General features: G+C 66.8%; 45 protein-coding genes and 3 tRNA genes (1 of these 48 cut by a window edge). 21 read left to right on the forward strand and 27 right to left on the reverse strand.

Annotation, left to right across the window (positions count from 1 at the left end; all coding sequences use genetic code 11):
• From U5798_RS11035 to U5798_RS11050, 4 genes are all read right to left on the reverse strand, one after another.
• On the reverse strand, positions 1 to 346 hold the 5' portion of the coding sequence (locus U5798_RS11035; protein WP_322082047.1) for a riboflavin synthase. 284 nt of this gene lie to the left of the window's left edge; only the first 346 of its 630 coding nucleotides appear in the window; the start codon lies at positions 344 to 346; its stop codon lies off the left edge, out of view.
• Between the two features lie 14 nt (positions 347 to 360).
• Positions 361 to 1482, reverse strand: a complete 1122-nt coding sequence (gene ribD, locus U5798_RS11040; RefSeq protein WP_322082048.1) for a bifunctional diaminohydroxyphosphoribosylaminopyrimidine deaminase/5-amino-6-(5-phosphoribosylamino)uracil reductase RibD — start codon at positions 1480 to 1482, stop codon at positions 361 to 363.
• A gap of 15 nt (positions 1483 to 1497) precedes the next feature.
• Positions 1498 to 2781, reverse strand: a complete 1284-nt coding sequence (gene hemL / locus U5798_RS11045; RefSeq protein ID WP_027783787.1) for a glutamate-1-semialdehyde 2,1-aminomutase — start codon at positions 2779 to 2781, stop codon at positions 1498 to 1500.
• Positions 2782 to 2974: 193 nt separating this feature from the next.
• Positions 2975 to 3427, reverse strand: a complete 453-nt coding sequence (locus tag U5798_RS11050; protein ID WP_124449027.1) for a hypothetical protein — start codon at positions 3425 to 3427, stop codon at positions 2975 to 2977.
• A gap of 226 nt (positions 3428 to 3653) precedes the next feature.
• On the opposite strand from U5798_RS11050, the gene U5798_RS11055 reads away from it, so the two are divergent.
• Positions 3654 to 4871, forward strand: a complete 1218-nt coding sequence (locus U5798_RS11055) for a Bcr/CflA family multidrug efflux MFS transporter (protein WP_124449025.1) — start codon at positions 3654 to 3656, stop codon at positions 4869 to 4871.
• Between the two features lie 205 nt (positions 4872 to 5076).
• On the opposite strand, the gene U5798_RS11060 is transcribed toward U5798_RS11055, so the two are convergent.
• The 7 genes from U5798_RS11060 to zwf form a co-directional block, all read right to left on the reverse strand.
• Entirely contained in the window at positions 5077 to 5481 is a 405-nt protein-coding gene (locus tag U5798_RS11060) for a type VI secretion system amidase immunity protein Tai4 (RefSeq protein WP_322082049.1), read from the reverse strand.
• 73 nt (positions 5482 to 5554) lie between these two features.
• A complete protein-coding gene (locus tag U5798_RS11065) occupies positions 5555 to 5911 on the reverse strand; it encodes a DUF1493 family protein (RefSeq protein ID WP_322082050.1) in 357 nt (118 codons plus the stop codon).
• Positions 5911 to 6342 (reverse strand): STM2901 family protein, encoded by a 432-nt coding sequence (locus U5798_RS11070; protein WP_322082051.1) that lies wholly within the window; start codon positions 6340 to 6342, stop codon positions 5911 to 5913. The genes U5798_RS11065 and U5798_RS11070 overlap by 1 nt, the downstream gene beginning before the upstream one ends.
• A gap of 15 nt (positions 6343 to 6357) precedes the next feature.
• Positions 6358 to 6585 carry a hypothetical protein gene (locus U5798_RS11075; protein ID WP_322082052.1) on the reverse strand — a complete coding sequence of 76 codons (228 nt, stop codon included), beginning with the start codon at positions 6583 to 6585 and terminating at the stop codon, positions 6358 to 6360.
• A gap of 331 nt (positions 6586 to 6916) precedes the next feature.
• On the reverse strand, positions 6917 to 8845 hold the full coding sequence (locus U5798_RS11080) for a bifunctional transcriptional regulator/glucokinase (RefSeq protein WP_124449019.1): 1929 nt from the start codon (positions 8843 to 8845) through the stop codon (positions 6917 to 6919).
• Positions 8823 to 9503, reverse strand: a complete 681-nt coding sequence (pgl, locus tag U5798_RS11085) for a 6-phosphogluconolactonase (protein ID WP_124449017.1) — start codon at positions 9501 to 9503, stop codon at positions 8823 to 8825. The genes U5798_RS11080 and pgl overlap by 23 nt, the downstream gene beginning before the upstream one ends.
• A gap of 88 nt (positions 9504 to 9591) precedes the next feature.
• A complete protein-coding gene (zwf, locus tag U5798_RS11090) occupies positions 9592 to 11061 on the reverse strand; it encodes a glucose-6-phosphate dehydrogenase (protein WP_124449015.1) in 1470 nt (489 codons plus the stop codon).
• A 431-nt stretch (positions 11062 to 11492) separates the two neighbouring features.
• On the opposite strand from zwf, the gene U5798_RS11095 reads away from it, so the two are divergent.
• From U5798_RS11095 to U5798_RS11110, 4 genes are all read left to right on the forward strand, one after another.
• Positions 11493 to 12740: an ABC transporter substrate-binding protein gene (locus U5798_RS11095; RefSeq protein WP_124449013.1), complete on the forward strand. Its 1248-nt coding sequence runs from the start codon at positions 11493 to 11495 to the stop codon at positions 12738 to 12740.
• A gap of 138 nt (positions 12741 to 12878) precedes the next feature.
• The gene (locus U5798_RS11100; protein ID WP_042977917.1) at positions 12879 to 13817 is read left to right on the forward strand and encodes a carbohydrate ABC transporter permease; all 939 of its coding nucleotides are present in this window, start codon (positions 12879 to 12881) and stop codon (positions 13815 to 13817) included.
• Complete coding sequence (locus tag U5798_RS11105; RefSeq protein ID WP_011544828.1) at positions 13807 to 14664, forward strand: carbohydrate ABC transporter permease; 858 nt, start codon at positions 13807 to 13809, stop codon at positions 14662 to 14664. Before U5798_RS11100 ends, U5798_RS11105 begins: the two co-directional genes overlap by 11 nt.
• 112 nt (positions 14665 to 14776) lie before the next feature.
• Positions 14777 to 15895: an ABC transporter ATP-binding protein gene (locus U5798_RS11110; protein ID WP_124449011.1), complete on the forward strand. Its 1119-nt coding sequence runs from the start codon at positions 14777 to 14779 to the stop codon at positions 15893 to 15895.
• Between the two features lie 93 nt (positions 15896 to 15988).
• On the opposite strand, the gene U5798_RS11115 is transcribed toward U5798_RS11110, so the two are convergent.
• The 3 genes from U5798_RS11115 to trxB form a co-directional block, all read right to left on the reverse strand.
• The gene (locus U5798_RS11115) at positions 15989 to 16639 is read right to left on the reverse strand and encodes a trimeric intracellular cation channel family protein (RefSeq protein ID WP_124449010.1); all 651 of its coding nucleotides are present in this window, start codon (positions 16637 to 16639) and stop codon (positions 15989 to 15991) included.
• Positions 16599 to 17378 carry a Smr/MutS family protein gene (locus U5798_RS11120; RefSeq protein WP_124449008.1) on the reverse strand — a complete coding sequence of 260 codons (780 nt, stop codon included), beginning with the start codon at positions 17376 to 17378 and terminating at the stop codon, positions 16599 to 16601. Before U5798_RS11120 ends, U5798_RS11115 begins: the two co-directional genes overlap by 41 nt.
• Positions 17379 to 17513: 135 nt before the next feature.
• Positions 17514 to 18476, reverse strand: coding sequence for a thioredoxin-disulfide reductase (trxB, locus tag U5798_RS11125; RefSeq protein WP_124449006.1), 963 nt, complete (start codon positions 18474 to 18476; stop codon positions 17514 to 17516).
• Positions 18477 to 18915: 439 nt separating this feature from the next.
• Between trxB and U5798_RS11130 the strand changes: the two genes are divergently transcribed.
• The 3 genes from U5798_RS11130 (at position 18916) to U5798_RS11140 (ending at position 23448) form a co-directional block, all read left to right on the forward strand.
• On the forward strand, positions 18916 to 21225 hold the full coding sequence (locus U5798_RS11130; protein ID WP_322082053.1) for a DNA translocase FtsK: 2310 nt from the start codon (positions 18916 to 18918) through the stop codon (positions 21223 to 21225).
• 46 nt (positions 21226 to 21271) lie between these two features.
• Entirely contained in the window at positions 21272 to 21961 is a 690-nt protein-coding gene (gene lolA, locus U5798_RS11135; protein ID WP_124449002.1) for an outer membrane lipoprotein chaperone LolA, read from the forward strand.
• 176 nt (positions 21962 to 22137) lie between these two features.
• Positions 22138 to 23448: a replication-associated recombination protein A gene (locus tag U5798_RS11140; protein WP_322082054.1), complete on the forward strand. Its 1311-nt coding sequence runs from the start codon at positions 22138 to 22140 to the stop codon at positions 23446 to 23448.
• 45 nt (positions 23449 to 23493) lie between these two features.
• Here the strand turns inward: U5798_RS11140 and U5798_RS11145 are convergent, their stop codons facing one another.
• Positions 23494 to 23763, reverse strand: coding sequence for a DUF2164 domain-containing protein (locus U5798_RS11145; protein WP_048243121.1), 270 nt, complete (start codon positions 23761 to 23763; stop codon positions 23494 to 23496).
• Positions 23764 to 24012: 249 nt separating this feature from the next.
• Between U5798_RS11145 and serS the strand changes: the two genes are divergently transcribed.
• The 3 genes from serS (at position 24013) to U5798_RS11160 (ending at position 27359) form a co-directional block, all read left to right on the forward strand.
• Positions 24013 to 25314: a serine--tRNA ligase gene (gene serS, locus U5798_RS11150; RefSeq protein ID WP_124448998.1), complete on the forward strand. Its 1302-nt coding sequence runs from the start codon at positions 24013 to 24015 to the stop codon at positions 25312 to 25314.
• A gap of 115 nt (positions 25315 to 25429) precedes the next feature.
• Positions 25430 to 25520 (forward strand) — tRNA-Ser (locus U5798_RS11155).
• Positions 25521 to 25823: 303 nt separating this feature from the next.
• Positions 25824 to 27359 (forward strand): methyl-accepting chemotaxis protein, encoded by a 1536-nt coding sequence (locus U5798_RS11160; RefSeq protein ID WP_322082055.1) that lies wholly within the window; start codon positions 25824 to 25826, stop codon positions 27357 to 27359.
• A gap of 54 nt (positions 27360 to 27413) precedes the next feature.
• Here U5798_RS11160 and U5798_RS11165 read toward each other — a convergent pair whose 3' ends face one another.
• Complete coding sequence (locus U5798_RS11165) at positions 27414 to 28574, reverse strand: alkane 1-monooxygenase (protein WP_322082056.1); 1161 nt, start codon at positions 28572 to 28574, stop codon at positions 27414 to 27416.
• A gap of 667 nt (positions 28575 to 29241) precedes the next feature.
• Here U5798_RS11165 and U5798_RS11170 point away from each other — a divergent pair.
• From U5798_RS11170 to U5798_RS11190, 5 genes are all read left to right on the forward strand, one after another.
• Positions 29242 to 29754 (forward strand): GNAT family N-acetyltransferase, encoded by a 513-nt coding sequence (locus U5798_RS11170; protein ID WP_185658131.1) that lies wholly within the window; start codon positions 29242 to 29244, stop codon positions 29752 to 29754.
• A gap of 169 nt (positions 29755 to 29923) precedes the next feature.
• A complete protein-coding gene (gene minC / locus U5798_RS11175) occupies positions 29924 to 30709 on the forward strand; it encodes a septum site-determining protein MinC (protein WP_322082057.1) in 786 nt (261 codons plus the stop codon).
• Between the two features lie 59 nt (positions 30710 to 30768).
• On the forward strand, positions 30769 to 31584 hold the full coding sequence (gene minD, locus U5798_RS11180; RefSeq protein ID WP_085039699.1) for a septum site-determining protein MinD: 816 nt from the start codon (positions 30769 to 30771) through the stop codon (positions 31582 to 31584).
• A 12-nt stretch (positions 31585 to 31596) separates the two neighbouring features.
• Positions 31597 to 31851 carry a cell division topological specificity factor MinE gene (gene minE, locus U5798_RS11185; protein ID WP_006486661.1) on the forward strand — a complete coding sequence of 85 codons (255 nt, stop codon included), beginning with the start codon at positions 31597 to 31599 and terminating at the stop codon, positions 31849 to 31851.
• Between the two features lie 160 nt (positions 31852 to 32011).
• The gene (locus U5798_RS11190; protein ID WP_322082058.1) at positions 32012 to 32413 is read left to right on the forward strand and encodes a YXWGXW repeat-containing protein; all 402 of its coding nucleotides are present in this window, start codon (positions 32012 to 32014) and stop codon (positions 32411 to 32413) included.
• Between the two features lie 116 nt (positions 32414 to 32529).
• Here the strand turns inward: U5798_RS11190 and U5798_RS11195 are convergent, their stop codons facing one another.
• Positions 32530 to 34107 (reverse strand): chloride channel protein, encoded by a 1578-nt coding sequence (locus U5798_RS11195; protein ID WP_322082059.1) that lies wholly within the window; start codon positions 34105 to 34107, stop codon positions 32530 to 32532.
• A gap of 171 nt (positions 34108 to 34278) precedes the next feature.
• Between U5798_RS11195 and waaC the strand changes: the two genes are divergently transcribed.
• A complete protein-coding gene (gene waaC, locus U5798_RS11200; protein ID WP_322082060.1) occupies positions 34279 to 35277 on the forward strand; it encodes a lipopolysaccharide heptosyltransferase I in 999 nt (332 codons plus the stop codon).
• Between the two features lie 19 nt (positions 35278 to 35296).
• On the opposite strand, the gene U5798_RS11205 is transcribed toward waaC, so the two are convergent.
• The 9 genes from U5798_RS11205 to rph form a co-directional block, all read right to left on the reverse strand.
• The gene (locus U5798_RS11205) at positions 35297 to 35476 is read right to left on the reverse strand and encodes a hypothetical protein (protein ID WP_021164136.1); all 180 of its coding nucleotides are present in this window, start codon (positions 35474 to 35476) and stop codon (positions 35297 to 35299) included.
• Between the two features lie 104 nt (positions 35477 to 35580).
• On the reverse strand, positions 35581 to 36891 hold the full coding sequence (locus U5798_RS11210; RefSeq protein ID WP_322082061.1) for an MFS transporter: 1311 nt from the start codon (positions 36889 to 36891) through the stop codon (positions 35581 to 35583).
• Positions 36892 to 37194: 303 nt separating this feature from the next.
• The gene (locus U5798_RS11215; protein WP_124448982.1) at positions 37195 to 37686 is read right to left on the reverse strand and encodes an energy transducer TonB; all 492 of its coding nucleotides are present in this window, start codon (positions 37684 to 37686) and stop codon (positions 37195 to 37197) included.
• 231 nt (positions 37687 to 37917) lie between these two features.
• Positions 37918 to 38211, reverse strand: coding sequence for a hypothetical protein (locus U5798_RS11220; RefSeq protein ID WP_124448980.1), 294 nt, complete (start codon positions 38209 to 38211; stop codon positions 37918 to 37920).
• A gap of 173 nt (positions 38212 to 38384) precedes the next feature.
• The gene (locus tag U5798_RS11225) at positions 38385 to 38780 is read right to left on the reverse strand and encodes a hypothetical protein (RefSeq protein WP_124448978.1); all 396 of its coding nucleotides are present in this window, start codon (positions 38778 to 38780) and stop codon (positions 38385 to 38387) included.
• A 149-nt stretch (positions 38781 to 38929) separates the two neighbouring features.
• Positions 38930 to 39017, reverse strand: a tRNA-Ser gene (locus U5798_RS11230).
• A 44-nt stretch (positions 39018 to 39061) separates the two neighbouring features.
• Complete coding sequence (gene hemW / locus U5798_RS11235; RefSeq protein WP_322082062.1) at positions 39062 to 40276, reverse strand: radical SAM family heme chaperone HemW; 1215 nt, start codon at positions 40274 to 40276, stop codon at positions 39062 to 39064.
• Positions 40277 to 40313: 37 nt separating this feature from the next.
• Positions 40314 to 40940 (reverse strand): RdgB/HAM1 family non-canonical purine NTP pyrophosphatase, encoded by a 627-nt coding sequence (rdgB, locus tag U5798_RS11240; RefSeq protein ID WP_322082063.1) that lies wholly within the window; start codon positions 40938 to 40940, stop codon positions 40314 to 40316.
• A gap of 1 nt (position 40941) precedes the next feature.
• A complete protein-coding gene (rph, locus tag U5798_RS11245) occupies positions 40942 to 41673 on the reverse strand; it encodes a ribonuclease PH (protein ID WP_322082064.1) in 732 nt (243 codons plus the stop codon).
• A gap of 173 nt (positions 41674 to 41846) precedes the next feature.
• On the opposite strand from rph, the gene U5798_RS11250 reads away from it, so the two are divergent.
• From U5798_RS11250 to U5798_RS11265, 4 genes are all read left to right on the forward strand, one after another.
• Positions 41847 to 42770 carry a YicC/YloC family endoribonuclease gene (locus tag U5798_RS11250; RefSeq protein ID WP_124448970.1) on the forward strand — a complete coding sequence of 308 codons (924 nt, stop codon included), beginning with the start codon at positions 41847 to 41849 and terminating at the stop codon, positions 42768 to 42770.
• Positions 42771 to 42776: 6 nt separating this feature from the next.
• Complete coding sequence (gmk, locus tag U5798_RS11255) at positions 42777 to 43460, forward strand: guanylate kinase (RefSeq protein WP_322082065.1); 684 nt, start codon at positions 42777 to 42779, stop codon at positions 43458 to 43460.
• Positions 43461 to 43518: 58 nt separating this feature from the next.
• Entirely contained in the window at positions 43519 to 43722 is a 204-nt protein-coding gene (rpoZ, locus tag U5798_RS11260) for a DNA-directed RNA polymerase subunit omega (RefSeq protein WP_006025620.1), read from the forward strand.
• Between the two features lie 63 nt (positions 43723 to 43785).
• Positions 43786 to 46152 (forward strand): RelA/SpoT family protein, encoded by a 2367-nt coding sequence (locus tag U5798_RS11265; protein ID WP_124448966.1) that lies wholly within the window; start codon positions 43786 to 43788, stop codon positions 46150 to 46152.
• A 151-nt stretch (positions 46153 to 46303) separates the two neighbouring features.
• On the opposite strand, the gene U5798_RS11270 is transcribed toward U5798_RS11265, so the two are convergent.
• A tRNA-Arg gene (locus U5798_RS11270) sits at positions 46304 to 46380 on the reverse strand.
• Between the last annotated feature and the right edge of the window lie 25 nt (positions 46381 to 46405).

Below are 46405 nucleotides of genomic sequence, written 5' to 3' on the forward strand. Positions count from 1 at the left end.
GCGCGAAGCGCGACACGGTGCCGAGGCCGTCGACGTGGCCCGACACGATGTGCCCGCCAAGACGGTCGTGCGCGCGCAACGCCTTCTCGAGATTCACTTCGCCGGGCTGCGCGAGGCAGACCGTGCGGTTCAGGCTTTCGCGCGACACGTCGACGTCGAACGCGGTGTCGGTCTTGTCGATCACCGTCATGCACGCGCCCTGGATCGCGATGCTGTCGCCGAGCGCGACATCGGCGAGATCGAGCCCGCCGGCCCGCACGGTCAGGCGCACGCCGGCATCGGCCGACGTGCCGAGCGGGCTGATCGATTCGATGCGGCCGACGGCCGCGACAATTCCGGTGAACATCGTGGCGACTCCGTTCAACGAGGGGTGTCGGGCGATGCGAAACGCGCGAGGATCCGCAGGTCGTCGCCGATCCGCTCGACTCCGTGGAACGCCAGTCGCGTGCGGGCCTCGAGATTCGCGGGCGCGGCGAGGTCGAACATGCCGGCCGCGTCGGCGCCCAGCAGGCTCGGCGCGAGATAGACGAGCAATTCGTCGACGCACTGCTCGCGCAGCAGCGAGCCGTTCAGCTTGTGGCCGGCCTCGACGTGCAATTCGTTGACGCCGCGCGCGCCGAGCGCCGCCAGCATCGCGGGCAGGTCGACCTTGCCGTGCGCATTCGCGAGCGGCACGATTTCCGCGCCGCGCGACTTCAGCACGTTCGCCCGCATTTCACCGCCGGCGTCGAGCCGGCCGCAGAAGATCAGCAGCGGGGCGCCCTCGAGCAGCCGCGCGTCGAGCGGCAGGTCGAGACGGCTGTCCACCAGGATGCGCTGCGGCTGGCGCGGCGTGTCGATGCCGCGCACGGTCAGCAGCGGATTGTCCTCGCGCACCGTGCCGATGCCGGTCAGGATCGCGCAGGCGCGCGCGCGCCACGCATGCCCGTCGAGGCGCGCGGCCTCGCCGGTGATCCACTGGCTTTCGCCCGACGGCAGCGCGGTGCGGCCGTCGAGCGATGCGGCGGCCTTCATCCGCACCCACGGGCGGCCGCGCGTCATCCGCGACACGAAACCGACGTTGAGCTCGCCGGCTTCATGCGCGAGCAGCCCGCAGCGCACGTCGATGCCCGCGTCGCGGAGCATGCCGAGGCCGCGCCCCGATACCTGCGGGTTCGGGTCTTCCATCGCGGCGACGACCTTCGCGACGCGCGCTTCGATCAGCGCATTCGCGCACGGCGGCGTGCGGCCGAAATGGCTGCACGGCTCGAGCGTCACGTAGACGGTCGAGCCGGCGACGTCATAGCCGCGCGAGCGTGCATCCTTCAGCGCCTGCACTTCCGCGTGATCCTGGCCGGCCGGCTGCGTGAAGCCTTCGCCGATCACGTCGCCGTCCTTGACGATCACGCAGCCGACGCGCGGATTCGGCGCCGTCGTATACATGCCGCGCGCCGCGAGCGCGAGCGCGCGCTGCATGTGGGCGAAATCGATATCCGAGAACATGCGCGCGGCCCCGGGTCAGGCAGCGAGTGCCGCGAAGGCGCGGCGCGCGGCCGCGAGCGTCGCGTCGATCACCGCGTCGTCGTGCGTGCTCGACACGAAACCGGCCTCGTAGGCCGACGGTGCGAAGTACACGCCTTCGTCGAGCATCAGGTGGAAGAAGCGGTTGAAGCGCTCGATGTCGCTCTTCGTGACTTCCGCGAAGCTGGTCGGCACACGCTCGGCGAAGTACAGGCCGAACATCGCGCCGATCGAGTCGGCCGCGAACGGCACGCCGGCCGCGCGCGCTTCCGCTGCGAGGCCGTCGGCGAGACGCTTGGTCTGCGCGGTGAGCGCGTCGTAGAAGCCCGGCGCCTGGATCAGCTGCAGCGTCTTCAGCCCTGCGGCGACCGCGATCGGGTTGCCCGACAGCGTGCCGGCCTGGTAGACGCCGCCGAGCGGTGCGAGGTGGGCCATGATGTCGCGGCGGCCACCGAACGCGGCGGCCGGCATCCCGCCGCCGATCACCTTGCCGAGGCAGGTGAGGTCGGCCGCGATCCCGTAGTACGCCTGCGCGCCGCCGAGCGCGACGCGGAACCCGCACATCACCTCGTCGAAGATCAGCACGGCGCCGTGCTTCGTGCACAGTGCGCGCAGCGCGTTCAGGAATTCGGGCGTGCCGCGCACGAGGTTCATGTTGCCCGCGACGGGCTCGACGATCACCGCGGCGATCTCGTCGCCGAACGCGCCGAAGGCTTCCTCGAGCGCGGCGACGTTGTTGTATTCGAGGACGGTCGTGTGCTTCGCGATGTCGGCGGGCACGCCGGCCGACGTCGGGTTGCCGAACGTCAGCAGGCCCGAGCCGGCCTTGACCAGCAGGCTGTCCGCGTGGCCGTGGTAGCAGCCCTCGAACTTGACGATGCGGCTGCGGCCCGTGAAGCCTCGCGCGAGACGCAGCGCGCTCATCGTGGCCTCGGTGCCGCTCGATACCATCCGCACCTGCTCGATCGACGGCACGAGCTTGCAGATTTCCTCGGCGATCTCGATCTCGGCTTCGGTCGGCGCGCCGAACGAGAAGCCGTCGGCGAGCACGTTCTGCACGGCCGACAGCACTTCCGGATGGACGTGGCCGACGATCATCGGGCCCCACGAGCCGATGTAGTCGATGTACTGCTTGCCGTCGGCATCCCAGAAATACGGGCCTTGCGCGCGTGCGACGAAGCGCGGCGTGCCGCCGACCGAACGGAAGGCGCGCACCGGCGAGTTGACGCCGCCGGGAATGGTCTTCTGGGCGCGTTCGAAGAGGATCTGATTGTTGGACATGAGCGAAACCTGCGAGAGAAGGGCGCGGGGGCCTGTGCACGGGCCGCGGCGCCTGGGCGGAACGATCGTCTGATTGTACCGGAGACGCGCGCGGCAGGCCCGCCGGCGCTTGTGCGACCGTTCGGCGCGTTGGGGAACGGCCAGGGCCGGAAACGAGGGCCGGATTCCGTCCGGCACCGGGCACCCGGCCCGGCTAGCGCGGCGGCTTGCGCTTGCCGGTCAGTTCGGCCCAGCGTTTCTCCAGCGGGCCCTCGACCATCGGCTTGATCGACGTGCCGGACGTCTGGGCGTCCCAGGTCTGCACCGAATACGGATGGACGCGCAGCGCGTCGCGCGCGATCACGACGTCCTGGTGCGCGTCGACCAGCCAGTCGTAGACGAAGTCGATGCACAGCCGGTAGCCGCGCTTCGTCGACGGATCAGGCACCTCGTACGGCGCGCGCGTCACGTAGCCGGAGCCGAACACGCCCTTGGGCTCCTTCGCGACGCGGTGCAGGAACACGCGGTCGCCCGGCAGGATGCTGCGCGCGAAGCCGCAGCCCCACACGTCATGCACGGCCTCGCCGGCCTTCACGCGCGCGGCGACGTCGGGCAGCTCGGGCCACGGCCATTTCTTGGGGCTCCAGATCAGCAGGAAAGCGGTCATCGGTTCGGTCGTGCGTTCAAATGATCAGACGAGAGCGGCAAGCTTAATCGAATCCGCGTGCGATTCCGCGCGCGGGAAGGCTTGCCGGCCCGCCATCGTACGCGGCCGGCGTCACGTAAAAAAGTTGCGCGTACAATCATGGGCCTGAGCGCGCCATCCGTGGCGCGGCCTCCCGTCTTCACCGCCACGCGCGCCCCGATGCGCGCGGGCTCCATTCCGGATACCCATGTCTCACGTCGTCCGGCGCCGGCCCGATGCCCGGCTGATCCTGTTGCTCGGCGCGCTCGCGGCCTGCGGGCCGATCGCCACCGACATGTACCTGCCGAGCCTGCCGTCGATCGCCGCCGGCTTCTCCGTCAGCCCCGGCGCCGCGCAGCGCACGCTCACGAGCTTCATGGCCGGCTTCTCGATCGGCATGCTGCTGTACGGCCCGCTGTCCGACACGTGGGGCCGCCGTCCCGTGCTGCTCGGCGGCATCGCGCTGTTCACGCTCGCGAGCATCGGCTGCTTCGTGTCGGGCTCGATCGACATGCTGATCGTCGTGCGCTTCCTGCAGGCGCTCGGCGCCGGCGCCGCGTCAGTGCTCGCGCGAGCGATCGCGCGCGACGCGCACGAGCCGAGCGACGCGGCGAAGGTGCTGTCGATGGTCGCGATCGTCACCGCGGTCGGGCCGCTGCTCGCGCCGCTGATCGGCGGCCAGATCCTGCGTTTTTCCGGCTGGCGCGGCGTGTTCGTCGTGCTGGCCGTGTTCGGCGCGACATGCGCGGCGACTGCCTACCTGCGCGTGCCCGAAACCTGGCCGAAGGAGCGGCGCAAGAGCACGGCCGTGCTCGCGTCGTTCGCGTCGTACGGGCGCATCCTGTCGGACCCCGTCGCGTGGGGGCACATGCTGTGCGGCGGGATGGCGTTCGCGGCCATGTTCTCGTACATCACCGCTACGCCGTTCGTATACATCGAGTATTTCCACGTGTCGCCGCAGCACTACGGGCTGCTGTTCGGCCTGAACGTCGTCGGGATCATGATCGGCAACTTCGCGAACACGCGCCTCGTCGGCCGCATCGGCTCGCTGCGCATCATCGCGGCCGCGTCGCTCGTGAGCGCCATCGCGTCGCTCGCGGTCGCGTTCGTCGCGCTGACGGGGTGGGGCGGGCTGTGGTCGATCGTCGTGTGCCTGTTCTTCGTCGTCGGTGTGGTCGGGATCCTGTCCGCGAACTGCACGACCGACCTCATGCACCGCTATCCGCACAACGCGGGAGCGTCGGCTGCCGTGTTCGGCGCGATGCAGCTCGCGCTCGGCGCGCTGGCGAGCGTCGCGATCGGCGCACTCGCGGACGGTACGCCGTTCGCGATGGGCGTGACGATCGGCGTGTCGGGCGTGCTGTGTTTCGCCGGGCGCTGCCTCGTGCTGCGCTGGCATGGCCGGCCGGTGAAAGCGGGGGCTTGAGCGGCGCGGCGGAACTGGCGGAGGTGGCGGCCGATAGGGTGGGCGTGAATGTCGACGGTATTCGCCCAAGCGATGACACAAGCCAGCACAGCGTCGATGTAACTCCGCCAGCCGGCAATGCGAATCACGTATTGATTTCCATGTCTGCGTCACTTGGAGCGGTCCGGCGAGCGACTGTCGAGTCGATAGCTGCGCTTCGGGTTGGTCACGAACCGTTTGACTGGGCATCGAGTTCCTGACTATGGTACAGATCAAGGCATTTCAAAAAATCAAACCTGACGCCTTTGATTTCGGATTCGACGATCGGACTGTGATAGTCGCGAGCAAGAAAATGCTTGACCAGCGATTTGCCCGCGTCGGGGTTCCGTTCCAGATCGAAGTCGGTCCAATCCATTAGTGCACTGGCGCTGCTTCCGGCGTCCATCGCAGCGGATGGTTCATTCCGATAAGCGGTCGCGATGCATTCGGCGAGCACCATGTCCTTGTAGTTCTGCGCGTAGGTTCGAGCGCCGGCTTGCGGCGACGATGTTGTATCCGTGGCATGACTCGATTGTGCCGCTAACGTCAGTACCCAAAACATCACATACCGGAGCAGCAGATTTTGTCTCATGGCAGGCTCCAGAAGTGCGCACAGATCCAACACATCGCCTAAAAAATGAACCGGTCTATCTGGCGAGGTGCAATCAGCGCGGCAGACTTTCCAAGCGCTGATTGTTCCACTCTCCATCCAAAATAGCCTGATAGAGCATGCCTAGAGTCAGTGGCACTTTGTCATATTTTTCTCGGCGTTTTCTGGAGAAAGCCATTCGCGCCACTTCAATCAAGCTAAAGCCCTCTCCTGAGAAGTAGCGATTGAATTCAAAATCTCCAACTTGCACCGGAAATTTATCGAAGAAGCTCTCCATAAACTCGACCGCATCGTCTCCAGTGATATCCAAATCACCCTCGACGACATGACCCTTTGTGAGAATTTTCTTGTGACTGACACCGGCCTCCCTTCTCACAAAATCCTCGAACTCGTTCCATGTAAACTGGCTCATCAGAACACCTGGTCCTCGGGCTTAACAAGCGCGTTATAGCGCGACACGGAACGAATGCTGATCATCGTGACATCGTTGGCAGCAATGACCCAGCCAACGACAGGAACCGCGCGCCCAACGAAAACCCCAATATTTCTTACCAGAATGAACCTCAAGCGCTTAACGCTGGCGTTGGTCAGAGTCGGGAGGATCTTCTTCTTCAAATCGTAGTCCAGATACTTGCGACTCAATATCGACGCAACAGAAGTACCCGGCGTGGCACCAAAGGGCTTCGCTCGTGTTGGCATCCAATATTGACCGGCCACAATGGCAACCACTGCTGCTACATCGCCAACACCAAGCTCCTTGCATGTCTCATCGATAAAGACAAGGAAAAACAGTTCCATCGGCGTGAGATCTCGATGCGCACCAAAGTCATAGGTATTGTTCATTATAGTATTCCTCTCTCAGGCCATCGACGAGGCTGAAACCTCGAAGAAAACGATTCCCTGCCTATCGTCCAGGGTGCTGCCTCCCAGCGAAGGCGGGAATTTGATCACTTCTGCTTTGTCCCATCGCTGGATATTGGTGGCCACGTCGCCGCCAACCGTTCGCGCAACTTTCTCCGCGGAATTTATCGGCGCGTAAATGCGCATTGCTGCTGCCCGTGCGGCTGAAAAACGTGGTCTAGGCATATCCTTCTCCGCAAACTGGATGAACGTAATGCTGTCGATGCCAATCGGGGTTCCGTGAGAAACGCGTCATTTCTCGCGTCGGAGCGGAATGGCGGCATCACGCGGAGTGAAGGAAGTTACCGAGCCTGGGCAACTGCTGACAATTGGACTTGTTCGAAAATGGGAGCGTGTACGAAGGTATGACGTCACGCGCAGCCATCGGCGGAAGGCATCTTCGATGCCTGCCGGGCCGCTGTCGTGCGGAGCGGTGCCGCTCATGCAAAACACCCCGAACGCCGGGCTTGAATCCAGCGTTCGGGGTGTCGTGAATCGACAGTGTTTCGCCGACGCGTCAGTCCCGCGCGACGTCCTTCGCCGCCGGCGAAGCGCCGTGGCTCAGCCAATCGAGCACGTCGGCCGTTTCGTCGTCGCTCGCGCGCGCCTTCGCCTGCGCGACGGCTTCGGGCAGTTCGCCGTTCGTCGACGCGCGACGGATCGCGACGCCGACCGCGAGGATGTCGATCATCAGCAGGTGCAGGACCCGCGAGATCATCGACAACTGCGACTCGCGCATCTCGATGTGGTCGGTCTCGAGCGCGACGGTCGCGCGCTTCGCGAGCGGCGTGTTGCTCGACGTGATCGCGATCACCTTCGCGCCGGCCTGCATCGCGACGTCGAGCACGCGCAGCAGCTCGGGCGCGCGCCCCGACTTCGACACCGCGACGATCACGTCGCCCTTGCCGAGCAGCGCGGCCGACGCGGCCTGCATGTACAGGTCGCCGTACGCGATCGTCGGGATCCCGAAGCGGAAGAACTTGTAGTGCGCGTCCTGCGCGACGATGTTCGAGTTGCCGAGCCCGTAGAACTCGATGCGCCGCGCGCCGTTCAGGATCTCGATCGCGTTCTCGACGTGCTCGAAATTCAGGTGCTCGCGCAACTGCAGGATCGCGGACACCGTGTTGTCGAGCACCTTCGCGCCGAAGTCGGTGGCCGTGTCGCCGAGATGCACCTGGCTGTGGCTCATCGGGATCGTGCCGGTGAGGCCGGTCGCGAGCTTCAGCTTGAAGTCCGACAGCCCCTGGCAGCCGAGCGAGCGGCAGAAGCGGATCACGGTCGGCTGGCTCACGTCGGCCTTGCGCGCGATGTCGACGATCGGATCGTTGATGATCGAGCGCGGATGGTTCAGCGCGAGATCGGCCACGCGGCGCTCGGCCGGCGTCAGCGCGTCGCGCATCTGGCGGATCCGCTCGAACACGGCCGACGATGCACCGCCCGAGCGGTTCGACAACTGCTCGGCGAGAATCGCCGACACGCCGAGGAACGCCGGGTATTCGGCGGTGATCAGGTAGGTCGGGATGTTCTCGAGGTAATGCGTGAAGCGGCCCTTCGCCTCGAAGCGCGCGCGGAACGACGAGCGCGTGAACAGTTCGCCGAGCTTCAGCGCGACGCCGCCGCCGATATACACGCCGCCGAGCGCGCCGAGCGTCAGCGCGACGCTGCCCGCGAACGCGCCGAGAATCCCGCAGAAGCATTCGACCGTCTCGAGCGCGAGTGCGTCGCCCGCATGTGCGCGCTCGACGATCTCGACCGTGTCGACGGTCGCGGCGACGCGCTTCTTGTCGCGCGCGGCGAGCGCGCGATAGATGATCTCCATGCCGGGGCCCGCGCACACGCGTTCGAACGACACGTGCGGAAACTTCTTGCGCGCGTACTGCAGCACCAGGTCCTCGCGCTCGTCCTGCGGCGCGAACGACGCGTGGCCGCCCTCGCTGCCGAGCGCGATCCAGCGGTCGTCGGCCGGAATCAGCCCCGACACGCCGAGCCCGGTGCCGGGCCCGAGCAGCCCGATCACGCTGTTCTGGCGGCGCGCGCCGCCGCCGACCTGCACGCGTTGCGCGTCGGTCAGGCCCGGCAGCGCCATCGCGAGCGCGGTGAAATCGTTGACGACGAGCAGCGTGTCGAAGCCGAGCGCGCGGCGCGTCGCCTCGATCGAGAAGCTCCAGTCGTGATTGGTCATCGTGACCTGGTCGCCGTCGACCGGGTTCGCGATCGCGATCGCCGCGTGGTTCACGCGGCTGATCTTCACGTCCTTCAGGTACTTGCGGATCGCGTCGGTGATCGTCGGATAGTCGGCGCCGGGATAGACGCGGATCTGCGTGATCTCGCCCGGGCCGGTTTCCAGCGCGAAGCGCGCGTTGGTGCCGCCGACGTCCGCGAGCAGGCGCGGGCCGTCGGCATGCTGACCCGCGACGACCGCCTTACTTTGCGCACCAGTAGACATCGAGCTGGGTCCCCTTGTCGTTGGCCAGTTGGGAAATCGCGTTCTTCTGCAGCGACGCGGCCGCGGCGTCGAGCACTTCGCGCTTGGCGGGGCCCGCGATCAGCAGGAACAGCCGGTCGACGTGCTTCAGCGCATCGAGCGAATAGCTCACGCGTGCATGGGGTGCTGCGCCGGGATGCACGGCGACGAAACGATCGGACGTCGTGATCGCGTGGTCCCATTCGGGCGCGTCGGCGAAGATCGACGCGGTGTGGCCGTCCTCGCCCATGCCGAGCACGGCGACGGTCGGCACGCGGTAGTCGGCGTTCGCGTTCAGTGCGGCGACGTGCGCGTCGAGCGTGCTGCGCGTGTCGACGAGCGGCAGGAAACGGGCAGGGGCCGCCGCGTGCTGCAGCAGCGTGTCGCGCACGAGTTGCGCGTTGCTGGCCGCGTCGTCGTCCGGCACCCAGCGGTCGTCGACCAGCGTCACGTCGACGCCGGCCCAGTCGAGCGCCGTGTGCGACAGCGTATGCAGGAACGGGCGCGGGCTCGTGCCGCCGGACACCGCGAGCGTCGGGCGCGCGGGGCCGGCGAGCGCGGCGCGCAGCGCCTCGCCGACGGCGCGCGCGAGCGCCTCGCTTTGCGCTTCCTGGGTGTCGAAAGCGTGGATCTCGATCACATCTCCTCCGGACTGCTTTGTCTGTTCAAATCGTACGAATCGTGAGGCACGTCGCCGCGCAGGGTGGTGTGCGCGGCGACGGTTTACATCAGTTTTCTTCTTCGAGCCAGCAGGTGTCGTGCTGCGCGAGCATCGCGCTCGCCGCGGCCGGCCCCCACGTGCCCGCCGCGTACGGCTTCGGCGGCTTCAGCGTGCGCGCCCATTCGTTCAGGATAGGCTCGACCCAGCGCCATGCGGCCTCCTGTTCGTCACGACGCACGAAGAGGGCGAGCCGGCCGTTGATCACGTCGAGCAGCAGGCGCTGGTACGCCTCCATCTGCCCTTCCTTGAAGAACTGGTCGAACGCGAGGTCGAGGTGCACGCTCGCGAGGTTCATCCCTTCGCCGGGCTGCTTCGCGAGGCAGTACAGGCGGATCGTCTCGTTCGGCTGCAGCCGGATCACGAGGCGGTTCGAGCCGGGGCGCAGCGCGGTCGGGCCGAGCGCCGAGTGCGGCACCGGGCGGAAGTTCACGACGATCTCCGCGACGCGGTCGGCGAGACGCTTGCCGGTGCGCAGGAAGAACGGCACGCCGGCCCAGCGCCAGTTCTCGATCTCGACCTTCAGCGCGACGAAGGTTTCGGTCTGGCTGTCGGGCTTCACGCCCGGCTCGGTCGCGTACGCCGGCACCTGCGCGCCCTTGATCACGCCCGCATGATACTGGCCGCGCACGGCCACCTTGCCGATGTCGCGCGGATCGACGGGTTTCAGCGCGCGCAGCACGCGCAGCTTCTCGTCGCGCACCGAGTCGGAATCCATCGAATGCGGCGGCTCCATCGCGACGATCGACAGCAGCTGCAGCAGGTGGTTCTGCACCATGTCGCGCAGCGCGCCCGTATTGTCGTAGAAATCGCCGCGCGCCTCGACGCCGAGTTCCTCGGCGATCGTGATCTGGATGCTTTCGACCCATTCGCGGCGCCACAGCGGCTCGAACAGCGCATTGCCGAAGCGCAGCGCGAGCAGGTTCTGCACCGGCTCCTTGCCGAGGTAATGGTCGATCCGGTAGATCTGGCCTTCCGTGAAGATCTCGCCGACCGCGTCGTTGATCGCGTTCGACGATTTCAGGTCGTAGCCGAGCGGCTTCTCGAGCACGATGCGCGCGCCTTCGTTCAGGCCGACCGACGCGAGCGCGTTGCAGATCGGCACGAACAGCGACGGGCCCGTCGCCAGGTAGAACACGCGGATGCCCGGCAGCGATGCGATCGCGTCGCGCAGCACGACGTAGTCGTCCGCACGGCCGAGGTCGAGCTTCACGTACTCGATGCGATCGAGGAAGGAGGTCCACGCCGCTTCGTCGAAGGCCTTGCCGGCGGCCTTCGCCGCATGCGGTTTCACGTGCGTGTCGACCCATTCCAGATAGGCCGCCCGATCCGATTCGTGTCGCGCCACGGCGACGATCCGGCCGCCCGCCGCCAGCATGTTCGCGCGGTGCGCTTCGAACAGTGCGGGCAGGATCTTGCGCATCGACAGATCGCCGGTGCCGCCGAAAAGTACGAAGGTAAAGCTGGAATCGGTATGCATGTGTCTCCGCCGTGTTGGGGGTGCTCGGAAGCGATCCGTAGTGCGATAAAAATATTTTTGACACTGAATTGTAGTTTAACTACAATCCGCCGCAAGGGGTAGCACCTGGGTGAAGAAAAAAAGATGTGCGGCCGATGAGCTGCGCGAGCTTCGCCTTCGGGAACGCCTTGTGCCGAATGTTATCGGACATTGGCGGCGCGCATCGTTGGCGCGCCGTCGGCCCCGGGCTCGCGTCGCATCATTGCGGCGGGCCAGAAACACAAAGAGGAGACACGCCGTTGAATCTCGATTCACGCTTTCTGTAAGAGCCCGGCCGGTCATCGGCCCCGTACGCTGCATGCGTCCCGCGGCTCGATTTCCCCGTCGTTATCAAGAAGCCGGTTCCCGATCAGGGAACCTCACGAGTTGATTCAGTCTGGAGGAGATAAGTAATGAAAGTTCGCTCGATCATGGGCGCGCTCTGCGCCGCGGGTCTGATGGCTGGCGCCGTGGCGGCGCAGGCAGCCGAGAATGTAACCGTGCTGCACTGGTGGACCTCGGGCGGCGAGTCGAAGGCCGTCGGCGTGCTGAAGGACGACGTGCAGAAGCAGGGCTACGTGTGGAAGGACTTCGCGGTCGCGGGCGGCGCCGGCGCCGCGGCGATGACCGCACTGAAGACCAAGGTGATCAGCGGCGATTCTCCGTCGGCCGCGCAGATCAAGGGCCCGCTGATCCAGGACTGGGCCGACCAGGGCGTGCTCGTCAACATCGATTCCGCTGCCGGCGACTGGAAGCAGAACCTGCCGCCGGAAATCGACAAGATCATCAAGTACAAGGGCCATACCGTCGCCGCGCCGTTCTCGGTGCACCGCGTGAACTGGCTGTACATCAACAAGGCCGCGCTCGACAAGGTCGGCGCGAAGGTGCCGACCACCTGGCCCGAATTCTTCGCGGTGGCCGACAAGCTGAAGGCCGCGGGCATCCAGCCGGTCGCGATGGGCGGCCAGCCGTGGCAGGACCTGACGCTGTGGGAAGACGTCGTGCTGTCGCAGGGCCCGGCGTTCTACAAGAAGGCGCTGGTCGATCTCGACCAGGCGACGCTGACGTCGCCGCAGATGCTGTCGGTGTTCGACACGGTGCGCAAGATCCAGGGCTACTTCGACACGGGCCGTAACGGCCGCGACTGGAACCTCGCGACCGCGATGGTCATCAACGGCAAGGCCGGCATGCAGTTCATGGGCGACTGGGCGAAGGGCGAGTTCGAGAACGCCGGCAAGAAGGCGGGCAAGGACTACGTCTGCGCGCCGGTGCCGGGCACCGCGAATTCGTACACGTTCAACGTCGACTCGTTCGTATTCTTCCAGCAGAAGGGCGAGAAGAACGCGACGCCGGGCCAGCTCGCGCTCGCGAAGACGATCATGACGCCGGACTTCCAGGAGCAGTTCAGCCTGCTGAAGGGCTCGGTGCCGGTGCGTCTCGGCGTGAAGATGGACAAGTTCGACGATTGCGCGAAGAAGTCGTATGCCGACGAGCAGACCGCGATCAAGTCGGGCGGCTTCGTGCCGTCGCTCGCGCACGGCATGGCGCAAGGCGACGCGACCGCCGGCGCGATCACCGACGTCGTGACGAAGTTCATGAACTCGCAGCAGGATTCGAAGAGCGCGGTCGCCGCGCTCGCGAAGGCCGCGAAGGTCAAGTAACGCGCGCCAGGCGCCCGGCCGGAAACGCATCATCGGCCGGGCGTTTTTGCATGTGCAGCAAACGGGCTCGCCCGCGGGCCCGTGCCGTACCCGGCGCCGGCCCGGCCTGCGTCGCCCTCGTTCCAGGAGTCGAATCAAGTGGCTGCCCCTCTTAGCGGAAACGGATCCGGCGCTGCCGCCGCACGGCGTACGTCGCCGATGTCGGCCTTCGCCGACCGCTGGATCCCGAAGCTCGTGCTCGCGCCGAGCGTCGCGATCGCCGTGGTGTTCATCTACGGCTTCATCCTGATTACCGGCTATCTGTCGCTGACTCGCTCGCGGCTGTTGCCCAACTACGAATTCGACGGCTTCGGCCGTTACACGGACCTGTTCCAGAACGACGTGTGGTGGACCTCCGCCGCGAACCTCGGCTGGTTCGGGATTCCGTTCATCGCAATCTGCGTCGGCCTCGGGCTGTTCCTCGCGATCCTGCTCGACCAGCGGATCCGCAACGAAGGCGCGCTGCGCGCGATCTTCCTGTACCCGATGGCGCTGTCGTTCATCGTCACCGGCACCGCGTGGCAGTGGATCCTGAACCCGGGGCTCGGCCTCGAGAAAGTGATGCACGACTGGGGCTGGACGAGCTTCTCGTTCGGCTGGCTCGACGATCCGGACAAGGCGATCTTCTGCGTGGTGATCGCGGCCGTGTGGCAGTCGACCGGCTTCGTGATGGCGCTGTTCCTCGCAGGGCTGCGCGGCGTCGATGCGGAGATCTTCAAGGCCGCGCAGGTCGACGGCGCGACGCTGCCGACCATCTACCGCAAGATCGTGATCCCGAGCATGCGCCCGGTGTTCTTCTCGGTGCTGCTGATCCTGTGCCACATCACGATCAAGACCTTCGACCTCGTCGTCGCGCTGACGGCAGGCGGCCCGGGCACGTCGTCGTCGCTGCCGGCCATGTTCATGTACACGTTTTCGTTCAACCGCGGCCAGCTCGGGCTCGGCGCGGCGTCCTCGGTGATGATGCTCGCGACGGTGGTCGCGGTGCTGGTGCCGCTGATGTATATGGAATCGAGGAGCACCCGCAATGCAGCCTAAGATGACGATCAGCCGGGCAGTGATCTATGCGGCACTGATCCTGTTCGCGCTGTATTTCCTGTTCCCGATCTACGTGATGCTGTCGACGTCGTTCAAGGATCTCGACCAGCTGCGCACCGGCAACCTGCTGACGCCGCCCACCACGTGGACGGTCGACCCGTGGGTGAAGGCATGGAGCGGGGCGTGCACCGGCGTGCGTTGCGACGGGATGAAGCCGTTCTTCCTGAACTCGCTGCAGATGGTGATCCCGGCCGTGCTGATCTCGTCGCTGATCGGCGCGTTCAACGGCTACGTGCTCACGCACTGGCGCTTTCGCGGCGCGGACGCGCTGTTCACGATGATGCTGGTCGGCTGCTTCATCCCGTTCCAGGTGATCCTGCTGCCGATGGCGCGCCTGCAGGGGATGCTCGGCCTCGCCAACACGATTCCGGGCCTCGTGTTCGTGCACGTCGTGTACGGGATCGCGTTCACGACGATGTTCTTCCGCAACTTCTACGTGAGCGTGCCGGCCGAGCTCGTGAAGGCCGCGCGCATCGACGGCGCGGGCTTCTTCACGATCTTCACGAAGATCCTGCTGCCGGTGTCGCTGCCGATCTTCATGGTGTGCCTGATCTGGCAATTCACGCAGATCTGGAACGACTTCCTGTTCGGGATCGTGTTCTCCGGCGTCGATTCGATGCCGATCACGGTGGCGCTGAACAACCTCGTCAACACGTCGACGGGCGTGAAGGAATACAACGTCGACATGGCCGGCGCGATCATCGCCGCGCTGCCGACGCTGCTCGTCTACATCGTCGCCGGCCGCTACTTCGTGCGCGGGCTGACGGCGGGCGCGGTGAAGGGGTAGGCGCGGCTTTATCCGATACGACGAACCGGCCGCGCACGACGCGCGGCGCATCGAAACGAACCCGACGCGGCGCCCGAGTGCGCCGCGCGAGACGAGACAGAGGATTCACAGCATGGCAAGCCTTTCCATCCGTGACGTGTACAAGACCTACCCGAACGGGGTGCCGGTCCTGAAGGGTGTCGACATCGAGATCGAGGACGGACAGTTCCTGATCCTGGTCGGCGGGTCGGGCTGCGGGAAGTCGACGCTGCTCAACATGATCGCCGGGCTCGAGACCGTCACGAGCGGCGAGATCTGCATCGACGGCAAGGTCGTCAACGACCTGTCGCCGAAGGATCGCGACATCGCGATGGTGTTCCAGTCGTACGCGCTGTACCCGTCGATGACGGTGCGCGAGAACATCTCGTTCGGCCTGAACATCCGCAAGGTGCCCAAGAGCGAGCAGCAGCAGATCGTCGACCGCGTGTCGCAGATGCTGCAGATCCAGCACCTGCTCGACCGCAAGCCGGGCCAGCTGTCCGGCGGCCAGCGCCAGCGTGTCGCGATGGGCCGGGCGCTCGCGCGCGATCCGTCGCTGTTCCTGTTCGACGAGCCGCTGTCGAACCTCGACGCGAAGCTGCGTATCGAGATGCGTGCGGAAATCAAGCTGCTGCACCAGCGCCTCGGCACGACGATCGTCTACGTGACGCACGACCAGATCGAGGCGATGACGCTCGGCGACCGGATCGCGGTGATGAAGGACGGTGTCGTCCAGCAGTTCGGCGCGCCGCAGGACATTTACGATTCGCCGTCGAACCTGTTCGTCGCGGGCTTCATCGGCGCGCCGCCGATGAACTTCATCAACGGCCGGCTCGTGGAGCAGGGCAGCGGCGTTGCGCTGGAGATCGACACGGGCGTCGCGCGCGGCGCGCTGAACCTGCCGTTCGATGCGGGCAAGCTGAAGGCGCACGTCGGCCGCGAGGTGATCCTCGGCCTGCGCCCGGAGCGCATCACCGACGTGCGCCACGCGCACAACGGCGACGCGTCGCATCTGCAGCCGCTCGACGTGCGCGTAGACGTGACCGAGCCGACCGGGCCGGACACGCACGTGTTCGCGCAGGTGAACGGCAAGCGCATCGTGAGCCGCGTGCACCCGGCTGCGAACCCGCAGCCGGAGCAGACGCTGTCGCTGCTGTTCGACGTGTCGAAGGCCGTGCTGTTCGATCCGGCGACGGAAGAGCGGATCGCGTGAGGCGGCGCTTGCGCTGAATGAAAGAAGGGGCCGTTTTGAACGGCCCCTTTTTTTGTTTCGACGATGCGGGTGATTCGTCCGCGGATGCGCCGGTCAATGCGGCAGCCGCACGTCGAACTTGAACGTCGCGAGCCGCGCGACGAGGATGAAGCCGGTCGCGAGCAGCACGCTGTACACCGAGTCGAACTGCAGCCACACGAGCAGCAGGTAGAACCAGCAGCCGACGAACGCACAGGTCGCGTACGGCCGCGAGTCGCGCAGGATCAGCGGGATGTCGTTGCACAGCACGTCGCGGACGATCCCGCCGACCACGCCGGTGATCACGCCCATCATTACCGCGATGAAGCGCGGCATCTCGGCGTCGAGCGCGATCGACGTGCCCGAGATGCTGAAGATGCCGAGCCCGATCGCGTCGGCGATCAGCAGCAGCCGTTCGGCCGACAGCCGCGACAGCATCCGCAGCACGAACGGCGCGAACAGCGCGAGCACGAAGATCGCGATCACGTAGTCGTCGTGCACGACCCAGTAGAACGGCCGGCGCTCGAGCAGGATGTCGCGCAGCGTGCCGCCGCCGAACGCGGTCGCGAGCGCGACGACGAACGTGCCGACCGAGTCGAGGCGGTTCTTGCGCGCCTCGATGAAGCCCGAAATCGCGAAGGCCAGCGTGGCGATCGCCTCGAGTACCGCGATCGCGAGCGTCAGCCTAGGATGCGGCACGCGGCCCCCGCTCGGCCGGCGCCGCATGCGGCTGCAGCAGCACGAGCACCGCGCCGGCGCCGCCGTCGTTGCCGCGTGCCTCGCAGAACGCGATCACTTCTTCCTTCTGCACGAGCCACGCGCGTACCTTGCCTTTCAGCACGGGTTCCTTGCCGATCGAGCCGAGCCCCTTGCCGTGGATCACGCGCAGGCAGCGCAGCCCCTTCTTGCCGGCTTCGCGGATGAATTCGGCGAGCGCATCGCGTGCCTCGTCGCGCCGCATCCCGTGCAGGTCGATCTGCGCCTGCACGATCCACGCGCCGCTGCGCAGCTTGCGCACGACGTCGCGGCTGATGCCGGGGCGGTGGTAGTACAGCGAGTCGTCGCTGTCGAGCAGCGTCTCGGGATCGAATTCGTCGGACAGCGTCGCGTTCAGCACGGCTTCCTCGTCGCGCTGCGTCTGTTTCGGCACCGGATCGGGCGGCGTGCGGCCCGACGACGCGCGCGGCGGCGCGTTCAGCGGGCGGATCGAGCCGATTTCGTTGCGGAACAGGTTTGCGTCGGCTTCCGCCTTGCGCTCGGCCTTCGCGGTTTCGACGCGCTCGCGTTCGCGGCGATCGGCTTCGCCCTGCAGCGACTTGCGCAATGCGCCGAGGCCCGCGAGGCCCTGGCCGCGCAAGGCAGCCGGATCGGGCGCGGGCGGCGGGGCGGCCGGCGCGGGGTTCACGGGGCGGGCGGCGATCTTCCGCTTCGCGGGATCGCTCGGATGGGGCTGGTTCTTCGCCATGATTCGGTAACGGGGCAGGCGCGTCCGGGCGCGCGGGCAAAAAAAAGCCGCTGCGCGGCGGCAGCGGCTTTCCGGTCGAGCCTGCATCGCGGCAGCGGACGCCATTGTAGCGCCCGGCGCGACAAGGCTCGCGGCTTACTTCTTGTCGTGCAGGCTTTCGAGGTAGCGCTGCGCGTCGAGCGCGGCCATGCAGCCCGTGCCGGCGCTCGTGATCGCCTGGCGATACACGTTGTCCTGCACGTCGCCCGCGGCGAACACGCCGGCGACGCTCGTCGACGTCGCGTTGCCATGCAGGCCGCTCTTCGTCAGGATGTAGCCGTCCTTCATCTCGAGCTGGCCCTGGAACAGGTCGGTGTTCGGCTTGTGGCCGATCGCGACGAACACGCCCTGCACGGCGAGATCTTCCGTCGCGCCGGTCTTCACGTTCTTGATGCGCAGGCCCGTGACGCCCGACTCCTCGCCCGTCACTTCGTCGAGCACGTGATCCCACTTGATGTCGACGACGCCTTCCTTTTCCTTCTCCAGCAGGCGGTCGATCAGGATCGGCTCCGCGCGGAACTTGTCGCGGCGGTGGATCACCGTGACCTTCTTCGCGATGCCCGTCAGGTAGAGCGCTTCCTCGACGGCCGTGTTGCCGCCGCCGATCACGGCGACTTCCTGGCCGCGATAGAAGAAGCCGTCGCAGGTCGCGCAGGCCGACACGCCCTTGCCCATGAACAGTTCTTCGGACGGCAGGCCGAGATACTGCGCGGACGCGCCGGTCGCGATGATCAGCGAGTCGCACGTGTATTCGCCCGAGTCGCCGATCAGGCGGATCGGCTGCTCGTGCAGCTTCGCGGTGTGAATGTGGTCGAAGACGATTTCGGTGTTGAAGCGCTCGGCATGCTCCTGGAAGCGCGCCATCAGCTCCGGACCCTGCACGCCTTTCGCGTCGGCCGGCCAGTTTTCGACGTCGGTCGTGGTCATCAGCTGGCCGCCCTGCGCGATGCCGGTGATCAGCACCGGGGACAGGTTGGCGCGTGCCGCGTAGACGGCAGCCGTGTAGCCGGCGGGGCCGGAACCGAGAATCAGGACTTTGGCGTGTTTGGGCGTGGACATGTGCGAATCCGTAAAAGGCGGCCGCGGCGGGCGGGGTAGGGCTCGCCGTACGATCCGGGGTGACCGGGATGCCGTCATAGATGGGTATCAGACGCGCATTATAAAGGCCCCGTTGCTGCGTTGCCGAACGAGAGTTTCAATCGCGGCGATAGTGTCGCGCGGTGCAACGGCCGCGCACGCGGGGCGGGCAGGGCACGCGGCGGCGCGTTGCCGCAGATGCGCGGCGGGGCGTGGTGCCGGATCGCGGTGGCGGACGGCGGCGCCCCTGACGGTCGGTCGGAGCGGGGCGAAAGGGCAGCCGTGGAGCGCATCCGCCGCGTTGGCTTTGCCCGTCCCTGTTATGTAACCGTCATTTACACTTGGCGGCCCGGTGCAGCGTTTACAATAAGCGCGATCGAACGACAGGCGGGCGCATGGCCCGTCCTCTTTATACGGATTCATGGCAAAAGCTCCTTATTCCGCCCAGGCACAGGCGTTGCCGCACCGGATGTCGAAGCTCCTCACGGAGATCCGCTGGATTCTCCAGGTTGCGCTCTGCGCCTTTCTGGTGATGGCCCTGCTGAGCTACAGCCGGCGCGATCCGAGCTGGACGCACGCCGCCCAGGTCGATCACATCTCGAACTGGGCCGGTCGCGTCGGCGCGTGGACGGCCGACATCATCCTGTTGCTGTTCGGCCTGTCGGCCTACTGGCTGATCGTGCCGCTCGGGCGGCGCATCGCCGCCAACTACCGCCGCATCACGCGCCACGAGGCGATTCCCGACGAACCCGAGCGGCCGATCGGCTGGCTCACCGAAATCTTCGCGTTCGTGCTGGTCGTGCTCGCGTGCGACGGCATCGAGGCGCTGCGCATGTGGTCGCTGAAGGTGCAGTTGCCGCGCGCGCCGGGCGGCGTCGTCGGCGAGGCCGTCGCCGGTGCGATGTCGCACGCGTTCGGCTTCACGGGTGGCACGCTGCTGCTGCTGATCGCGCTCGCGATCGGCCTGTCGCTGTATTTCCGCTTCTCGTGGCTGTCGGTCGCCGAGCGCGTCGGCGGCGCGATCCTGTCCGCCGTCAACGTCGCGAAGCTGCGCCGCGAGGCCGAGCGCGACCGCAAGCTCGGCGAGGCCGCGGCCGTGCGCCGCGAAGGCAAGGTCGAAGAGGAGCGCGTGCGCATCGAGGATCACGAGCCCGTGACGATCGTGCCGCCGGTCGTCACGCCGGCGAAGTCCGAGCGCGTCGAGCGCGAGCGCCAGGTGCCGCTGTTCACCGACCTGCCGGGCGATTCGACGCTGCCGCCGGTGTCGCTGCTCGACCCCGCGCCGAAGACGCAGGAAGCGATTTCCGCCGATACGCTCGAATTCACGTCGCGCCTGATCGAGAAGAAGCTGAAGGACTTCGGCGTCGAGGCGAGCGTCGTCGCCGCGTATCCGGGCCCGGTCGTCACGCGCTACGAGATCGAGCCGGCCACTGGCGTGAAGGGCAGCCAGATCGTCAACCTCGCGAAGGATCTCGCGCGCTCGCTGTCGCTCGTGTCGATCCGCGTCGTCGAGACGATCCCCGGCAAGAACTACATGGCGCTCGAGCTGCCGAACCAGCGCCGCCAGACCGTGCACCTGTCCGAGATCATCGGTTCCGAGGTGTACGCGGCCGCGTCGTCGGCGCTGACGCTGAGCCTCGGCAAGGACATCGGCGGCAAGCCGGTGTGCGCGGATCTCGCGAAGATGCCGCACCTGCTGGTGGCCGGCACGACCGGTTCGGGCAAGTCGGTCGGGATCAACGCGATGATCCTGTCGCTGCTGTACAAGGCCACCGCCGAACAGGTGCGCCTGATCCTGATCGATCCGAAGATGCTCGAAATGAGCGTCTACGAAGGCATTCCGCACCTGCTGTGCCCGGTCGTCACCGACATGCGCCAGGCCGGCCATGCGCTGAACTGGACGGTCGCGGAGATGGAGCGCCGCTACAAGCTGATGAGCAAGCTCGGCGTGCGCAACCTCGCCGGCTACAACAACAAGATCGACGATGCGGCGAAGCGCGAGGAGAAGATTCCGAATCCGTTCAGCCTGACGCCCGAGGATCCGGAGCCGCTCGGTCGCCTGCCGAACATCGTCGTCGTGATCGACGAGCTGGCCGACCTGATGATGGTCGTCGGCAAGAAGGTCGAGGAACTGATCGCACGGATCGCGCAGAAGGCGCGCGCGGCCGGCATCCACCTGATCCTCGCGACGCAGCGTCCGTCCGTCGACGTGATCACCGGGCTGATCAAGGCGAACGTGCCGACGCGGATCGCGTTCCAGGTGTCGTCGAAGATCGACTCGCGCACGATCCTCGACCAGATGGGCGCCGAGTCGCTGCTCGGGATGGGCGACATGCTGTACCTGCCGCCCGGCTCGGGGCTGCCGGTGCGCGTGCACGGCGCGTTCGTCGCCGACGACGAAGTGCATCGCGTCGTCGAGAAGCTCAAGGAGCAGGGCGAGCCGAACTACGTCGAGGGGCTGCTCGAAGGCGGCACGGCCGACGGCGACGAGGGCTCGGCCGGCGCGGGAACCGGCGAAGGCGGCGGCGAGTCTGATCCGCTGTACGACCAGGCGGTCGAGATCGTCATCAAGAACCGCCGCGCGTCGATCTCGCTCGTGCAGCGTCATCTGCGGATCGGCTATAACCGCGCGGCGCGGCTGCTCGAGCAGATGGAACAGTCGGGGCTCGTGTCGGCGATGTCGTCGAGCGGCAACCGCGAAATTCTTGTGCCGGCGCGCGACGCGGAATGAGTCCGCGGCGCCCGCAGCGCCGGCCACCCAGGGAGAAAACCGCATCATGCAGCAACTTTCGTTCGCCCCTTCCCTTCGTTCGACGCGGCGCTGGCTCGGCGCGGCGCTCGCCGGCGCATCGCTGATGCTCGCGGCGACGCACGCGTTCGCGGGCGGCACCGAGCAGCTGAAGGCCTTCGTGTCGCAGGTGCGTTCGGCGAAGGGCGATTTCACGCAGCAGATCGTCAAGGCGCCGGCCAAGGGCGCGAGCGCCGCGCAGGCTGCGCCCAAGCCCACCGACAATTCGAGCGGCACGTTCGTGTTCGCGCGTCCCGGCAAGTTCATCTGGACGTACCAGAAGCCGTACCAGCAGGTGCTGCAGGCCGACGGCGACAAGCTGTACGTGTACGACCGCGACCTGAACCAGGTCACCGAGCGCAAGCTGAACGGCGCGCTGGGCGCGAGCCCCGCCGCAATCCTGTTCGGCAGCAACGACCTCGACAAGAACTACACGCTGCGCGATGCCGGCGAGAAGGGCGGCATCGAATGGCTCGAGATGCTGCCGAAGGCGCAGGACACGCAGTTCCAGCGGATCGGCATCGGCTTCCGGAACGGCACGCTCGCGGCGATGGAACTGCACGACGTGTTCGGCAATGTCACGCTGCTGACGTTCACGAACATCCAGACGAACCCGCCGCTGAAGGGCGACACGTTCAAGTTCGTCGTGCCGAAAGGCGCCGACGTGATCAACGGCTGACCGGCGCCGCGCGCCGTTCTCCCGCAACGGGCCTGCCGGCGACGGCAGGCCCGTGTTGTTTGTGCGCACGGGCACCCGGCGCGGGTACCAGGCTCGGCGGCGCCGTCGCGCGGCTGTCATAATGTCGGGTCCGGCGGCCGGTTCGGCTGCCATCGTTTGATGTGGAGCGAGGGTTCATGTCCGACCTGTTTCAAGTCGAGCCGCGCCGCCCGCTCGCCGAGGCGCTGCGGCCGAAGACGCTCGCCGAGGTGATCGGCCAGACGCATTTGCTGGGCGAAGGCAAGCCGCTGCGGCTCGCGTTCGAGTCGGGCAAGCCGCATTCGATGATCCTGTGGGGGCCGCCCGGCGTCGGCAAGACGACGCTCGCGCGACTCACCGCGCTCGCGTTCGACTGCGAATTCATCGCGCTGTCCGCGGTGCTCGGCGGCGTGAAGGACATCCGCGAGTCGATGGAGCAGGCGAAGGACACGCTGAACCGCACCGGCCGCCACACGATCCTGTTCGTCGACGAGATCCACCGCTTCAACAAGGGGCAGCAGGATGCGTTGCTGCCGTTCGTCGAGTCGGGCCTCGTCACCTTCATCGGCGCGACGACCGAGAACCCGAGCTTCGAGGTCAACTCGGCACTGCTGTCGCGTGCGCAGGTGTACGTGCTGAAGTCGCTGAACGACGACGAGATGCGCCAGCTGCTGAAGCGTGCGCAGGAAATCGCGCTCGACGGCCTCGCGTTCGACGACAAGGCGATCGACACGCTGGTCGGCTATGCGGACGGCGACGCGCGGCGCTTCCTGAACCTGCTCGAGCAGGCGCAGACGGCGGCGACGTCGGCCGGCGTCGCGACGATCGATGCCGACTTCGTCAGCAGCGCGATGACGCTGAACGCGCGTCGCTTCGACAAGGGCGGCGACAATTTCTACGACCAGATTTCGGCGCTGCACAAGTCGGTGCGCGGGTCGAACCCGGACGGCGCGCTGTACTGGTTCTGCCGGATGATCGACGGCGGCGCCGATCCGAAGTATCTCGCGCGGCGCATCGTGCGGATGGCGTGGGAAGACATCGGCCTCGCCGATCCGCGTGCGCTGCAGATGGCGAACGACGCGGCCGAAACCTACGAGCGGCTCGGCTCGCCGGAAGGCGAGCTCGCGCTCGGGCAGGCGGTGATCTATCTCGCGTGCGCGGCGAAGAGCAACGCCGGCTACAACGCGTTCAACCAGGCGATGGCGTTCGTGAAACAGGACAAGTCGCGCGAGGTACCCGTGCACCTGCGCAACGCGCCGACCAAGCTGATGAAGGAACTCGGCTACGGCCACGCATACCGTTACGCGCACGACGAGCCGAATGCCTATGCGGCCGGCGAGACGTACCTGCCGGACGGGATGCGCGAGCCGCGCTGGTACCAGCCGGTGCCGCGCGGGCTCGAATCGAAGATCGCCGACAAGCTCGCGTGGCTGCGCGAACTCGACCGCGAGGCCGGCAAGAAGGACTGACTCGGCAGCGCACGGGCCGGTTCGGCCTGCGCGGATGCCGCTGCGTCAGCGCTTGCGGCCCGGCTGCTGTTTCTTCCAGTATTCGAACGGCTCTTCGTGGCATTCGATGTCGAGTTCGGCGACGCGCGCATGCAGGCGTTCCTGCGCGTCGGCGATCGCGAGGTTGTAGATCGCCGGCGCGATCTCCTCGACGAAGAAGTGCAGCAGCGCGCCGGCCTGGATGTTGCCGATCGGCTCGTCCATGTTTTCTGTGAAATAGCGTTGCAGCGACGCGATTGCGCGGTCGCGGACATCCTTGTCGAGTTCGATGGCCATCGGGTTCCCTGGGGTGCGGTGATGCGAAACGGGGGCTTCGCCTGATGCGTTGCTGCCCGCCGGCGCGGCTGTTTTGCGATTCGCAACGGTCGCGTGCGCCGCGATTCGCCGGCCGCCGGCGTACGGGCCGGCCAGGCCATGTTGCCACGGCCGCCGCCCGTTTGCGGCATTGTCCGTCCGGCCGGTGCCGTGGCGAGCGCGCGGTGCGTTAGAATTCCCGTCTTACACAACGATTTTCCAAGTCCTCCCATGCTCGACATCCAGTTGCTGCGCAAAGACCTCGACGGCGTCGCGAAGCGCCTCGCCGATCGCGGCTACACCCTCGACGTCGCCGCGTTCTCCGCACTCGAAGCGGAACGCCGCGCGATCCAGACCCACACCGAAGAGCTCCAGGCGCGCCGCAACAGCCTGTCGAAGCAGATCGGCGCGATGAAGGGGAAGGGCGAGGACACGTCGGCCGTGATGGCCGAGGTCGGCGGCATCGGCGACGACATGAAGGCGTCGGAAGCCAAGCTCGGCGACATCCAGGCGCGCCTGTCCGAGCTGATGCTGGGCATGCCGAACGTCGCGCACGAAAGCGTGCCGGTCGGCAAGGACGAAGCCGGCAACGTCGAGGCACGCCGCTGGGGCACGCCGCGCCAGTTCGATTTCGAGGTGAAGGATCACGTCGACGTCGGCACGCCGCTCGGCCTCGATTTCGAGACGGGCGCGAAGCTCGCCGGCGCACGCTTCACGATGCTGCGCGGCCCGATCGCGCGCCTGCACCGCGCACTCGCGCAGTTCATGATCGACACGCACACGCAGCAGCACGGCTATACCGAGACGTACACGCCGTACATCGTGAACCCCGAGATCCTCTACGGCACGGGCCAGTTGCCGAAGTTCGCGGACGACATGTTCCGCGTCGAGAAGGGCGGCGCCGAGAACACGGTCACGCAATACCTGATTTCCACGTCCGAGATTTCGCTGACGAACACCGTGCGCGAGTCGATCGTCGACGCAGCCGCGCTGCCGATCAAGCTGACCGCGCATTCGCCGTGCTTCCGCTCGGAAGCCGGTTCGTACGGCCGCGACACGCGCGGGATGATTCGCCAGCACCAGTTCGACAAGGTCGAGATGGTGCAGGTCGTCGCGCCGGAAACGTCGTACGCGGCGCTCGACGAGATGGTCGGCCATGCGGAAGCGATCCTGCAGAAGCTCGGCCTGCCGTACCGCGTGATCACGCTGTGCACGGGCGACATGGGCTTCTCGGCCGCGAAGACGTTCGACCTCGAAGTGTGGCTGCCCGCGCAGAACACCTACCGCGAGATCTCGAGCTGCTCGAACACCGAGGCGTTCCAGGCGCGCCGGATGCAGGCGCGTTTCCGCAACGCGCAGGGCAAGCCGGAGCTCGTGCATACGCTGAACGGTTCGGGTCTTGCGGTCGGCCGCACGCTCGTCGCGGTGCTGGAGAACTACCAGAACGCGGACGGCTCGGTCACGGTGCCGGAAGCGCTGCGTTCGTACATGGGCGGCATGGAGCGCATCGACGCGCCTGCACAGGCGTCGTAACGCAGGCGTTCGAAGCCCTCGCAAAAAAATTGCAGAAAGGGCTTGTCAGACGCGAAGCAATCGTCTTATAATCTTTTTCTCGCGGAAACGACCAGCCGCGAGATGCAGTAAGGAAGGAGAGGTGGCAGAGTGGTCGAATGTACCTGACTCGAAATCAGGCGTACGGTTTCCCCGTACCGTGGGTTCGAATCCCACCCTCTCCGCCAAAATACGAAGCCCCTTGATCCGGAAGGATCAAGGGGTTTTTCGTTTTGGGCCTTCGACGCGTGTGCGTCGTGTGTGTCGAATTCGCACACGCCGTCGATCGTGTCGTCCGTCGTTGGATGGCACGGCCGCGCGTGGCAAGGATGCCGCATCTTGCGCAATCCATCCGGCCCGATCAGATCGAGCCGCGCCCCGGTCTTTGCCGCTTTCCTCAGCTTTAAGCCTTCGACACCCGCGCCGTTAACACGGTGCGGCGGCACGGCGCCTGTGCCGCGCCGCATCGTTTCCCGTCGATTCAAGGTCCCATGAAGCTGAGCTACAAGATTCCCCTCGCATTTGCTGTCGCGCTGTTGCTGATGTTCGGCGGCGCGCTGTACGGCATCCATATCCTCAACCGGTCGATCGATACGTTCGCCGAAGACGTACAGACGAATGTCGGCAACGAACGGCTCGTGTCGGCCACGCTCGTGCAATTCAAGCTGCAGGTGCAGGAATGGAAGGACACGCTGCTGCGCGGCAAGCAGGCCGACAAGCTCGACCGGTACTGGCAGGCGTTCCAGACGCGCGAGCGGTCGGTCGATGCGCTCGCCGCGCAACTCGTCCGCCAGTTGCCGGCCGGCGAGAGCCGCTCGCTCGTCGAACAGTTCATGCGTGCGCACACCGCGATGGGCGACGGCTACCGGCGCGGCTTCGACGCGTTCAAGGCGGCCGGCTTCGATCCGTCGGCCGGCGATGCGGCCGTGGCGGGCGTCGACCGTGAGCCTGCCGCGCTGCTGGAGCGGGCCGCGAAGTCGATCGCCGACGAAAGCGCGGCCGTGTCGGCGCAGGCGAGCCGCGACGCGCAGCACGCGACCACCGCGAGCCTTGCGCTGATGCTGGTCGTGCTCGGCGTCGCGATGGTCGGCGCGTTCCTGTTCAGCCGCGCGATCCTGCGTCCGCTCGATCGTGCGGTGGCGTGCGCGCAGGCCGTCGCCGAAGGCGACCTGACGCGCGACGTCGACGCGGCCGGACACGACGAGATCGCCGATCTGCTGCGCGCGTTGCAGACGATGCAGACGAGCCTGTCCGGTGTCGTGCTCGAGGTGCGCACGCATGCGGAAGCCGTCGCGACCGCGAGCGCGCAGATCGCGTCGGGCAACCACGATCTGTCGGCGCGTACCGAGTCGCAGGCCGCATCGCTCGAGGAGACGGCGGCCAGCATGACCCAGCTGACCGGCATCGTGCGCCAGTCGGCCGAGCATGCGCAGCACGCGGCGCAATTGGCGCAAGACGCGTCGCAGATCGCGTCTGCCGGCGGTGGCGTGATGACGGACGCCGTTCACACGATGAACGGTATCGCCGACAGTGCGGCGAAGGTCGGCGAGATCATCGCGGTGATCGACGGCATCGCATTCCAGACCAACATCCTTGCGCTGAACGCGGCCGTCGAAGCGGCGCGCGCCGGCGAGCAGGGGCGCGGCTTCGCGGTTGTCGCCGCGGAAGTGCGCACGCTCGCGCAGCGCAGCGCATCGGCCGCGAAGGAGATCAAGGGACTCATCGAGCAATCGACGCAGCGGGTCGACGAAGGCGCGGTGCTGATCGGCCGCGCGGGCGAATCGATTCACGAGATCGTGGGCGCGGTGCAGCGCGTGACGACGATCGTCGGCGAGATCTCGTCCGCGTCGCAGGAGCAGAGTGGCGGCATCCAGCAGGTGAATGTCGCGGTCACGCAGATGGATGAAGCGACGCAGCGCAACGCAGCGCTCGTCGAGCAGGCCACGGCCGCGACGCAGGCGCTGGCCGAGCAGGCGAGCGCGCTGCGGCACGCGGTGGCCGTGTTCCGGCTGCCTGAAATGGCCTGACGGCTGTCGGTGTGGCGGAGTTCACGCCCGTTCACGCGGGCCCGGCGCCGCCCATCACGCCGCGGCCGGATACTGCGCGAGCACCCTCGCGCGAATCGACGGCTTGATGTTCGATTGCGCCATGTTGCCGCCGTAGTGCGCGACGACGCGCGGATTCATCACGCGATACCAGAGCGGCGGCACGTACGCGAACAGGATCATCGTCGCGTAGCCGGCCGGCAGTTGCGGCGCATCGTCGAAGTGGCGCAGCGCCTGGTACGAGCGCGTCGGATTCGCGTGGTGGTCGGCGTGCCGCTGCAACTGGTACAGGAACAGGTTGGTGACGACGTGATTGCTGTTCCATGAATGCTGCGGCGTACAGCGTTCGTAGCGGCCGCTCGGCAGCTTGCGGCGGCCGAGCCCGTAGTGCTCGACGTAGTTCACGACTTCGAGCAGCGAGGCGCCGTAGACGGCCTGGATCACGAGGAACGGGATCACGACCTTGCCGGCCATCGCGATCGCGATGCCCCACACGACGACGGTCATCGCCCACGCGTGCAGCACCTCGTTGCGCCAGGTCCACGGCGAATGCCCGAGCCGTTCGAGGCGCGCCTTCTCGAGCCGCCATGCCGAGCGGACGCTGCCGGTCACGGTGCGCGGCAGGAATGCCCAGAACGACTCGCCGTAGCGCGCGCTCGCCGGATCCTCGGCCGTCGCGACGCGCACGTGGTGGCCGCGGTTGTGCTCGACGTAGAAGTGACCGTAAGCGACCGGCGCGAGCGTGATCTTCGCGAGCCAGCGCTCGAAGCGGTCGGTCTTGTGTCCGAGCTCGTGCGCGGTATTGATCGAGATGCCCGTCGAGGCGCCGAGCGACAGCGCGAAGCCGACGTAGTCGTACCACGCGAGCGCGTGCGTGCCGACGATCCGGACGCACATGAAGAACGCGACGTACTCGACGAACGTCGCCAGATAGACGATGTACCGGTAATAGCGCTCGCGCTCGAGGTGCGGCACGACGGCCTCGGGCGGATTGTCGCGATCGTCGCCGATCAGCGTGTCGAGGATCGGGATCACACCGAACGCGAACAGCGGGCCGAACCACCAGAACACGTGCAGGCCCGTCGACAGCGCGAGCTGCGCGGCGAGGATCGGCAGCGTGATCGTCAGCGCGCCGAGCAGCCACAGGTAACGCTTGCCATCCGACCAGCCCGAAGCCGATCCGTCGGTCATTGCCATTGTCTCCCTCCAGTCAGCGGGCCCGGCGGGCGGCCGCATGCATGGTTGTTCGAATCCTCGTGAGCCCGCGCCGCGCGCGGTGGCACCGGATCGTTGCCCGGTTCTGCCTGTTATACGACTCGTGCGCACGCTTGCCAACGCCGGCGCTAGGCGTGCTACTCCAAACGAAGGGGCGTGCGCGAGCCATGCCGGGAAGGGCCGGCACGCGCTGATTGAAACGTGCAACGGGAGCCGGAGCGGCCCGCGCGTGCCGCGCGTTTGTCAGATGAATCGTGCGGTGCGGCCTGCGCGAGTGTCGATCTTGCGTGACCGCAACAAATGTTGCATCGCAATAATCAAAGCGGGAAAGGCACTGCAGAAGCGCGCTTTTTGTTTGCTTATATTACGCAGCATTACGGCGCCGGAACGACAGGCGACGCGCTTCGAAACGCGATTGCCGCGCATCGCAAGGCGAACGGGGCGGGACGTCGGGCGGCGAGTGCTCGACCGTCGCCCGTCGGCACGCGTCGGCATGCCGATGCTGCACCTGCACACCGGCTGGCTCGTGCCGTTGCGCGTGACACCCGTTGCCTTTCGATCGGCGCCGTCATTTGAAAATAACGATTTGACTCGTGCCCTGCTTTCGGTTGAAGCTAGTAGCTTGCTGTCCGAAGGGGGCTGTGCCTGCATGAGTTCGACCTTGACCGTTCGTCGTATCGTTGCCGACCAGGGCGGCGTGTATCGCGAACTCCGCGCCGCATCGCTGCGTGAGCCCTACGCGCCGGGCGAAGCGCCGGAGGCCGAATTGCTGACCGTCGAAGCGGACGCAGCGTCGGCGATTGCCGCGCTGCGCGCCGTGTCCGACGAATCGACGACTTTCCTGCTGTACACCGAAGGCCATCCGGCCGGCATGATCGGCGCGTATTTCGACAACACGCCCGATCGGCGCGCGTTCGTCAGCGAGCTGTGGGTCGCGCACGCGGTGCGTCATCTGCGCGGCGGCGTGCTGCTGCTGGAGACGGCCACCGCCTGGCTCGCCGAGCGCGGCGCCGGCGAAGTCTACGCATGGATCGCCGATGCGAACCGCAACGCGATCCGTTTCTACGAACGTGCTGGTTTCGGCAATACCGGCGAACACGCGCCGATCGCGCGGCTGCCCGGCGCGATGAAATCGCTGTTCGTGTCGCAGGTGAAGCACTGACGCGCCGTCGAAACGCAGGCCGCGCGGCGCGATGAAGGCCCGGCCGCCCGCTAGCCTGCCCGCCTGCCGGTTGCGTGCCCGCCCGGGCCGCCGCAACCCCGAGTCCCAAAAATAATGGCCGCACGCGTGGACGCCTGTAAAATACGCAAAAAATTTTTGCAGAGTGTCCATGTCGCTTAAAAAATCGCCATTCTTCGAGCTGCGCAGCGGATCGGTCGATACGTTGCTGTTCACCGTGAAGACGACCGATCTCGATGCGTTGCGTGCCGAACTGGTCAAGCGCTTCGAAGCGACCCCCGAGTTTTTCGCCGACGATGTCGTCGCGATCGACGTCCGCCGCCTGGCTGACGGCGAGCGCGTCGCGCTCGCGGACATCCGGCAGATGCTGAACGACGTGCGGATGCGCCCGGTGGGCGTCGTCGCACTGGCAACGCAGGGCTGGGCGGGGGAAGCCGGCCTGCCGTTGCTCGAGGCGCGCGATCGCCGCGCGCCGGCCGCGAAACACGCGGACGAAGCGGAACCGGCGGCTGTGCCAGCCGTCGAGGCCGCCGCCGCTCCGGCAGCCGCAACGGCGCCCGAACAGTCGTCGGAAGCCGCGCCGACCCTGTTGCAGACCGGCGGCCAGACGCTCGTGATCGACCGGCCGTTGCGTTCGGGGCAGCAGATTTACGCGAAAGGAGACCTCGTGGTGCTCGCGCCGGTCAGTCACGGCGCGGAGATCATCGCGGAAGGCAATATCCACATCTACGCGCCGTTGCGCGGCCGCGCACTCGCGGGCGTGCACGGCAACCACGACGCGCGCATTTTCTGCACGTGTCTCGAACCGGAACTGATTTCGATCGCGGGTATCTATCGAACCACCGAGAACCCATTGCCCGCCGAAGTACTGGGCAAATCGGTGCAGATCCGGCTCGAAGAGGAAAAACTGATGATCGAACCGCTGCGCCTGACGTAAATCACGCGGCACGCTCCGGATCGATCGGCTCTCATTGACGAACACAGGGTATTGGGTAAATGGCAAAAATCATCGTGGTGACCTCGGGCAAGGGCGGCGTGGGCAAGACGACGACGAGCGCGAGCTTTGCGTCCGGTATCGCGCTGCGCGGCCACAAGACGGCCGTGATCGACTTCGACGTCGGCCTGCGCAACCTCGATCTCATCATGGGCTGCGAGCGTCGCGTCGTGTATGACCTCGTGAACGTGATCCAGGGCGAAGCGAACCTGAACCAGGCGCTGATCAAGGACAAGAAGTGCGAGAACCTGTTCATCCTGCCGGCGTCGCAGACGCGCGACAAGGATGCGCTGACGCGCGACGGCGTCGAGAAGGTGCTGAACGACCTCGTCGCGATGGACTTCGAATACATCGTCTGCGATTCGCCCGCCGGTATCGAGGCCGGTGCGCTGCACGCGATGTACTTCGCCGATGAAGCGCTGATCGTCACGAACCCGGAAGTGTCGTCGGTGCGCGATTCCGACCGCATTCTGGGCATCCTGTCGTCGAAGACGAAGCGCGCGACCGAAGGCAAGGAGCCGATCAAGGAACACCTGCTGATCACGCGTTACAGCCCGAAGCGCGTGAGCGAAGGCGAGATGCTGTCGCTCGAGGACATCAGCGAGATCCTGCGTATCAAGCTGATCGGCGTGGTGCCCGAGTCGGAAGCCGTGCTGCACGCATCGAACCAGGGTCTGCCGGCGGTGCATATCGACGGTACCGACGTCGCCGAAGCGTACAAGGACGTCGTCGCCCGCTTCCTCGGCGAGGACAAGCCGCTGCGCTTCACCGATTACCAGAAGCCGGGCCTGCTGCAGCGCCTCTTCGGCAGCAAGTAACGGAGGCCGCCCATGTCCATCCTTTCGTTTCTCCTCGGCGAGAAGAAGAAATCCGCATCGGTCGCGAAGGAGCGCCTGCAGCTCATCATCGCGCACGAGCGGGTCGGCGGCCGGCCGCCGGCCGATTACCTGCCGGCGCTGCAGAAGGAACTCGTCGCGGTCATCTCGAAGTACGTCCATATTTCGAACGATGACATCCGCGTGAGCCTCGAGCGCCAGGACGACCTCGAAGTCCTCGAAGTGAAGATCGAGATCCCGCAGGCCTGACGCTTGCCGGTGTCCCTCCGCACGGCGGCACCCGCCGCCGTGCGCGTCTTACGCCCTGTTGCACTTTCGGGCACGCCGTAACACGGCGCCTGTCGGCCGTAACCGCCTCTCCCGCATTGAACGAATACGCTCGCGTAACTTGTTCAACCAGGAGGTTGTGATGGCTGTCTCTACCGTTCAACGTCGTATCGTTTCGCTCGTGCTGTTTGCCGCGGGCCTGTCAGCCGTCGTCGCGCCGTTTGCCGCCCATGCGGACGAGATTCTCGTCGGCACACCCGTGATCGCGCCGCAGGGCCGCGTGGTCATCGCCGAGCCGGTTGCCGTGCGCACCGAGGAGATCGTCGTCGTTGCGCCGAACGCGCCGCCGCCCGTGCGCTACGAGGTCGTGCCGACCGCGCGCGTGGGCTACGTGTGGGAACGCGGACACTGGCACTGGGATCATGGCCGCTACGTGTGGATCGGCGGCCACTGGGAAGCCGAGCGCATCGGCATGCAATGGGTGCCGGGCCATTGGGACCAGCGCGGTCCGAACTGGTTTTGGACCCGCGGCCACTGGGCGTGACGGAGGCGCGGGATGAAGCGAACTGTCATTGCCATCGCGCTCGTCGCGATCACGCTGGCCGGATGCATCGTCGTGCCGGCGCGGCCCGTCTACTATCGGCCGGCACCGGTCGTGATCTACTGAGCGTCGCGCGGGCCCGGTTGCGTCGGGCCGTTCGCGCCGGATGCAGCCGGTTCGTCGCCATGCGGCGCCAGCGCGTGCGCGGTACTGTCGTCCGGCGTTGCGGCGGCCGGCGCGTCGCCTGCATCGCGCAGCGTGTCGAGCGGATCGGCGGGCGCGGCGGCTGCGTCCTGCGGCTCGGTCACGCCGGTCGCGGCCGCCGCGCTCGCCGCCGCCGCCGCCGCCGATGCCGATGCCGATGCCGATGCCGCTGCGGGTTCGGTGGCCGCGGCGGGCGGCGCGAGATAGCGCAGCGCGAGCGTTTCGTAGAGCGGCGGCGCGAAAAAGCGCGATACGCGGCTCGACACCAGTGCGGTCGCCATCAGCGAAATCACGAGCGCATGACCGTTGATCATTTCCATCACGATCACGAACGACGTGATCGGCGACTGCGTGACGGCCGCCAGATAGCCGACCATCGCGAGGGCGATCAGCATCGGCAGGCTCATGTTGCTGAACACGACGTGCAGCAGGTTGCCGAACCCGGCCCCGATCGACAGCGACGGCGCGAAGATCCCGCCCGGGATGCCCGGCAGGTACGACGCGACCATCGAGATCATCTTCAGGAACGGATAGAACACCGACAGGTGCTGGCTGCCGTCGAGCAGGCCGCGCGCCTCGGCGTAGCCGCTGCCGAAGGTCGTGCCGCCCGACACGAGGCCGACGACGGCGATCGCGAACCCGCACGCCGCGGCGAACGTGATCGGCCGTTCGCGATACAGGCCCAGCAATCGCTCGGGCAGCCAGCGCCCCGTATTGAGCAGCAGCCAGCAGAACAGGCCGCCGGCGATACCCGTGACGATTGCGGTGACCAGCACCGCGACCGCCAGCAGTTTCGGGAAATGGAGGCCGGCATCGATCGTGCCGAAGTACGTGTAGTTGCCGTTCAGGCCGAGCGCGACGACGCCGGCGAGGATGATCGCGGTGATCAGCACGCCGCTGGCGCGCGCGGAGAAGCTGCGCGTCAGTTCCTCGATGGCGAACACGATCCCGGCGAGCGGTGTGTTGAACGCGGCCGACAGCCCGGCCGCCGCACCGGCCAGCACGAGCTGGCGTTCGATCTGCGCGTTCGAGCGCGGGTAGAAGCGCCGCAGGTTGAACATCAGCGCCGCGCCGACCTGCACGGTCGGCCCCTCGCGACCGATCGTGAAGCCGCCCAGGATGCCCAGGAACGAAATCAGCACCTTGCCGAACAGGATGCGCAGCGTCAGCAGCCGGGCGCCGAACGCGCTCGGGCGCGCATGCAGTGTCGCGATCACCTGCGGGATGCCGCTGCCTTCGGCACCGCGGAAGAACCGGCGCGTGAGCCATACCGACACGGCGGCGATCGCGGGCGTCAGCAGCAGCGGCAGCCACACCGCGTGCTCGCGCATCGCGCGGAAGGACTCGTAGCCCCAGTCGATGAGCCGCGCGTAAAGTACGGCGGCGAGCCCGACGACGATCGCACCGAGCCAGAAGATGCCGTACTGTCGCCAGATGCGCAGCGAGCGGCGGGTGAGGGCGGGAAACAGGGCGGGAATGGCGGGGCGTGGCATCGGCGCGGGCCGCAAGGCAAAGACCGAATTATAAAAAGAACGGGGTACCATTGGGGCGACAAAGAAACACAAGGCAGATGCATTTTGTTGCAAATGTAATGCTGGCGTAATGTCAGTGCACGGCAACCGTCGCTAGCATGACAAATGGCCAGCTAGGAATCTCCACAGAACGTGAAACGCATCCTCATCGTGAAAGTGACGTCGCTCGGCGACGTCGTCCAGACGCTGCCTGTCGTCGCGGACCTGCATCGCGCCTTCCCCGGCGTGACGGTCGACTGGGCCGTGGACGAGTCGTGTGCCGAGGTCGTGCGCTGGCATCCGGGCGTGAGCGCCGTGCTATGCGCACCGCTGCGCCGCTTCAAGAAGCTTCGGAATGCCGGCGACCTGAAGGCGATTTCGGCGTCGATCGGCGCATTGCGGGCCCATCGCTACGATGCGGTCATCGACCTGCATGGCGTGTACAAGAGCGCGATCATCTCGGCGCTGGCGCGTGCCGCACGACGCTTCGGCTACCAGACGCAGGATCTCGGCGAAACGGGTGCGCGCTTCGCGTATTCGCATCGCTTCGGCCCGCGGCCGGACTGCGATGCGTGGCACGGCATGCGCGTGAGCGCCGGCGAGGCGCTGGGTTACCGGCCCGAAGGCCCCGCCACCTACGGCGTCGTCCCGCCGCAGGGCGCGAACCTGCCGCCCGCCGTGACCGACGACACACCTTTCATGCTGCTGTTCCATGCGACGTCCAATCCGGACAAGAAATGGCCGGCCGACCATTGGGCCGCGCTCGCCACGCAGATGATGGCGCGCGGCGTACGCGTGCTGCTGCCGTGGGGCTCAAGCGCGGAGCACGACGATGCGAAGGACATCGCCGCGCGTGCACCGGGCGCAGTCGTGTTACCGGCGATGACGGTGCGCGAACTCGGTGCGGCGCTCGGACGGGCCGCGCTGGTGGTGGGCGTCGATACGGGGTTCGTCCACATGGCGCATGCGCTGCAGCGGCCGACCGTGATGATCTTCGTTGCGACGTCGCGTCACCATTGCGGTATCGGCGGCGCACCGAATGCGCTGTCGATCGGCGAGCCGGGCGCGATGCCGTCCGTCGACGAGGCGCTGGACGCGATCGATGCGGTCGCCCCTGCCTATGGCGCCGTGCACGCGCGCCTGACCGCCTGAAGGCGCGCTGCGGGCCGGTTCAGGCCAGCAGCGCCTCGACCGTGACGACGGCGGCGATCGCCGCCAGATTCGCCAGCAGCGCCTCGAACACGAGGCCGCGCCATGTCTTCGGCCGGAACCGCAGCGCGAGCAGCAGGGCGCCGCCGAGCGCGAGCGCGAGGATCAGGACGAGATCGGCATTGCCGAGGCGGATGTTCATGGCGGCGGCTCCTTTCGGGGCGGGATCCCCGGGCGCGCAACGGCGCGCCCAGGATCGAGTATAGGCAGCGCCGTCCGCCGCACAACCCGGGTCGCCCCGGAGGCTCAGACGAGCGACGCGTCGCGCGTTTCGCGCATCAGCAGCACGCCGATCAGGCTGATCGCCGCCGCGACCGACACATAGCCGCCCACCCACGACAGCCCGCCGCGCGCCGCCAGCAGCTGCGCGATATATGGTGCGATCGACGCGCCGAGAATCCCGCCGAGGTTGTACGCGACGCCCGCGCCCGTATAGCGGACGTTGGTCGGGAACAGCTCCGGCAGCAGCGCGCCCATCGGCGCGAACGTCACACCCATCAGGAACAGCTCGATCGTCAGGAACAGCGCGACGAGCGGCATCGAGCCGCTGCCGAGCAACGGCTCCATCGCGAAACCCGACAGCAGCGCGGCGATGGCGCCGGCGATCAGCACCGGCTTGCGGCCGAAGCGGTCCGACGCCCATGCGGAAAGCGGCGTCGCGAGCCCCATGAACACGACGGCGAAACACAGCAGCCCGAGGAAGCTCTGGCGCGGAATATGCAGCGCCGACACGCCGTACGACAGCGAGAACACCGTCGAGATATAGAACAGCGTGTAGCAGACGACCATCGCGAGCGCGCCGAGCAGCGTCGGCTGCCAGTGCTGCGTGACGAGCGTCGCGACCGGCACGCGCACGCGTTCGTTGCGGTCGAGCGCGGCCTGGAACGCGGGCGTTTCGGTGATCTTGAGCCGTACGTACAGGCCGAGCGCGACGAGCACCGCGCTGACGAGGAACGGAATGCGCCAGCCCCAACTGCGGAACTGTTCGTCGGACAGCGACAGCGCGAGCGCGAAGAACAGGCCGTTCGACATCAGGAAGCCGACCGATGGCCCCAGTTGCGGGAACATCCCGAACCAGCCGCGCTTGCCTTGCGGCGCGTGCTCGGTCGCGAGCAGCGCCGCGCCGCCCCATTCGCCGCCGAGGCCGATCCCCTGGCCGAAGCGCAGCACGCACAGCAGCACCGGTGCAAGCGCGCCGATCGCGTCGTAGCCGGGCACGAAGCCGATCGCGGTGGTCGACACGCCCATCACGAGCAGCGACGCGACGAGCGTCGACTTGCGGCCGATGCGGTCGCCGAAATGCCCGAACAGGAACGAGCCGATCGGGCGTGCGATGAACGCGATGCCGAACGTGACGAACGCGGACAGCGCCTGCGCGGTCGCGGAACCGTGCGGGAAGAACACGGGGCCGATGACGAGCGCGGCGGCCGTCGCATACACATAGAAATCGTAGAACTCGATCGCGGTGCCGATGAAGCTCGCGAACACGATGCGCCGGTGGCTGACGGCGCCGGCCGAACCGGTTGCGTGAGCAACGGTCGGGGGGGATGCGGACATGGATGTCTCCGTTTTGTCGTTGGGGCGGTCGGCTGCGCGTGCGATCGGGCAGGCGGATGCCTGCCGGGTGCAGCCGAGCGGATGATGCGGATGACGCGATGGCGGCGTGGACGCGCGCCGTTGGCGCGGACGTCACCCGCCGGTCGACGATGGAGACGGGTACGTCGCCGCCGCCCGGTGCCGGCGTGGTCGGCTCGCATGCCGGGTGGGGCGCGCGAACGCGCGCGCGGCGTGATGGCCGCGCGAGTGCGGAAAATTATAGCCAGCGCTGCCGCACACCGGCAATCGTGCGACGGCGGCGCGTCAGTCGATCGACTGCGCCTGCGCGGACGCCGTGCTTTGCAACTGGAAGTGGCCGTCGTCGTTGAAGAGCCAGCCTTCCATCAGTTCGAGCCGGCCGTTGCCGTCGAGCAGCCGCGACGGCGGCGGCGGCAGCGGCGCCGAGCGGCGCAGCGATGCGAGGGCGAGCGCTTCCGCCTCGCTGTCGCCGTTGCTGCGATAGACGGACGCATTGACGAGCCGGCCGTCCCCATCGACGGTGAAGGACACGACGACGAGCGAGCGGAGCATGGCCTGCGGCGAGCCATGCAGCATGCCCGACGGATTGCGTTCGGCGACACGCTGCGCGACCTCGACGCGATACTGGTCGAGGCTGCCGCTGCGCGTGATCGAAGGAATCGTCAGGATCGAGTGCAGTGAAGGCGGCGGCGTGATCGTGCACGCCGCGAGCAGGGCGGCGACGGCCAGCGCGGCGACACGCAGCCGATCGACGCGCGGACGGAGAAGGGGGCGCATGGGAGGCTGGCCGGAAGTGACGATAGAAAAATGATAGGCGTACGGACGCGAGCCGATATCGGGACAAACGCATAACGCGCGAGGCCGGGTGTTGCGATTGCTGATGGCGATCGCCGCGCGTCACGCCGCCCGTTCGCGACGTGACGTGACATGTGACAGCGCGCTCGGCCGGCGCGTGTGTTGCACGGATGAAAGGTGGCGCACGCGCGTCGCGGACACTGTTCGCGCGCGTCAGAATCCGTGCGTGACGAGCGACAGCACCGACAGGTCGGGGTGCGTGCCGTCGATGATGCTCTTGCCGATGTGTACGGCTTCGTGGACGGCTTCATCGAGGCTCGCGAAGCTTTCCTCGCCGTCCGCGTGGAACGGTACCGCGTGCCCGGGCAGCGCGGGGTTCGCGCCCGGATGGCACACGTAGCCGGTGTAGGTATATCGCGTGTCGCTGCCGGGCACGGCGGCCGGCACGACATGGATCTCGAAGCCTTCGTAATCGACGGGTTCCGTCGCGCTCGACAGTTCGGTCATGGCGATCTCCGTGTGCCGCGCGCAGGGGTGGCGCGTGCGGCATCGAGTACGCGGCGGCGGTCGTGTCGCCGTGTTGAACGAATTCTAGGTGATCGCGGGGCGGGCCGGGAGGCTTCCGGCGCTGGGCCCGGCCACGTTCCGTCCCGATTGATGGACGGGTGCGCGCGGCTGCGTCAGGGCTTGCAGCGCGCGTCCTTGCGCTGCACGACGATGATCACCGGGTATTTCTGGCCGTGGTCGAGCTCCACGCGCGCGACGACGGTGAGCGTCGCCGGATCGGAATCGTCGTACACGCTGACCTGTTCGTTGCGCAGGTAGGTCACGCCGGTGCAGTTCGACGTGCGTCCGTCGTCCGACACCTTGCACTGAAGATCGTTGTCCTTCAGGTAGTTGTAGGGTGACGGGCTCGCGAGGTATTCGCTCAGGCCGCGCGGCGAACCGCCGACGCCGCTGACGGTTGCGATCGCGCACGAGGCCTGGGTGCCGCTGCCGGACGCGGTATCGGCGGCCGCGTGCGTGCTGACGGCGGCCAGCATGACGACGAGCGACGAGACGATGAAGGGCTTCATGAAGTGGGTTTCCCGTTTCGCGAATCGGAGCGCGGGATTGTAGCGGCATCCGGCGCAACGCGTCGGAACGTGCGGGAAGGGCGCGCACGGACAAGCCGATAAGCAAAAACCCCGTCATTCAACGAATGGACGGGGTTGGGCGAACTTCCTGGCGGAAGCGGTGAGATTCGAACTCACGGACAGTTTCCCGTCGCCGGTTTTCAAGACCGGTGCCTTAAACCGCTCGGCCACGCTTCCACACGAGGCGGCATTGTAACCGAAATGCCGCCTCGTTCATTCGTTCAGTCGTCGCGCAGGAACAATTCCTGCAGGTCGTTGAGGAAACGCTGGCCGAGCGGCGTCGGCGCGATCTGCGCGAAATCGCGCGCGATCAGCCCGCGCCGTTCCGCTTCCTGCAGCGCCGGCTCGATCGTGCTCATCGGCAGGCCCGTGCGTTCGGCGAAGCTGTGCACGGGGAAGCCCTCGACGAGCCGCAGCGTGTTCAGCATGAACTCGAACGGCAGGTCGCGCGCACCGACTTCACGCTCTTCCTGCACGGCATTGCCGGCCTTCGCCTGCTCGATGAAGGTTGCCGGATGCTTGTAGCGTGCCTGCCGCAGGATCCGGTTCGGGAACGACAGCTTCGTGTGCGCGCCCGCGCCGATCCCGAGATAGTCGCCGAAGCGCCAGTAGTTCAGGTTGTGCTTGCACTGATGATTCGGCTTCGCATACGCGGACACTTCGTAGCGCCCGTAGCCGGCCTCGGCCGTGCGCGCGTGGATCCACTCCTGCATGTCGGCCGACGCGTCGTCGTCGGGGACGACGGGCGGGAACTTCGCGAACAGCGTATTCGGCTCGAGCGTCAGGTGATACAGCGACAGATGCGGCGGCGCGAACGACAGCGCGGTCTCGATGTCGGTGCGGCATTCGTCGAGCGTCTGGTTCGGCAGCGCGAACATCAGGTCGAGGTTGAAGTTGTCGAAGTTCTTCGCGGCGATCTCGACGGCCGCACGCGCCTGCGCGGTGTCGTGAATCCGGCCGAGCGCCTTCAGGTGCGCCTCGTTGAAGCTCTGGATGCCGACCGACAGGCGGTTCACGCCGCTTGCGCGGAACTGCGCGAACTTCGCGGCCTCGAACGTGCCCGGATTCGCCTCGAGCGTGATCTCGGCATCGGCGTCGAGCGGCAGCAGCGCACGCACGTCGGACAGCATCCGGTCGAGGCCGGCCGCCGACAGCAGGCTCGGCGTGCCGCCGCCAATGAAGACGGTATGCACCTGCCGCCCCCACACGAGCGGCAGCGCCTGCTCGAGATCGGCGCGCAGCGCATCGAGGTACTCGGTTTCCGGAAACCGTTCGCCTTTCCATTCGTGCGAGTTGAAATCGCAGTACGGGCACTTGCGCACGCACCACGGGAAATGCACGTACAGCGCGAGCGGTGGCAGCGACGTGAGCCGCACCTGGCCGGGCGACGTGAAGGTCGCGACGACGCGCGCGCCGGTTTCCGCGGCCTGGCTCATGCAACCCCCTGCAGCAGCGAACGGGTATCGGTCACGCTCATGCTTCCTCCGCGAGCCGCGCCAGCAGCGCCTTCAGCGCCAGCGCGCGATGGCTGTGGGTGTTCTTCACGGCCGGATCGAGCTCGGCGGCCGTCGCGCCGAGCGCCGGCAGGTAGAAATACGGGTCGTAGCCGAATCCGTGCTCGCCGCGCGGCGTGTCGACGATCTCGCCGGCCCAGCGCCCTTCGGCGAACAGCGGCTCGGGATCGTCCGCGTGGCGCACCAGCGCGAGCACGCAGCAATAGTATGCGCGCCGGTCATCGACGCCGCGCAGTTGCTCGACGAGATACGCGTTGTTCGCCGCGTCGCCCTTGTCGCGGCCCGCGCGCTGCGCGTAGCGCGCCGAGTAGACGCCCGGCGCACCGCGCAGCACGCGCACGCACAGGCCCGAATCGTCGGCGATCGCCGGCAGCCCGGTGAGCCGCGACGCGTGACGCGCCTTCGTCAGCGCGTTCTCGATGAACGTGCCGAACGGCTCTTCCGCTTCGGGCACCGCAAGATCGCCCTGCGGGACGATCTCGATGCCGACCGTCGAGAACAGTGCGGTGAATTCGCGCAGCTTGCCCGGGTTGTTCGACGCGAGGACGATGCGCGACAGCGGCGCGAGGGTGTGGTCGTCCGGCATGTCAGGCGCCCAGCACGTCTTTCTGCAGCTGCACGAGCTCGGCGATGCCGCCCTGCGCGAGGTCGAGCAGCGCATTCATCTCGGCGCGCGAGAACGGCACGCCTTCGGCCGTGCCCTGGACTTCGACGAAGCCGCCGGCGCCCGTCATCACGACGTTCATGTCGGTGTCGCACTGCGAATCTTCCGCGTAGTCGAGGTCGAGCACCGGCGCGCCTTGGTACACGCCGACCGAGATCGCGGCCACGTGGTCGGTGATCGGCGAGCGCGCGAGCTTGCCGGTCGCGATCAGCTTCGACACGGCGTCGTGTGCGGCGACGAAGGCGCCGGTGATGCTCGCGGTGCGCGTGCCGCCGTCGGCCTGGATCACGTCGCAGTCGATGTGGATCGTGCGCGGGCCGAGCGCCTCGAGATCGAACACCGCGCGCAGCGCGCGGCCGATCAGGCGCTGAATTTCCTGCGTGCGGCCCGTCTGCTTGCCGCGCGCGGCTTCGCGGTCGCTGCGCGTGTGCGTCGCGCGCGGCAGCATCCCGTATTCGGCGGTCAGCCAGCCTTGCCCGCGGTCGCGCAGGAAGTCGGGCACGCGTTCGGAGACGCTCGCGGTGCAGAGCACCTTGGTGTCGCCGAATTCGACCAGCACCGAGCCTTCGGCGTGTTTCGTGTAGTGGCGCGTGAGGGCGACCTTGCGCAGTGCGTCGGCGCGGCGGCCGCTCGGGCGGGAAACGGAAGACGTCATGGGGAAATCGCGGAAGGAGAGGAAACCCCGATTTTAGCGCCGAACGGCGGCCGTGCCCGGCGGGGTGGTCCGCAAAAATGGGATAATGCGCGCTTCCCGCCCCGCGCTTTCCGATGCGCCGGGCGCCTCGACATATCCCCGCCCGCGAGGGCACCCAGACGGCGAGACGAACCATGATCTACAGCATGACGGGCTACGCGAGCGCGACGCGCGAACTCGTGACGGCCACCGGCAACGGCGGCACCAGCGTGTCGGTCGAACTGCGCACCGTGAACTCGCGCTTCCTCGACCTCAATTTCCGGATGCCGGACGACGTGCGCGCGTGCGAACCCGCGCTGCGCGAAATGCTGATGAACAAGCTGTCGCGCGGCAAGGTCGACGTGCGCATCAACCTGCAGCGCGGCGAACAGAGCATCGGCGCGGGCGCGCTGAACCAGTCGGCGCTCGGCCAACTGGCCGATCTCGAGCGCGCGGTGCTCGATTCGTTCCCGGGCGTCGGCCGCCTGCGCGCGGGTGAAATCCTGCGCTGGCCGGGCGTGCTCGCCGAGAGCGGCGTGTCGGCGGAAGCGATCCGCGATGCCGTGCTCGCGTGCGGCAAGGAAGCGATCGGCGAGCTCGTCGTCGTGCGTTCGCGCGAAGGCGCGCAACTGGCGACGATGCTGCTGTCGAACGTCACCGAGATGGAAGCGATCGTCGCGCGCATCACGCCGCTCGTGCCGGAGCTGATCGCGAAGCATCAGCAGAAGATCGTCGAACGGCTGCAGGAAGCGCTCGGCATCGCGGCGCCGGAAGGCAGCGCGACGATCGTTACGCGCGAGGAAGCCGCGGAACGCATCCGTCAGGAAGTGACGATGTACGGGATCCGGATCGACATCGCGGAAGAGCTGTCGCGCCTCACCGCGCACCTGAACGAAACGCGTCACGTGATCGAGAAGGGCGGCCGCGTCGGCAAGCGTCTCGACTTCATGATGCAGGAACTGAATCGAGAAGCAAACACGCTCGGCTCGAAGGCGGCGGCGAAGGAACTGGCCGACGCATCGATGGCGCTCAAGCTGTTGATCGAGCAGATGCGCGAGCAAGTGCAAAACCTGGAGTAAAGCAACATGACGGACTCTCATCGCGACGCCCACGCGTCGCATTCGCTGCATGGCGGCGTCTATCCCGGCAACCTGTTCATGGTCGTCGCGCCGTCGGGCGCGGGCAAGTCGACGCTCGTGAATGCGCTGCTGTCGAAGGACAGCGACATCTGCCTGTCGATCTCGTACACGACGCGCAAGCCGCGCCCGGGCGAACAGGACGGCCGGCACTACCACTTCACGACCGTCGAGGATTTCCGCACGCGTCACGCGGCGCACGAATTCCTCGAGAGCGCGGAAGTGCACGGCAATTACTACGGCACGTCGCGCGTCTGGATCGAAGAGCAGATGAAGAACGGCCATGACGTGCTGCTCGAGATCGACTGGCAGGGCGCGCTGCAGGTGAAGAAGCAGTTCCGCAACGCGGTCGGCATCTTCATCCTGCCGCCGTCGCTCGATGCGCTCGAGGAGCGTCTGAAGAAGCGCGGCCAGGATGAACCGAATGTGATCACGCGGCGCCTGCTGGCCGCCGGCAGCGAGATCGCGCACGCGTCGGAAGCGGAATACGTGGTGATCAACGAGAATTTCGAGCGAGCGCTCGCGGAACTCGAATGCATCGTCGCCGCGACGCGCCTGCGCTTTGCTTCGCAGTACGCTCGACACACGGAGTTGTTCATCGAGCTCGGCATCCATCTGCCCCACGCGGAATGACGCGGGGGACGAGGGACATAAGGTAGAATAAGGACTATATTCAGAAGGAATTACCAACATGGCTCGCATTACCGTCGAAGACTGCCTGAAGCAAATCCCGAATCGCTTCGAACTGGCGCTCGCCGCCACCTACCGCGCGCGGCAGCTCGCGCAAGGCCATACGCCGAAGATCGAAAGCCGCGACAAGCCGACCGTCGTCGCGCTGCGCGAAATCGCTGCCGGCCAGGTCGGCGTCGAGATGCTGAAGAAGGTGCCGGTGTAACGCGCATCCGGCCCGTTCCAGCCATGTAATCCACGCGCGCAACGACTCGACCTGGAGGCGAATATGAGCACCACCCCATCGTCCGCCTCCGCGGATTCGACCACCGAAGCCACGGCCCAGTCGCCTGCGCGCCAGTACATCGACGCGGTCCTCGAACAGTCCTTCCGGCATCTGTTCGGGCCGACCGCTACGCCGGAGCAGCCGCGCAAGCACGGCGTCGTTTCGATCGCGAAACTGACGGCCGTGCTTGCCGACTATCTCGCCCCGGACGAAATCAAAGAGGTCAAGGCGGCGTTCCACTTCAGCGACGAAGCCCACCTCGGTCAATATCGCCAGAGCGGCGAGCCCTACATCACCCATCCCGTTGCCGTCGCGGAAATCTGCGCCGGCTGGAAGCTCGACGCGCAGGCCGTGATGGCCGCTTTGCTGCACGACGTGATGGAAGACCAGGGCGTGACCAAGAACGAGCTGGCCGAGCGGTTCGGCCCGAAGGTCGCCGAACTGGTCGACGGCCTGTCGAAGCTCGACAAGATGGAATTCCGCAGCCGCGAGGAAGCGCAGGCGGAAAACTTCCGCAAGATGCTGCTCGCGATGGCACGCGACGTGCGCGTCATTCTCGTCAAGCTCGCCGACCGCCTGCACAACATGCGCACGCTCGGCGCGGTGCCGATGGAAAAGCGCCGCCGCGTCGCGCGCGAAACGCTCGACATCTACGCGCCGATCGCGCACCGGCTCGGGTTGAACAACACGTATCGCGAGCTGCAGGACATGAGCTTCGCGAACTTCAACCCGCATCGCTACGCGACGCTCGAGAAGGCCGTGAAGGCCGCACGCGGCAATCGCCGCGAAGTGATCAGCAAGATCCTCGAGGCCGCGCAGCGCGCGATGGCCGACGCGAAGATCGACGCCGAGATCACCGGTCGCGAGAAAACCATCTACAGCGTCTACCGCAAGATGCGCGACAAGCAGCTGTCGTTCTCGCAGGTGCTCGACGTGTACGGTTTCCGCGTCGTCGTCGACAGCCCGCTCGACTGCTATACGTGCATCGGCGCATTGCATGCGCTGTACAAGCCCGTGCCCGGCAAGTTCAAGGACTACATCGCGATCCCGAAGATCAACGGCTATCAGTCGCTGCACACGACGCTCGTCGGCCCGTTCGGCGCGCCGATCGAGTTCCAGGTGCGCACGCGCAAGATGCACGAGATCGCCGAGGCAGGGGTCGCCGCGCACTGGCTGTACAAGAACGGCAGCGCCGATCTCAGCGACGTGCAGAAGCGCGCGCACCAGTGGCTGAAGTCGCTGCTCGACATCCAGAGCGAAGCCGGCGATTCGAGCGAATTCCTCGAGCACGTGAAGATCGACCTGTTTCCCGACGCGGTCTACGTGTTCACGCCGAAGTCGAAGATCATGGCGCTGCCGCGCGGCGCGACGGCGCTCGATTTCGCGTATTCGATCCACAGCGATCTCGGCAACCAGTGCGTGGCCGTGAAGATCAACAACGAATTGCTGCCGCTGCGCACCGAGTTGAAGAGCGGCGACATCGTCGAGGTGATCACCGCGCCGTATTCGAAGCCGAACCCCGCGTGGCTCGGCTTCGTGCGCACCGGCAAGGCGCGTTCGGCGATCCGCCACTACCTGAAGACGATGCGCCTGAACGAGTCCGTGCAGCTGGGCGAGCGGCTCGTCGACCAGAGCCTGAAGGGCTATGGCCTCGCGCTGGCCGACGTCGAGCCGGAAGTGTGGGAAAAGCTCGTGCAGTGGACGGGCAACAAGAGCCGTCAGGAAATTTTCGCGGACATCGGTCTCGGCCGCCGCGTCGCCGCGGTGATGGCGAAGCGCATCGAGGTGCTGATGAGCGGCCGCGACGCGGACGACGACCTGCCGAAGTCCGAGCGGCACCCCGCGCATCATGCGCCGCCGGTGGTGATCACCGGCACCGAGGGGATGTCCGTGCAGTTGTCGGCGTGCTGCCGGCCGATTCCGGGCGACGCCATCATGGGTTACATCGGCATCGGCCTGGGGATGGCGATTCATACGACCGATTGCCGTGTCGCGCAGCGTATCCATCGGCGCGATCCGGGCCGCTGGATCGATGTCGAATGGGCGCCGCAGCCGGGTCGCCTGTTCGATGTCGCGGTGAAGGTGCTCGTGAAGAATACGAAGGGCATCTTCGCGCGTGTCGCGGCGGACATCACGTCGGCCGACGCGAACATCGTGCATATCGCGATGGACGAGGATCTGACGCATGAATCGACGGTGCTGCGCTTCGTGATCCAGGTCAGCGACCGCGTGCATCTCGCGAACGTGATGCGGCGCGTACGTACCAATCCGGATGTGATGCGGATCATGCGCGAGCGCTCGACCGACGACGGTGTGCATGCGCGCCACGACGGCGGCATGCGTATCGAGCGCGAACGGCAGGATTACTGACACGCCTGCAGCGCGCGGGCGATCGATCGACAGACGGCGGCCAGCGGCCGCCGTTTTCATTGATGCTGCGGCCAGGCCGGCGATGGCGCACGCGAGAAGAGGGGGATGCGGAAAAGAAAAAGGGCTTTCCCGGAGGAAAGCCCTTTTAAGGTGGCGCGGCTGGCAGGATTCGAACCCACGACCCCTTGGTTCGTAGCCAAGTACTCTATCCAACTGAGCTACAGCCGCACGCAAAACGGTACTGCTTCAACTG

This window comes from Burkholderia sp. BCC1972 (assembly GCF_905339605.1).
In the GTDB taxonomy this organism is placed as follows: domain Bacteria; phylum Pseudomonadota; class Gammaproteobacteria; order Burkholderiales; family Burkholderiaceae; genus Burkholderia.

Coding starts and splice junctions, on each gene's coding strand:
- gmk (WP_322082065.1), top strand. CDS start 42,777: ATGACGGACTCTCATCGCGACGCCCACGCGTCGCATTCGCTGCATGGC.
- U5798_RS11210 (WP_322082061.1), bottom strand. CDS start 36,891: ATGTCCGCATCCCCCCCGACCGTTGCTCACGCAACCGGTTCGGCCGGC.
- lolA (WP_124449002.1), top strand. CDS start 21,272: ATGCAGCAACTTTCGTTCGCCCCTTCCCTTCGTTCGACGCGGCGCTGG.
- U5798_RS11190 (WP_322082058.1), top strand. CDS start 32,012: ATGGCTGTCTCTACCGTTCAACGTCGTATCGTTTCGCTCGTGCTGTTT.
- U5798_RS11120 (WP_124449008.1), bottom strand. CDS start 17,378: ATGGCGAAGAACCAGCCCCATCCGAGCGATCCCGCGAAGCGGAAGATC.
- U5798_RS11250 (WP_124448970.1), top strand. CDS start 41,847: ATGATCTACAGCATGACGGGCTACGCGAGCGCGACGCGCGAACTCGTG.
- zwf (WP_124449015.1), bottom strand. CDS start 11,061: ATGCATACCGATTCCAGCTTTACCTTCGTACTTTTCGGCGGCACCGGC.
- U5798_RS11265 (WP_124448966.1), top strand. CDS start 43,786: ATGAGCACCACCCCATCGTCCGCCTCCGCGGATTCGACCACCGAAGCC.
- U5798_RS11105 (WP_011544828.1), top strand. CDS start 13,807: ATGCAGCCTAAGATGACGATCAGCCGGGCAGTGATCTATGCGGCACTG.
- U5798_RS11065 (WP_322082050.1), bottom strand. CDS start 5,911: ATGAGCCAGTTTACATGGAACGAGTTCGAGGATTTTGTGAGAAGGGAG.
- ribD (WP_322082048.1), bottom strand. CDS start 1,482: ATGTTCTCGGATATCGATTTCGCCCACATGCAGCGCGCGCTCGCGCTC.
- U5798_RS11070 (WP_322082051.1), bottom strand. CDS start 6,342: ATGAACAATACCTATGACTTTGGTGCGCATCGAGATCTCACGCCGATG.
- hemL (WP_027783787.1), bottom strand. CDS start 2,781: ATGTCCAACAATCAGATCCTCTTCGAACGCGCCCAGAAGACCATTCCC.
- U5798_RS11215 (WP_124448982.1), bottom strand. CDS start 37,686: ATGCGCCCCCTTCTCCGTCCGCGCGTCGATCGGCTGCGTGTCGCCGCG.
- U5798_RS11055 (WP_124449025.1), top strand. CDS start 3,654: ATGTCTCACGTCGTCCGGCGCCGGCCCGATGCCCGGCTGATCCTGTTG.
- U5798_RS11075 (WP_322082052.1), bottom strand. CDS start 6,585: ATGCCTAGACCACGTTTTTCAGCCGCACGGGCAGCAGCAATGCGCATT.
- minC (WP_322082057.1), top strand. CDS start 29,924: ATGTCGCTTAAAAAATCGCCATTCTTCGAGCTGCGCAGCGGATCGGTC.
- U5798_RS11115 (WP_124449010.1), bottom strand. CDS start 16,639: ATGCGGCGCCGGCCGAGCGGGGGCCGCGTGCCGCATCCTAGGCTGACG.
- U5798_RS11080 (WP_124449019.1), bottom strand. CDS start 8,845: ATGTCTACTGGTGCGCAAAGTAAGGCGGTCGTCGCGGGTCAGCATGCC.
- hemW (WP_322082062.1), bottom strand. CDS start 40,276: ATGAGCCAGGCCGCGGAAACCGGCGCGCGCGTCGTCGCGACCTTCACG.
- U5798_RS11060 (WP_322082049.1), bottom strand. CDS start 5,481: ATGAGACAAAATCTGCTGCTCCGGTATGTGATGTTTTGGGTACTGACG.
- serS (WP_124448998.1), top strand. CDS start 24,013: ATGCTCGACATCCAGTTGCTGCGCAAAGACCTCGACGGCGTCGCGAAG.
- U5798_RS11170 (WP_185658131.1), top strand. CDS start 29,242: ATGAGTTCGACCTTGACCGTTCGTCGTATCGTTGCCGACCAGGGCGGC.
- U5798_RS11140 (WP_322082054.1), top strand. CDS start 22,138: ATGTCCGACCTGTTTCAAGTCGAGCCGCGCCGCCCGCTCGCCGAGGCG.
- rpoZ (WP_006025620.1), top strand. CDS start 43,519: ATGGCTCGCATTACCGTCGAAGACTGCCTGAAGCAAATCCCGAATCGC.
- U5798_RS11165 (WP_322082056.1), bottom strand. CDS start 28,574: ATGGCAATGACCGACGGATCGGCTTCGGGCTGGTCGGATGGCAAGCGT.
- U5798_RS11145 (WP_048243121.1), bottom strand. CDS start 23,763: ATGGCCATCGAACTCGACAAGGATGTCCGCGACCGCGCAATCGCGTCG.
- U5798_RS11220 (WP_124448980.1), bottom strand. CDS start 38,211: ATGACCGAACTGTCGAGCGCGACGGAACCCGTCGATTACGAAGGCTTC.
- U5798_RS11110 (WP_124449011.1), top strand. CDS start 14,777: ATGGCAAGCCTTTCCATCCGTGACGTGTACAAGACCTACCCGAACGGG.
- U5798_RS11205 (WP_021164136.1), bottom strand. CDS start 35,476: ATGAACATCCGCCTCGGCAATGCCGATCTCGTCCTGATCCTCGCGCTC.
- U5798_RS11195 (WP_322082059.1), bottom strand. CDS start 34,107: ATGCCACGCCCCGCCATTCCCGCCCTGTTTCCCGCCCTCACCCGCCGC.
- U5798_RS11050 (WP_124449027.1), bottom strand. CDS start 3,427: ATGACCGCTTTCCTGCTGATCTGGAGCCCCAAGAAATGGCCGTGGCCC.
- minD (WP_085039699.1), top strand. CDS start 30,769: ATGGCAAAAATCATCGTGGTGACCTCGGGCAAGGGCGGCGTGGGCAAG.
- U5798_RS11160 (WP_322082055.1), top strand. CDS start 25,824: ATGAAGCTGAGCTACAAGATTCCCCTCGCATTTGCTGTCGCGCTGTTG.
- trxB (WP_124449006.1), bottom strand. CDS start 18,476: ATGTCCACGCCCAAACACGCCAAAGTCCTGATTCTCGGTTCCGGCCCC.
- U5798_RS11095 (WP_124449013.1), top strand. CDS start 11,493: ATGAAAGTTCGCTCGATCATGGGCGCGCTCTGCGCCGCGGGTCTGATG.
- rph (WP_322082064.1), bottom strand. CDS start 41,673: ATGACGTCTTCCGTTTCCCGCCCGAGCGGCCGCCGCGCCGACGCACTG.
- rdgB (WP_322082063.1), bottom strand. CDS start 40,940: ATGCCGGACGACCACACCCTCGCGCCGCTGTCGCGCATCGTCCTCGCG.
- U5798_RS11130 (WP_322082053.1), top strand. CDS start 18,916: ATGGCAAAAGCTCCTTATTCCGCCCAGGCACAGGCGTTGCCGCACCGG.
- U5798_RS11225 (WP_124448978.1), bottom strand. CDS start 38,780: ATGAAGCCCTTCATCGTCTCGTCGCTCGTCGTCATGCTGGCCGCCGTC.
- minE (WP_006486661.1), top strand. CDS start 31,597: ATGTCCATCCTTTCGTTTCTCCTCGGCGAGAAGAAGAAATCCGCATCG.